The organism is Pseudomonas sp. TH39(2020) (assembly GCF_016650715.1).
Classification (GTDB): Bacteria; Pseudomonadota; Gammaproteobacteria; order Pseudomonadales; family Pseudomonadaceae; genus Aquipseudomonas; species Aquipseudomonas mandelii_C.
Genome location: NZ_JAEKFF010000006.1, coordinates 167,295 through 215,000, shown reverse-complemented (window position 1 = coordinate 215,000; position 47,706 = coordinate 167,295). Strand labels below are relative to the sequence as shown.

General features: G+C 59.7%; 40 protein-coding genes and 2 rRNA genes (2 of these 42 running past the window's edge). 29 read left to right on the top strand and 13 right to left on the bottom strand.

Annotated elements, in window-relative coordinates:
- Together JFU47_RS08875 and rrf are read left to right on the top strand one after the other, a co-directional pair.
- A 23S ribosomal RNA gene (locus tag JFU47_RS08875) occupies positions 1–1,757 on the top strand (it extends 1,136 nt beyond the left edge of the window).
- Between the two features lie 155 nt (positions 1,758–1,912).
- Positions 1,913–2,028 (top strand): 5S ribosomal RNA (gene rrf, locus JFU47_RS08870).
- Positions 2,029–2,142: 114 nt separating this feature from the next.
- Here rrf and JFU47_RS08865 read toward each other — a convergent pair.
- Positions 2,143–3,066 carry a TIGR03571 family LLM class oxidoreductase gene (locus JFU47_RS08865; protein ID WP_201182539.1) on the bottom strand — a complete coding sequence of 308 codons (924 nt, stop codon included), beginning with the start codon at positions 3,064–3,066 and terminating at the stop codon, positions 2,143–2,145.
- A 271-nt stretch (positions 3,067–3,337) separates the two neighbouring features.
- Here JFU47_RS08865 and mrdA point away from each other — a divergent pair, with 271 nt between their 5' ends.
- The gene (gene mrdA, locus JFU47_RS08860) at positions 3,338–5,230 is read left to right on the top strand and encodes a penicillin-binding protein 2 (protein ID WP_201182537.1); all 1,893 of its coding nucleotides are present in this window, start codon (positions 3,338–3,340) and stop codon (positions 5,228–5,230) included.
- Between the two features lie 12 nt (positions 5,231–5,242).
- Here mrdA and JFU47_RS08855 read toward each other — a convergent pair whose 3' ends face one another.
- Positions 5,243–6,202 (bottom strand): LysR family transcriptional regulator, encoded by a 960-nt coding sequence (locus JFU47_RS08855; protein ID WP_201182535.1) that lies wholly within the window; start codon positions 6,200–6,202, stop codon positions 5,243–5,245.
- A 156-nt stretch (positions 6,203–6,358) separates the two neighbouring features.
- Between JFU47_RS08855 and JFU47_RS08850 the strand changes: the two genes are divergently transcribed.
- From JFU47_RS08850 to JFU47_RS08825, 6 genes are all read left to right on the top strand, one after another.
- The gene (locus JFU47_RS08850) at positions 6,359–7,660 is read left to right on the top strand and encodes an MFS transporter (protein ID WP_201182533.1); all 1,302 of its coding nucleotides are present in this window, start codon (positions 6,359–6,361) and stop codon (positions 7,658–7,660) included.
- On the top strand, positions 7,657–8,412 hold the full coding sequence (locus JFU47_RS08845) for a class II aldolase/adducin family protein (protein ID WP_008145462.1): 756 nt from the start codon (positions 7,657–7,659) through the stop codon (positions 8,410–8,412). The genes JFU47_RS08850 and JFU47_RS08845 overlap by 4 nt, the downstream gene beginning before the upstream one ends.
- Positions 8,409–9,350: an NAD(P)-dependent oxidoreductase gene (locus tag JFU47_RS08840; RefSeq protein WP_201182531.1), complete on the top strand. Its 942-nt coding sequence runs from the start codon at positions 8,409–8,411 to the stop codon at positions 9,348–9,350. The genes JFU47_RS08845 and JFU47_RS08840 overlap by 4 nt, the downstream gene beginning before the upstream one ends.
- Before the next feature lie 127 nt (positions 9,351–9,477).
- Positions 9,478–10,857 (top strand): MFS transporter, encoded by a 1,380-nt coding sequence (locus JFU47_RS08835; RefSeq protein WP_201182529.1) that lies wholly within the window; start codon positions 9,478–9,480, stop codon positions 10,855–10,857.
- Positions 10,858–10,875: 18 nt separating this feature from the next.
- On the top strand, positions 10,876–11,268 hold the full coding sequence (locus tag JFU47_RS08830) for a RidA family protein (protein WP_201182527.1): 393 nt from the start codon (positions 10,876–10,878) through the stop codon (positions 11,266–11,268).
- Positions 11,261–11,872 (top strand): RraA family protein, encoded by a 612-nt coding sequence (locus JFU47_RS08825; RefSeq protein WP_201182525.1) that lies wholly within the window; start codon positions 11,261–11,263, stop codon positions 11,870–11,872. Before JFU47_RS08830 ends, JFU47_RS08825 begins: the two co-directional genes overlap by 8 nt.
- Here JFU47_RS08825 and JFU47_RS08820 read toward each other — a convergent pair.
- Positions 11,869–12,801: a LysR family transcriptional regulator gene (locus JFU47_RS08820; RefSeq protein ID WP_201182522.1), complete on the bottom strand. Its 933-nt coding sequence runs from the start codon at positions 12,799–12,801 to the stop codon at positions 11,869–11,871. The genes JFU47_RS08825 and JFU47_RS08820 overlap by 4 nt on opposite strands.
- 161 nt (positions 12,802–12,962) lie before the next feature.
- Here JFU47_RS08820 and JFU47_RS08815 point away from each other — a divergent pair, with 161 nt between their 5' ends.
- The 7 genes from JFU47_RS08815 (at position 12,963) to qhpG (ending at position 22,529) form a co-directional block, all read left to right on the top strand.
- Entirely contained in the window at positions 12,963–14,273 is a 1,311-nt protein-coding gene (locus tag JFU47_RS08815; protein ID WP_140680303.1) for an MFS transporter, read from the top strand.
- A gap of 23 nt (positions 14,274–14,296) precedes the next feature.
- Positions 14,297–15,526 (top strand): Zn-dependent hydrolase, encoded by a 1,230-nt coding sequence (locus JFU47_RS08810; RefSeq protein ID WP_201182521.1) that lies wholly within the window; start codon positions 14,297–14,299, stop codon positions 15,524–15,526.
- A 118-nt stretch (positions 15,527–15,644) separates the two neighbouring features.
- Complete coding sequence (locus JFU47_RS08805; protein ID WP_201182518.1) at positions 15,645–16,670, top strand: histone deacetylase family protein; 1,026 nt, start codon at positions 15,645–15,647, stop codon at positions 16,668–16,670.
- Between the two features lie 247 nt (positions 16,671–16,917).
- Complete coding sequence (locus JFU47_RS08800; protein ID WP_140680300.1) at positions 16,918–18,822, top strand: sigma-54-dependent Fis family transcriptional regulator; 1,905 nt, start codon at positions 16,918–16,920, stop codon at positions 18,820–18,822.
- Positions 18,822–20,540, top strand: coding sequence for an ABC transporter ATP-binding protein (locus JFU47_RS08795; RefSeq protein WP_201182516.1), 1,719 nt, complete (start codon positions 18,822–18,824; stop codon positions 20,538–20,540). Before JFU47_RS08800 ends, JFU47_RS08795 begins: the two co-directional genes overlap by 1 nt.
- Positions 20,530–21,207 (top strand): subtilisin-like serine protease QhpE, encoded by a 678-nt coding sequence (qhpE, locus tag JFU47_RS08790; protein ID WP_201182515.1) that lies wholly within the window; start codon positions 20,530–20,532, stop codon positions 21,205–21,207. The genes JFU47_RS08795 and qhpE overlap by 11 nt, the downstream gene beginning before the upstream one ends.
- Positions 21,204–22,529, top strand: a complete 1,326-nt coding sequence (qhpG, locus tag JFU47_RS08785; protein WP_201182513.1) for a flavin-dependent monooxygenase QhpG — start codon at positions 21,204–21,206, stop codon at positions 22,527–22,529. The genes qhpE and qhpG overlap by 4 nt, the downstream gene beginning before the upstream one ends.
- A 165-nt stretch (positions 22,530–22,694) precedes the next feature.
- Here the strand turns inward: qhpG and JFU47_RS08780 are convergent, their stop codons facing one another.
- Positions 22,695–24,185: an aldehyde dehydrogenase family protein gene (locus tag JFU47_RS08780; protein ID WP_201182511.1), complete on the bottom strand. Its 1,491-nt coding sequence runs from the start codon at positions 24,183–24,185 to the stop codon at positions 22,695–22,697.
- Positions 24,186–24,460: 275 nt separating this feature from the next.
- On the opposite strand from JFU47_RS08780, the gene JFU47_RS08775 reads away from it, so the two are divergent.
- Positions 24,461–24,715 carry a DUF1652 domain-containing protein gene (locus JFU47_RS08775; RefSeq protein ID WP_046048402.1) on the top strand — a complete coding sequence of 85 codons (255 nt, stop codon included), beginning with the start codon at positions 24,461–24,463 and terminating at the stop codon, positions 24,713–24,715.
- Between the two features lie 50 nt (positions 24,716–24,765).
- On the opposite strand, the gene JFU47_RS08770 is transcribed toward JFU47_RS08775, so the two are convergent.
- Positions 24,766–25,122, bottom strand: a complete 357-nt coding sequence (locus JFU47_RS08770) for a hypothetical protein (RefSeq protein WP_201182510.1) — start codon at positions 25,120–25,122, stop codon at positions 24,766–24,768.
- Between the two features lie 343 nt (positions 25,123–25,465).
- Between JFU47_RS08770 and peaA the strand changes: the two genes are divergently transcribed.
- The 4 genes from peaA to peaD all read left to right on the top strand — a co-directional run bounded on the left by peaA (position 25,466) and on the right by peaD (position 30,041).
- Positions 25,466–27,046, top strand: coding sequence for a quinohemoprotein amine dehydrogenase subunit alpha (gene peaA, locus JFU47_RS08765; protein WP_201182508.1), 1,581 nt, complete (start codon positions 25,466–25,468; stop codon positions 27,044–27,046).
- A 95-nt stretch (positions 27,047–27,141) separates the two neighbouring features.
- On the top strand, positions 27,142–28,572 hold the full coding sequence (gene peaB / locus JFU47_RS08760; RefSeq protein ID WP_076028106.1) for a quinohemoprotein amine dehydrogenase maturation protein: 1,431 nt from the start codon (positions 27,142–27,144) through the stop codon (positions 28,570–28,572).
- Position 28,573: 1 nt separating this feature from the next.
- Positions 28,574–28,897 (top strand): quinohemoprotein amine dehydrogenase subunit gamma, encoded by a 324-nt coding sequence (qhpC, locus tag JFU47_RS08755; protein ID WP_008145336.1) that lies wholly within the window; start codon positions 28,574–28,576, stop codon positions 28,895–28,897.
- Between the two features lie 25 nt (positions 28,898–28,922).
- A complete protein-coding gene (gene peaD, locus JFU47_RS08750; protein ID WP_201182507.1) occupies positions 28,923–30,041 on the top strand; it encodes a quinohemoprotein amine dehydrogenase subunit beta in 1,119 nt (372 codons plus the stop codon).
- A gap of 138 nt (positions 30,042–30,179) precedes the next feature.
- Here peaD and JFU47_RS08745 read toward each other — a convergent pair whose 3' ends face one another.
- Genes JFU47_RS08745 through JFU47_RS08735 form a run of 3 tightly spaced genes read right to left on the bottom strand, consistent with a single transcriptional unit; the run spans position 30,180 to position 31,964 of the window.
- Positions 30,180–30,581 carry a lysozyme inhibitor LprI family protein gene (locus tag JFU47_RS08745; RefSeq protein ID WP_140680291.1) on the bottom strand — a complete coding sequence of 134 codons (402 nt, stop codon included), beginning with the start codon at positions 30,579–30,581 and terminating at the stop codon, positions 30,180–30,182.
- Between the two features lie 59 nt (positions 30,582–30,640).
- Positions 30,641–31,039 carry a GFA family protein gene (locus JFU47_RS08740; protein ID WP_140680289.1) on the bottom strand — a complete coding sequence of 133 codons (399 nt, stop codon included), beginning with the start codon at positions 31,037–31,039 and terminating at the stop codon, positions 30,641–30,643.
- Positions 31,032–31,964, bottom strand: a complete 933-nt coding sequence (locus JFU47_RS08735) for an ADP-ribosylglycohydrolase family protein (protein WP_140680288.1) — start codon at positions 31,962–31,964, stop codon at positions 31,032–31,034. Before JFU47_RS08735 ends, JFU47_RS08740 begins: the two co-directional genes overlap by 8 nt.
- Positions 31,965–32,159: 195 nt before the next feature.
- On the opposite strand from JFU47_RS08735, the gene JFU47_RS08730 reads away from it, so the two are divergent.
- Positions 32,160–32,645 carry an SRPBCC family protein gene (locus tag JFU47_RS08730; RefSeq protein WP_140680287.1) on the top strand — a complete coding sequence of 162 codons (486 nt, stop codon included), beginning with the start codon at positions 32,160–32,162 and terminating at the stop codon, positions 32,643–32,645.
- Between the two features lie 662 nt (positions 32,646–33,307).
- On the opposite strand, the gene inhA is transcribed toward JFU47_RS08730, so the two are convergent.
- The gene (gene inhA / locus JFU47_RS08725; protein WP_201182506.1) at positions 33,308–34,003 is read right to left on the bottom strand and encodes an isonitrile hydratase; all 696 of its coding nucleotides are present in this window, start codon (positions 34,001–34,003) and stop codon (positions 33,308–33,310) included.
- 90 nt (positions 34,004–34,093) lie between these two features.
- Between inhA and JFU47_RS08720 the strand changes: the two genes are divergently transcribed.
- Positions 34,094–35,077 carry a GlxA family transcriptional regulator gene (locus JFU47_RS08720; protein ID WP_201182505.1) on the top strand — a complete coding sequence of 328 codons (984 nt, stop codon included), beginning with the start codon at positions 34,094–34,096 and terminating at the stop codon, positions 35,075–35,077.
- Here the strand turns inward: JFU47_RS08720 and JFU47_RS08715 are convergent.
- The 4 genes from JFU47_RS08715 to JFU47_RS08700 form a co-directional block, all read right to left on the bottom strand.
- A complete protein-coding gene (locus JFU47_RS08715; RefSeq protein ID WP_201182504.1) occupies positions 35,046–35,948 on the bottom strand; it encodes an alpha/beta fold hydrolase in 903 nt (300 codons plus the stop codon). The two genes, JFU47_RS08720 and JFU47_RS08715, sit on opposite strands and share 32 nt — an antisense overlap.
- Positions 35,949–35,984: 36 nt before the next feature.
- The gene (locus JFU47_RS08710; RefSeq protein ID WP_140680284.1) at positions 35,985–36,374 is read right to left on the bottom strand and encodes a hypothetical protein; all 390 of its coding nucleotides are present in this window, start codon (positions 36,372–36,374) and stop codon (positions 35,985–35,987) included.
- A 333-nt stretch (positions 36,375–36,707) separates the two neighbouring features.
- Positions 36,708–38,534, bottom strand: a complete 1,827-nt coding sequence (locus tag JFU47_RS08705; RefSeq protein ID WP_140680282.1) for a glycoside hydrolase family 15 protein — start codon at positions 38,532–38,534, stop codon at positions 36,708–36,710.
- The gene (locus JFU47_RS08700; protein ID WP_201182503.1) at positions 38,527–39,327 is read right to left on the bottom strand and encodes a glucose 1-dehydrogenase; all 801 of its coding nucleotides are present in this window, start codon (positions 39,325–39,327) and stop codon (positions 38,527–38,529) included. Before JFU47_RS08700 ends, JFU47_RS08705 begins: the two co-directional genes overlap by 8 nt.
- A gap of 257 nt (positions 39,328–39,584) precedes the next feature.
- Here JFU47_RS08700 and JFU47_RS08695 point away from each other — a divergent pair, with 257 nt between their 5' ends.
- The 6 genes from JFU47_RS08695 to JFU47_RS08670 form a co-directional block, all read left to right on the top strand.
- The gene (locus JFU47_RS08695) at positions 39,585–40,757 is read left to right on the top strand and encodes an MFS transporter (protein WP_201182502.1); all 1,173 of its coding nucleotides are present in this window, start codon (positions 39,585–39,587) and stop codon (positions 40,755–40,757) included.
- A 170-nt stretch (positions 40,758–40,927) separates the two neighbouring features.
- A complete protein-coding gene (locus JFU47_RS08690; protein ID WP_201182501.1) occupies positions 40,928–41,662 on the top strand; it encodes an alpha/beta fold hydrolase in 735 nt (244 codons plus the stop codon).
- A gap of 506 nt (positions 41,663–42,168) precedes the next feature.
- The gene (gene mgtA / locus JFU47_RS08685) at positions 42,169–44,871 is read left to right on the top strand and encodes a magnesium-translocating P-type ATPase (protein WP_201182500.1); all 2,703 of its coding nucleotides are present in this window, start codon (positions 42,169–42,171) and stop codon (positions 44,869–44,871) included.
- A gap of 157 nt (positions 44,872–45,028) precedes the next feature.
- Positions 45,029–45,442 carry a response regulator gene (locus JFU47_RS08680; protein ID WP_140680277.1) on the top strand — a complete coding sequence of 138 codons (414 nt, stop codon included), beginning with the start codon at positions 45,029–45,031 and terminating at the stop codon, positions 45,440–45,442.
- 109 nt (positions 45,443–45,551) lie between these two features.
- Positions 45,552–46,178, top strand: a complete 627-nt coding sequence (locus JFU47_RS08675) for a response regulator transcription factor (RefSeq protein WP_140680275.1) — start codon at positions 45,552–45,554, stop codon at positions 46,176–46,178.
- A 12-nt stretch (positions 46,179–46,190) separates the two neighbouring features.
- Positions 46,191–47,706 carry the beginning of a transporter substrate-binding domain-containing protein gene (locus JFU47_RS08670; RefSeq protein ID WP_201182499.1) on the top strand. 1,703 nt of this gene lie beyond the right edge of the window, so only the first 1,516 of its 3,219 coding nucleotides appear in the window; its start codon is at positions 46,191–46,193; the stop codon falls past the right edge of the window.

Below are 47,706 nucleotides of genomic sequence, written 5' to 3'. Positions count from 1 at the left end.
CCATACACCGAAGCTACGGGTATCACTTAGGTGATGCGGTAGAGGAGCGTTCTGTAAGCCTGTGAAGGTGAGTTGAGAAGCTTGCTGGAGGTATCAGAAGTGCGAATGCTGACATGAGTAACGACAATGGGTGTGAAAAACACCCACGCCGAAAGACCAAGGTTTCCTGCGCAACGTTAATCGACGCAGGGTTAGTCGGTCCCTAAGGCGAGGCTGAAAAGCGTAGTCGATGGAAAACAGGTTAATATTCCTGTACTTCTGGTTATTGCGATGGAGGGACGGAGAAGGCTAGGCCAGCTTGGCGTTGGTTGTCCAAGTTTAAGGTGGTAGGCTGGAATCTTAGGTAAATCCGGGATTCTAAGGCCGAGAGCTGATGACGAGTGTTCTTTTAGAACACGAAGTGGTTGATGCCATGCTTCCAAGAAAAGCTTCTAAGCTTCAGGTAACCAGGAACCGTACCCCAAACCGACACAGGTGGTTGGGTAGAGAATACCAAGGCGCTTGAGAGAACTCGGGTGAAGGAACTAGGCAAAATGGCACCGTAACTTCGGGAGAAGGTGCGCCGGTGAGGGTGAAGCATTTACTGCGTAAGCCCATGCCGGTCGAAGATACCAGGCCGCTGCGACTGTTTATTAAAAACACAGCACTCTGCAAACACGAAAGTGGACGTATAGGGTGTGACGCCTGCCCGGTGCCGGAAGGTTAATTGATGGGGTTAGCTAACGCGAAGCTCTTGATCGAAGCCCCGGTAAACGGCGGCCGTAACTATAACGGTCCTAAGGTAGCGAAATTCCTTGTCGGGTAAGTTCCGACCTGCACGAATGGCGTAACGATGGCGGCGCTGTCTCCACCCGAGACTCAGTGAAATTGAAATCGCTGTGAAGATGCAGTGTATCCGCGGCTAGACGGAAAGACCCCGTGAACCTTTACTATAGCTTTGCACTGGACTTTGAATTTGCTTGTGTAGGATAGGTGGGAGGCTTTGAAGCGTGGACGCCAGTTCGCGTGGAGCCAACCTTGAAATACCACCCTGGCAACTTTGAGGTTCTAACTCAGGTCCGTTATCCGGATCGAGGACAGTGTATGGTGGGTAGTTTGACTGGGGCGGTCTCCTCCTAAAGAGTAACGGAGGAGTACGAAGGTGCGCTCAGACCGGTCGGAAATCGGTCGTAGAGTATAAAGGCAAAAGCGCGCTTGACTGCGAGACAGACACGTCGAGCAGGTACGAAAGTAGGTCTTAGTGATCCGGTGGTTCTGTATGGAAGGGCCATCGCTCAACGGATAAAAGGTACTCCGGGGATAACAGGCTGATACCGCCCAAGAGTTCATATCGACGGCGGTGTTTGGCACCTCGATGTCGGCTCATCACATCCTGGGGCTGAAGCCGGTCCCAAGGGTATGGCTGTTCGCCATTTAAAGTGGTACGCGAAGCTGGGTTTAGAACGTCGTGAGACAGTTCGGTCCCTATCTGCCGTGGACGTTTGAGATTTGAGAGGGGCTGCTCCTAGTACGAGAGGACCGGAGTGGACGAACCTCTGGTGTTCCGGTTGTCACGCCAGTGGCATTGCCGGGTAGCTATGTTCGGAATAGATAACCGCTGAAAGCATCTAAGCGGGAAACTAGCCTCAAGATGAGATCTCACTGGGACCTTGAGTCCCCTGAAGGGCCGTCGAAGACTACGACGTTGATAGGTTGGGTGTGTAAGCGCTGTGAGGCGTTGAGCTAACCAATACTAATTGCCCGTGAGGCTTGACCATATAACACCCAAGCAATTTGTGAACTCGAAAGAGGCCAGATTGCGGTGTGTGAAGACGATACAAGTCGAAAATTCGAAACGAAACACACAAATCTATCGCATACCCATTCGCTGGAGCGTGAACCTGAAAAGGCCCACGACCTGGCTACCGAATTTCTTGACGACCATAGAGCATTGGAACCACCTGATCCCATCCCGAACTCAGCAGTGAAACGATGCATCGCCGATGGTAGTGTGGGGTTTCCCCATGTGAGAGTAGGTCATCGTCAAGATTAAATTCCGAAACCCCTATCTGCGTATGCAGGTAGGGGTTTTGTTTTGTCCGCAGGAAAGTGGCGTGACGACAAGGGACAGCCCATCGACTATCCCTGGTCCCAGCAGCATCGTTAGTGAAACTTTGGCAGAACGTATTCAGCTATTTCTTGAATAACCTCGGCAACCGGTCGTTCGCTACGACGCAGATGCAAGCCAACGTGCTGCACACCGGCTTCACGCAAAGCCTGAAGCTCATCAATCAATGCCAGCCTCCCGCAGCTGCCGCCAAAACGTACGCGTCGCATCGGTGCATGAGGATTGGCCGCCAGATCCAGGTGAACGAAGCTGATGTAGGGTTTATCGCCACCGACCTCTCGCCACAGTCCCACTCGGCGCCGATGCTCATCCGGTGTGCCGGGGTAGGCGAGCCAGCCGTCCATGTGTTGACCGATCCACGCTGGGGATTGCTGACCAAGACCTGCGACCAACAATGGCACTGGCTGATCTCGCTCTGGTAACAGGCGAGCACCTTCCGGCAAGCGTCCTTCACCTTGGCTGCGTATCAACTCGACCGTATCGCGAAAGATCTCTCCCCGCTGATCGTAGTCCACACCAAACAACGGATACTCCATAGGTCGGTCGCCACTGGCCACACCCAGTAGTAGACGTCCATCACTCAGTTCATCAACACTGTTGGCTGCCTTGAGCGTTAACCAAGGTTGACGTAGCGGTAATACAACCGCCGCCGTACCCAGCATGATGTTGTCGGTGATCCCTGCCAGGTAGCCAAGGTAGGAAAAGGTTTCGAACACCTGTGCCGCATCACCAAAATTGGGATCATAAACCGGCACATCGCGTACCCACAGAGCGCCGAAACCAACCTTGTCGGCGAGGCGCGCCATAGCGGCGTGCTGCTTCAGGTCCGGAACACCAAAAGGCCGGTCTTCGGCAATCCGCAGTCGCTGCCCATCGCTGGACCAATCGTTATCCAGCGGCAGTTCCAGCCCAATGGAAAATCCAGTTGAGCCCAGTAAACGTTGAAATCGTGGATGCATGAAAGACTCCAAAAAACAAAACGGAATGACATGCACCCAGTATCTACAGGCCCTCCTTCAAGAAAAATGCACGAATTGGAATATCAATTTTGAGCTAAACGCACGAATCATAAAAAAACCGATCGTCGTTTTGGCCCTCAAGGACAACCGTTAGAGGAAATCGCACTAAAGTGACCGCCTGGTTTTTGGTATGGTGCAGCTCGTTTTTTAACGGACTGATTTCAAGCCTACGGATTGGCGCCCCCTTTACAGTCAAAGAGCTGCAGCAGAAATGCCCCAACCGATACCGATCAAGGACCACGAAAAAGAGACGCGCCTGGTCAACAAAAGACTGATGGCTTGCGCCCTGTTCGTTGTCACCATTACCTGCGCGTTGGTCGTGCGCATGTATGTCCTGCAGGTGGTCGAGTTTGACTATCACTCGACGATCTCAGAAAACAATCGCGTCCATGTCCTGCCGATCACCCCCACGCGCGGATTGATCTATGACCGCAACGGCGTGGTTCTGGCGGACAACCGTCCCAGCTTCAACCTGACCATCACCCGCGAACGCGCCTCCGATGTTAAAGAGGAACTGGATGAGGTGGTCAGCCTCCTGCACTTGCCGACCGAAGACCGCTCGTTGTTTGACAAGGCGATGAAGCAGGCGCGCCATCCATTCGTGCCGGTCACCTTGTTCTACGAGCTCAGCGAAGAACAGATCGCCGTGTTGGCGGTCAACGAGTTCCGTCTGCCGGGGATCGACGTAGAACCACAATTCGTTCGCCACTACCCGATGGGTGCGCACTTTGCGCATTCGATCGGCTATGTCGGCCGCATCAACGAGAAAGAGTCCAAAGCCCTGGACACGGTGGAATACCGTGGCACTCAATCCATCGGCAAGACAGGCATCGAAAAATTCTACGAGTCGCAGCTGCACGGCCAGGTGGGTTACGAAGAAGTCGAAACCAACGCTCAAGGTCGGGTCCTGCGAGTGCTCAAGCACACCGATCCGATCCCGGGCAAAAACATCGTACTGAGCCTCGACGTCAACCTTCAGAAAGCCGCCGAGGAAGCGTTGGGTGATCGTCGCGGTTCGGTGGTCGCACTTGATCCGTCGACCGGAGAAGTGCTCGCGATGGTCAGCAAGCCAAGCTTCGACCCGAACCTGTTCGTCACCGGAATCAGCTTCAAGGAATACGCAGCGCTCCACGACTCGATCGACCGACCGCTGTTCAACCGCGTACTGCGCGGCCTCTATGCACCAGGTTCGACCATCAAGCCGGAAGTGGCCATTGCCGGCCTCGACGCCGGCGTCGTTACCCCGCAGACCCGCGTCTTCGACCCCGGTTACTACCAACTCCCGGACTTCGATCACAAATACCGCAACTGGAACCACAGCGGCGATGGCTGGGTGGATATGGACGCGGCGATCATGCGCTCCAACGACACCTATTTCTACGACCTGGCCCACAAGCTGGGTATCGACCGACTGCATGACTACATGGCTATGTTCGGCCTCGGCGAGAAAGTCTCGCTGGACATGTTCGAAGAGTCTGCTGGCCTGATGCCGTCGCAAGCCTGGAAGCGTGCCACGCGCCGTCAGGCATGGTTCCCGGGTGAGACCGTGATCCTCGGCATCGGCCAGGGTTACATGCAGGTCACTCCATTGCAGCTCGCCCAGGCCACTGCACTGATCGCCAACAAAGGTGTCTGGAATCGCCCGCACCTGGCCAAAACCGTGGACGGTGTTGCGCCAGTGGATGAGCATCCAATGCCAAACATCCTGTTGAAAGACCCGCGTGACTGGGAGCAGGTCAACCACGGCATGCAAATGGTGATGCACGACGCTCGCGGGATTGCGCGGGCGGCAGCGCAGGGCGCTCAGTACCGCATCGCCGGCAAGAGTGGTACCGCGCAAGTGGTGGCGATCAAGCAAGGCGAGCGCTACAACCGGGCGAAAACCCTTGAACGCAACCGCGACAACGCCTTGTTCGTCGGTTTTGCCCCGGCCGAACATCCGAAGATTGTCATCTCGGTGATGATCGAAAACGGTGAGGCCGGCGGTCGCGTCGCAGGTCCGGTGGTACGGCAGATCATGGATGCCTGGCTACTCGATCAGGACGGTCACTTGAAGCCGCAATACGCTACACCGAGCAAAGCACCGGGCGACCCTCACGTCTAAGCGATCAAGGCTTCACAGCACAGGCTCACGAATACTGAGCATGTGCTGGAAGCTTTCGAGGAACACGGTTTCGGCCTGACTCATCTTCTGCTCGCGATTCCACAGCAGCTGGATATCGAAATCCACCACCCCATCTTCCGGCGGCAAACGCCAGAGCAAACCTTGCTCGACATCCCTTCGTACCAGGTGCGTCGGCAGACAGCCAATGCCGAACCCTGAACAGATCAAGCGATAAATCTCTTCGAAACTCGTCGATGAAGCGACGATCTTGCCGGTAAAGCCTTGCTGGTCGCGGAACAATGTCAGGGGTGAAAGATTGCCCCCGAGTTGGTCACTGGTGAAGCTGACAAAGTTCTCCGCCGCGAGCTGTTCCAGGGTCAGATTCTCTTGCCCGAACAGTCGATGACGCTGCCCACAAAAGTACGCATAAGTCTCACGAAACAGTACTCGCTGCTCCAATCGCGGCTGCGGTAAACGGCACAGGCCGACGCCAATGGTCGCGGTCTTTTGCAGCAGTGAACTGATGATGTTCGAGCTGCCCATCACTTCGACTTCAAACTCGATTTTCGGGTGCGTTTCGTGGAAATCGGCGAGAAATTCATCGTAATGCCGAGCTTGCACACCGCTGACGGTAAGGATGCGAATCTTGCCGACCACGTCGTCGTTACGACTCTCCACCACCGTGCCCAGTCGTGAAATATCGCCGTAAATGTCCGCCGCAATGCGCAGGACTTCCTCCCCGGTTTCCGTCAGATCAAACCGCCGTCCGCTACGGGCAATCAACACACATTCCAATTGTTCCTCCAGCCGTTTCAGTGCCTGGCTGACGGCTGACTGCGTGATGTGCAATCGTGCGGCGGCCCGGCTCATGCTGCCTTCCTGGCTGATCACCAAATAGGTGCGTAGCAGGTTCCAGTCGAGGCGGTCATTCAGAAAGCGGCGACCGACCCAAGGGTTAGAAGTGGAGGGCATAAAACTCCTGGTAGTAGCAAGGCTAATAGTAAAGATAAGAATTTGAAAATTGACTAATCCTGGCACGGAAGCGATAAAGCTAACAAGCGCCACAGAGTGCAACCCGTAAACAGCCTTCAGTACCTGCCCAAAACTATAAATACACAGGGTCCTTGCATGCACACTACCCCTCAACCGCGTCGAGCGGCGGCGGCAGCCTTCATTGGCACGACCATCGAGTTCTACGACTTCTACATCTATGCCACGGCGGCGGCGCTGGTGCTCGGGCAAGTGTTCTTTCCCAGCCACGACCCGGTGATGAGCACCCTGGCAGCGTTCGGCAGTTTCGCCGTCGGTTTCATCGCTCGCCCAATGGCCGGCATGGTTTTCGGTCATTTGGGTGATCGCCTCGGTCGCAAGAAAATGCTGCTGGTGACCATGGCCCTGATGGGTTTGGCGACCGCCGGCATCGGTCTGTTGCCCAGCTACGCCAGCGTCGGTATCTGGGCACCGGTCGGTCTGATTGTGCTGCGTTTGATCCAAGGCATTTCAGTCGGTGGCGAGTGGGGCGGGGCGGTGCTGATGGCCAGCGAGCATGCACCGGCCAAGCGCAAGACTTTCTATGCATCGTTCGCTCAACTCGGCAGCCCGGCCGGTTTACTGCTGGCGTTGATCGCCTTTCGTCTGGTCACCTCCCTCGAGTCTGAGGACTTCCTCGCCTGGGGCTGGCGTCTGCCATTTCTCGCCAGCGGTGTGCTGATGATGGTCGGCCTGATGATCCGTTCCGGCGTCCACGAGTCGCCGGAGTTCGCCAAGGCCCGGGACAACAACGAGACTTCCAAGTACCCGGTGAAGGACGTGATCCGCACCTGCTGGCGGCAGATCCTGTTTGCTTCCGCCGCCGTGACTATCGGTTCGGCCGGGTTCTTCTTTACCAACACGTTCATGATCACCTATGTCACCCAGTATCAGGGCATCGCACGTTCGACGATTCTCGATTGCCTGTTCCTGGTGACCGTCATTCAGTTGCTCTCGCAACCGCTCTCCGCGTTGCTCGCCGAGCGCATCGGCGAAGGCCGCTTCCTCAAACTCGTCGCGCTGCTGTGCATGGTCACGCCGTACCCGATGTTCATGCTAGTGGGCACACAGAACATTGTGTTGATGACCGTCGGCATCGCGCTGGCGGTGGTGATTCTCTCGGCGCTGTACGCGGTGATCGCCGGTTACATGACCCAGGCATTCCCGGTGCACCTGCGCTACTCGGGCATTTCTATCGCCTACCAACTCAGCTGCGCGCTGGCCGGCGGCACCACGCCGTTGATCGGCACGCTGCTGGCGAGCAAGTTTTCCGGACAATGGTTGCCGTTGGCGGTGTACTTCACCTTGCTCTCGGCCTTGTCCTTGATCGGTGTTTGCGGGCTGGCCCGCCTGCGCGCCAACCCGGTCGTCATCCACGCTGCTAAAGAGGTGTATTCGTGAGTAAACCTGAACACATCGGCCCGGTTGAATGGCAAGCCCGTTGCGAGTTGGCTGCCCTGTATCGCCTGGTCGCGCACTTTCGCATGACCGACCTGATCGATACCCACATCACCCTGCGTATTCCAGGGCCGGAGCACCATTTCCTGATCAACCGCTACGGGGTGATTTTCGACCGCATGCGTGCTTCGGACCTGGTGCGTATCGATCAGGACGGGCGAGTCGTTGACCCGGAATATGAAGGTCATCGGGTCAACGCCGCCGGCTTTGTCATTCACTCGGCGATCCACATGGCCCGCCCGGATCTCAACTGTGTGATTCACACCCACACGGCTGCCGGCATGGCGGTCGCCGCCCAGAAGCAAGGCTTGCTGCCGATCAGTCAACACGCGCTGAAGTTCTACGGCAAATTGGCGTATCACACCTATGAAGGCATCGCGCTGTCGCTGGATGAGCGCGAGCGTTTGATTGCCGATCTGGGCCCGCACCGGGCGATGATCCTGCGCAATCATGGACTGTTGGTCGGTGGTTCTGGTGTGGCCCAGGCGTTCCAGGAGATTCACTTCCTGGAGCGTGCCTGTCAGGCGCAAGTTGCGGCGTTGTCCGGTGGTTCGGCGTTGCATTACCCGTCCCCGGAAGTCTGTGCGCACACCGCCGAGCAGTTTGACCGCGATGAGCAGGACAACATCATCGACCTGGCCTGGGAGGCCGCCCTGACCCTGATCGAATCCCAGCGCGAGTCCTACTTATCGTGAAAACCGTCACCAACACCGTGGTTCTGCTGTCCCGCGACAGTCTTCTGCTCAAGCAATTGCAGGCTGCATTTGCCCGCAGTGCGTCGCAACTCACCACCGTGCTGGCGGATGATCCGTTGGCCAAGAATGCGCAGATTGCCGCGTGCTGGTTTCCCTTGCCAGGCAGCCTCGCTGCATTGCCGAACCTGCAAGTCATTCACTCGGTGGCCGCCGGCATCGATCACCTCGATCACGACCCGTCGTGCCCGGATCTGCCGATCTGCCGAGTGGTTGATCCCGGTCACCGCCAGGGCATGACCGAGTACGTGCGCTGGGCGGCGATTCACTATCACCGCGGCTTCGATCAAGTGCTGTTGCAGCAACAGGACCAGCGTTGGGAGCGGCCGCTGCAACGGGCGGCGGGGCAGTTCAAGGTCGGTGTGATGGGGCTGGGGTCGTTGGGCAGCGCCATTGCCCAGGACCTGGCCGCCGCCGGTTACGACGTTCGTGGTTGGGCACGTCGCAGCAAAGACTTGCCGGGCGTACAGACGTTCGCCGGTGCGGAAAAACTGAACCCGTTTCTCGATGGATTGGAGTTGTTGATCAACCTGTTGCCGCTGACCAGCGAAACCCGCGGCATCCTCGGCAGCGCAACGTTTGAGCGGCTCGCCAATGGCGCCGCGCTGGTCAATTGTGGTCGCGGCGGTCATCTGAATATCGATGACCTCGAACAGGCCCTGGCCCGAGGAAAGCTACGCGGCGCGTTGCTGGATGTTTTCGAACAAGAACCGCTGCCGGTCGATCACCGTCTCTGGGCAATGCCCGGCGTCACCATCACTCCGCACATGGCGTCCGCAGCCTCCCATGACTGTATCGCCGAACAAGTAGCAGAGAACTTTCGTCGTTTAAATACCGGTGAGCCGTTATTGAATTGTGCGGACCGAACACTCGGTTATTAATAAGAAAGCACCTTGCAAACTCGCCCATTGAATTGGGCGACTTATAACAATAATCCCTTATCTCGAACGTTTTACTGCCAGTTAAAACAATTAAATACGAGTTCTTGATGAACTCCTGGAGACAGTAATGAGCGATCTATCGCCTGTAGAAAAGTCCGGCGCACCTCCGGAAGTTGCAATCAGCATGAAGAAAGTGGCCGTGGCCAGTGTGATTGGCACTACTGTGGAATGGTACGACTTGTTTGTTTTCGCCACGGCTTCGGCGCTGGTGTTCAACAAAGTGTTCTTTCCGGATTTCGATCCGTTGATCGGGACATTACTGGCGTTCGGTACATTTGCTTCGGCCTACCTGGCCCGGATTGTCGGTGCGGCCCTGTTCGGTCATTTCGGTGACCGCTTGGGACGCAAGTCGATGTTGTTGATTTCGCTGTTGACCATGGGTGCCGCTACGTTCGCCATCGGGTTATTACCTAACTACGCGGCCATTGGTATCTGGGCGCCGATCCTGTTGTTGCTGCTGAGGGTGATTCAAGGCCTGGCGTTGGGTGGCGAGTGGGGCGGTGCGGTGCTGATGGCGGTGGAACACGCTCCCGCCAACAAACGCGGCTTGTACGGCTCGTGGGTACAGATCGGCGTCCCGGCCGGGACCATGATTGCCAACCTGGCCTTCTTGCTGATTGCCGCGTGGCTGTCCCCAGAAGACCTGTTGGCCTGGGGCTGGCGAATTCCGTTCCTGGCCAGCGTGCTGCTGATCGCCGTGGGCTTGTACATCCGCTTGAACATCGCGGAAACCCCGGCCTTCAACAAGGTCAAGGAAGCCGAGGTGCAGGTGAAAATGCCGCTGGCGGAAGTGTTTCGCAAGTACTGGAAACAAGTGGTGCTGGGCGGGATCGCCACCATGTCGACCGGGGCGTCGTTCAACATCATCGTTGCCTTCGGCCTGACGTATGGCACGCAGAATCTGGGGTTCAGCCGCAGCGTGATGCTCGGCGTGGTGTTGCTGTCCTGCGCCTGGTGCATCGTCATGTTGCCGGTGTTCGGCGCGTTGTCGGACCGCTACGGACGCAAGCCGATCATCGTCGCCGGCATCGTGGCCGAAGCGTTGGTGGCGTTCCCGTTGTTCTGGTTGATGGACACCAAAGAGTTGCCCTGTGTGATCTTCGGCTACCTGCTGTTGATGACTGCCTTCGCGGCCAATTACGGGCCGATCGCGACCTTCCTCGCCGAACTGTTCGGCACTCGGGTGCGCTATTCCGGGTTATCGATCAGCTACATGTTGTCCGGCCTGCTCGGCAGTGCGGCGACGCCCATCGTCACCACCGCATTGCTGGCGGCGACCGGCAAAGGCTCTTCAGTGGCCTGGTACATGATCGGTGCGGCGTTGATTTCGTTGGTGGCGCTGTTGTTGCTGACCGAGACCTTCAAGCGAGACATCAGTGAAGTCCCAGCAGCAGTGCCGGACAACGAGCCAGCCCTCGGCAAACCTGTCAAATCGGCCGTCGCCTGATTAATGGAGTTCAACAACATGCGCAGAATCCAATCAGCCCCAGGCTTCATCGGCCCGGTCGGCCCTTACTCCCAAGCAGTGGTCAGTGGCCACCTGGTGTTCACCGCCGGGCAGATTCCGGCCCAGAGCGGGCTCGATGACCAGCCCGCTCATTTCACCGAACAAGTGCGACAAACCTTGCGCAATATGGAGGCAATCCTGATTGAAGCCGGGTCCGACTTCAGCCATGTGATCAAGGTCAACGCGTACCTCACCGATCCCGCACAACTGGAGCCGTTCAATGCGGTGTATCGCGAGTTCCTCGGCCATGCGCCGCCGGCGCGCACCACGGTGTGCGTGGCGCTGTGGGGCGTGTCGCTGGAAATCGACTGTGTCGCCGAGTTGATCGCCAAGGAGGCGCAACATGGATGAATCGCAGCTGATCGAGCAGCTCAACGCAGTGAGTTTTCCGACCCTCGGGCATTTTCTCGAAGAGGGCTTTGCCGACTCGCAACTGCGGGCCATGGTGCCCAATGTGAAACTGGTCGGCCGGGCGCTGACCCTGAAACTGGTGGGCGCCGATGCCATCGCGGTCAACCAGGCCCTGGCGCTCATCCAGCCCGGCGATGTGCTGGTGATCGACACCGATGGGGACTGGCAACACGCACCTGTCGGCGCCGTCACCAGTTGCGCGGCACGTTGCGCGGGGGCGGTGGGCATTGTGGTGGACGGCGCAGTGACCGACTTGCTGGAACTGCGCGAGTCCGGGCTGCCGGTTTTCGCTCGCGGCACCAGCCTGTTGACCACCAAATTGCATGGCCGTGGCGACAGCCAGATCAATCAGCCGATTCACTGTGCCGGCGTCACGGTGCATCCCGGTGATTGGGTGCTGGCGGACGACAACGGTGTGCTGTTTCTCGATTGGCAAACCGCGGCCGGCGTCATCGAACAGGCCTTGGCTTCCGATAATGCCGAGCCGCGTTTGCTCGAGCGTTTGCATGCGGGCGAGCCGGTGGCGCAGGTGTTACGCGTTTAAGCCGTCAAACAGCGTTGCAGGCTTTCGATGAACATCGTCTCGGCCCGGCTCATGCGCTGCTCGCGGTTCCACAGCAAATGAATGTCCACATCGGCAATCCCTTCGTGGGGCGGCAGGCGCCAGAGCAATCCGGCGTCGACGTCCGCCGCCACCACGTGCTCGGGCAAACAGCCGATCCCGTACCCGGCGATCACCAGTCGCCGGACTTCTTCCAGGCTCGGTGACGAGGCGACGATCCGTCCGCTGAAGCCTTGCTGATCACGAAAAATCGTCAGCGGCGAGAGCATGCCGCCGATCTGGTCGCTGGTGAAACTGACGAAATTCTCCCGCTGCAAATCCCCTTCGGCGACATTCTGCTGGCCGAACAGCGCATGGTGCTTGCCGCAGAAAAACGCATAGCGTTGACGCAGGAACAGTCGTTGTTCCAGGCGCGGTTGCGGGCGGCGATTGAGGCTCAGGCCGAGGGTCGCGGTTTTTTCCTGGAGGGCGCTGACGATGTCGGAGCTGCGCATCACGTCGACTTCCAGATCCACTCGCGGGTGCTGGCGATGAAAGTCCGCGAGGAAGTCATCGAAGCGCTCCGAAAAGATCCGGCTGATGATCAGCAAGCGAACCTTGCCGATCACTTCGTCGGCCGGTTGCTCCAGCACGCTGCTGACCTGGGACATCTGCCCGTAGATTTCCCCGGCCAGTTCGAAGATCTGCTCGCCGACTTCGGTCAGGGCAAACCGTGGCCCGCGACGGGCGATCAATTGTCGGCCCAATTGCTCCTCCAGACGCTTGAGCGCCTGGCTCACCGCCGGTTGCGTCAGGTGCAGTCGAGCGGCGGCGCGGCTGATGCTCAGCTCCTGACCGATCACCCGGAAGGTGCGCAGCAGGTTCCAGTCCAGACGGTCATTGAGCAGGCGTTGTACATCGCGTTCGGCCATGGCGGCTCTCGATTATAAGCTGGCGTAATAGTCCGCATAATAAATAGAAAATTGACTAATCATAGCCCCGAGACGATAAATCATCCCCAGACAGGCGCCGTCAGAGCGCCTTGATTTTGCAGTTTCACTCCTGCCAAAAAAATAACCAAAGGAGCCTGACCATGAAGCCTAACGCTTCGCCCCAGCCTCGCCGTGCTGCGGCTGCCGCATTCATCGGCACCATGATCGAGTGGTACGACTTTTACATCTACGCGACCGCCGCCGCGCTGGTGTTCGGCGCGCTGTTCTTCCCCTCCGACGACAAACTGTTCAGCACCATGGCCGCCTTCGGCACCTTCGCCGTGGGCTTCTTTGCGCGGCCGTTGGGCGGGATTATCTTCGGCCATATTGGCGACCGCATCGGCCGCAAGAAGTCGCTGATCATCACGTTGCTGATGATGGGCGTGGTCACGGTCTGCATCGGCTTGCTGCCGACCTACGCACAAATCGGCGCAGCCGCGCCGGTGCTGCTGATTCTGTTGCGCATCGTCCAGGGCATCGCCGTCGGTGGCGAGTGGGGCGGGGCGGTGTTGATGGCCGGCGAGCATGCGCCGAAAGGTCGACGCAACTTCTTCGCCTCCTTTGCGCAACTGGGCAGCCCGGCGGGTTTGATCCTGTCGTTGCTGGCCTTCAGCGTAGTCACCCGTCTGCCGGAAGAAGACCTGATGAGCTGGGGCTGGCGTCTGCCGTTCCTCGCCAGTTCGCTGTTGCTGCTGGTGGGCCTGGCGATTCGCCTGGGCGTGAATGAGTCGCCGGAGTTCCTCGCCAGCCGCGAACTGGCGCGCAAAAGCACACGCAAGGAGCAGGCGCCGGTCATGGAAGTGCTGCGCACCGCGTGGCGTCCGCTGCTGCTGTGCATCGGCGCCAACACCCTCGGGATCGCCGGGGTGTATTTCACCAACACCTTCATGATCGCCTACACCACCCAGCAACTCGAACTGCCGCGCTCATTGATTCTCGAGTGCCTGTTTGTGGTGGCGATCATTCAGTTCTGCATTCAACCGTTGGCCGCGTGGGTCGCCGAGAAAATCGGCGCGACGCGATTCCTGTGCCTGATGTCGTTGCTGGCCATGGCCTCGCCGTACCCGATGTTCGTGCTGGTCAGCTCGGCCCAGGCGCCGCTGATCATCCTCGGCATCGCTCTGGCGGTGGTGTGCATGGCGTCGTTCTATGCGGTGATCGCCGGTTACGTCAGCGGCATGTTCGAGACCCGCGTGCGCTACACCGCGATCTCGTTGGCCTATCAGATTTGCGGCGCCGTGGCCGGTGGCCTGACGCCGCTGATCGGCACTTTGCTGGCGCACAAGTTCGCCGGCCAATGGTGGCCGCTGGCGGTGTTCTACAGCCTGATTGCCGCGACTTCGCTGATCTGTGTCCTGTCCCTTGCCCGTCGCCATGCCAGCGCTGAACGCCTCGAAATGGCCAACGCTTAATCAACGTTTTTCAGGAGTAACTCATGTTGAAGATTAATGGCGAACGCCTCTGGGCGAGTCTGATGGCCATGGCCGAAATCGGCGCCACCGCCCGTGGCGGTAGCTGCCGTCTGGCCCTGAGCGATGAAGACAAGGCCGGCCGTGAATTGTTTTCCCACTGGTGTCGCGAAGCCGGCATGACCCTGAGCGTGGACGCCATCGGCAACCTGTTCGCCCGCCGCGCCGGCACCGACCCCGATGCCGCGCCCGTGATGATGGGCAGTCACCTCGACACCCAGCCTGAAGGCGGGCGTTTCGATGGCGTCTACGGCGTACTCGCCGGCCTGGAAGTGGTCCGTTGTCTCAACGACCTCGACATCCTGACCCGCAAACCACTGGAAGTGGCGGTCTGGACCAACGAAGAAGGCGCACGCTTCACCCCGGCGATGTTCGGCTCGGCGGTGTTCACCGGGATCATGCCACTGGACGCAGCGCTGGCGGTGCGTGACATCGACGGCATCAGCGTTGCCGAGGCGTTGCAGCGCACCGGTTACGCCGGCGAGCGCCCGTTTGGCGGCGCGGTGGATGCGTACTTTGAAGCGCACATCGAGCAAGGTCCGATCCTCGAAGACAACGCCAAAAGCATCGGCGTGGTCAGCGGCGGCCAGGCGATTCGCTGGCTCGACGTGCGGGTTGAAGGCATGGCCGCCCACGCCGGCACCACGCCGATGCCGCTGCGCAAAGACGCTTTGTATGGCGTGGCGCGAATGATCCAGGCCATTGAAGGGTTGGCCACCGATTTTGCCCCCGAAGGCCTGACCACCGTCGGCGAGTTGAGCATCAACAAATCGTCGCGCAACACCATTCCGGGGCTGGTGAATTTCACCGTCGACCTGCGTCATCACCGCGACGAAGCGATTGAGGCCATGGAGCAGCAAGTCCGCGAGCGGCTTCAGGCGATTGCCGATAGCCGAGGCTTGAACCTGACGATTACACCTCACTGGATCAGCCCGGCAACCCCGTTCGATGCCGATTGCGTGGCGGCCGTGCAGCAGGCGGTGGACGCGCTGGGCTACGCTCAGCAATCGATTGTCAGCGGTGCCGGGCATGATGCAATTCATCTGGAGCGGTACTGCCCGACGGCCATGGTGTTCATTCCATGCGTCGGCGGCTTGAGCCATAACGAAGCCGAAGATGTGTTGCCTGAAGACGTGCGTCAGGGCACCGATGTGCTGCTAAACGCCGTGCTGTCCCGCGCCGGCAAAGTCGAATAAAACGCAATCCCTGTGGGAGCGAGCCTGCTCGCGAAGAGGGAGTGTCAGTCGACATCATTGTTGAATGACACATCGCTTTCGCGAGCAGGCTCGCTCCCACTCTGACAGGTGATAATCCATGCGCAGTTTTTTCCACCCTGAACAATTGCTTCACCATCCACGCAGCTACTACTCCCGTGGGCAGATGCGCACACCACAAGAAGTGCCGGAGCGCGCTCAGCGGTTGGTCCAGGCGTCGCACTCGCTGGGCTTTAACGTCGAGCAGCCGGTCGATGCCGGGCTCGATCCGCTGCTGGCGGTCCACGGCGCGCCGTACCTGACGTTTTTGCAGGAAGCGCATCAGCGTTGGAAAGAGATCCCCGAGGATTGGGGTGACGAGGTGATGTCGAACATCTTCGTGCGCGAGCCCAATGCCCTGCGCGGGATTCTCGCCCAGGCCGCCCGCTATCTGGCGGATGGCAGTTGCCCGGTGGGTGAGCAGACCTGGCGTTCGGCCTATTGGTCGGCGCAAAGCGCCATTGCCGGCGCTCAGGCGTTGCTCGATGGCGAGCCGGCCGCTTACGCCTTGTGCCGTCCACCGGGACACCATGCCCGGGCCGAAGCGGCGGGTGGTTTCTGTTATGTGAACAATGCAGCGGTGGCGGCGCAGGTTCTGCGTGCCGGTTATGAGCGCGTCGCGGTGCTCGACACCGACATGCACCACGGTCAGGGGATTCAGGAGATTTTCTACGACCGCGATGACGTGCTCTACGTCTCGGTGCATGGCGATCCGACCAACTTCTATCCGGGGGTTGCCGGGTTCGCTGACGAGCGTGGTGTCGGGAGGGGCGAGGGCTTCAACCTCAATTTGCCGATGGCGCATGGTGCCAGTGAGGCGGATTTCCTGGGGCAATTGGACGTGGCATTGGCGGCGGTGAAAGACTTCGGCGCCGAGGTGCTGGTGTTGTCTTTGGGGTTCGATATTTTCGAGCTTGATCCGCAGAGCAAAGTGGCGGTGACCCGTGAAGGGTTTGCGCGGCTTGGGGAGCGGATTCGCAGCCTTGGGTTGCCGTGTCTGATTGTGCAGGAGGGCGGGTATCACCTGGAGAGTCTTGAGGATAATGCCCGGGCGTTTTTTGTGAACGCCGAGGTGTGGCAGCTCTGAGATCTTTGGTGTCTGGTAGATCGCTATCGCGAGCAGGCTCGCTCCCACAGTTGACTGAGTTGAACCGCAGATTTTTGGACGACGCAGAACTTGTGGGAGCGAGCCTGCTCGCGATGAACGATAACTCGGTCCACCTGATGAAACACAAGCGCCGTAAGGCACTTGCCATCGCCCTGACGTTAACGTAAAGATTGCGGCAGGGCGCTGATCTTAAAAAAGCGCAAAGCGGACCGATCCGGAGCGCTTGATGACGCTAATAAAAACAACACCTCCCAAACTGCACCGCGAAGCCCGGCTGGCCCGGGAAAAGCTCCATCTCGAGGGCGAAGTCCCCGATGGCGTGTTGCGGGCGGAAATCGATGCGTCGTGGCGGCGTAGCCTGAGCCATGGCGTGCATTTCAATGCCAAGCACGAGTTGGCGCTGGAATCGAGCGCGAGCCTCGACGTGCTGTTGGCGAGCAATCGGCTGCTGATTGACGCGGCATTGCCGGCCATCGATTACCTGGCCGAACGTCAGGGCAAGGAAGGGCTGATCATCCTCGCCAATTCCGACGCCACCATTCTCGCCGTCGAAGGCCGCGCCGATCGCCTCAAGGGCAGCGGCCTGCAGGACATCACCCTCGGCGCCTGCTGGAGCGAAGCCGCTCGCGGCACCAACGCGCTGGGCACCGCACTGGTGGAAGCCCGGCCAACGATGATCGATTGCGGTGAACATTACCTCGATCGTTTGACCGATTTCTCCTGCACCTCGGTGCCGATCCATTGCCCCCAAGGCGACATCCTCGGCGTACTCGACCTGACCCGCGAAGGCCCGCTCGGTCGTGTCCACGACAGCACTGCGTTGCTGGCGATGGCCGTCAGCCAGATCGAAAGCCGAGTGTTCAACGCCAGTTATCCGGACGAGATCGTCCTGGCCTTCCACAGCCGTCGGCAATACCTCGAATCCCCTTGGCAAGGCCTGTTGGCGGTGAGCCTCGGCGGGCAGATTCTCGCCGTCAGCGCCCAAGCCTGTCAGTTGCTCCACGCCGAGCGCTCGGCGCTGGTCGGTCGACGCTGTGAAGAGTTTCTGGGCGTCGATGGCCTGCAACTTCTATCGCGTCTGCATCAGGGCGGTGTTGGCAGTCTGCAAACGGCCAAAGGCGAGTTCTTCTACAAAACCCTGCGTGCGCCGCAGCGTTCGATCAACGTCAGCACGCCGCCGCGCAGCACAGCGAAAACCGCCAAAGCACAACCGGATCTCGAATCCCTGGCCGGCAGCAATGTCCGTTATGCCCGAGCCTTGCGCATGGCCCGTCAAGGCCTGGCCAATGAGCTGCCGGTGTTGCTGCTGGGCGAAACCGGCACCGGTAAGGAAGTCATCGCCCGCGCCCTGCACATGGCCGGCACCCGCTGCGACAAACCCTTCGTCGCCGTGAACTGCGCGGCAATCCCCGAAGGCCTGATCGAGTCGGAATTGTTCGGCTACCGCGAAGGCGCCTTCACCGGTTCCCGTCGCGGCGGCATGATCGGTCGTCTGCAACAGGCCCATGGCGGCACCTTGTTTCTCGATGAAATCGGCGACATGCCATTGGCCTTGCAGGCCCGTCTGTTGCGGGTGTTGCAGGACCGTAAAGTGGCACCGTTAGGCGCCGGCGAAGAGCAAGACATCGACGTCGCACTGATCTGCGCTACGCATCGCGACCTCAAGCGACTGGTCGAAGAAAAACACTTCCGGGAGGATCTGTTTTATCGGGTCAACGGCATCAGCGTGATGCTCCCGGCCTTGCGCGAACGTGAGGATTTCAGCGGTCTGGTCGCTCGCCTGCTGGCCAAACTGGATGCGCCGGCGATGGTCCTGCATGACGATTTGAACCGCTTGCTCAGCGGCTATCACTGGCCGGGCAACATTCGCCAACTGGAAATGGTTTTACGCACGGCGCTGGCCATGCGCGAGCCGGGGGACACCGTACTCACCCTCGACCACTTGCCCGACAGCATGCTCGACGAGTTGAGCGCGACCGAGCGCCCTCAGTCAGGCAGCATCCGTGAGAATGAACTGGAGCTGATTCGCCAGTCCCTGGACACTCACCAGGGCAACGTCTCGGCCGCCGCCGACGCCTTGGGCATCAGCCGCGCGACCTTGTATCGCAAGCTCAAACAGTTGCGCTCGTGATGCAGCGCTTGATCGTTCGGCTGATCGACAGCCAAAACCCCGAAGCCCTGCAAGCGGCCTTGCGCTGGCTCTACAGCTTCGTGCGGCCCCATCGTCTGGCGATTGCCGGGTTGCTCGGGTTATCGGTCTGCGCCTCGTTGCTGGTGTTGGTCCAGCCTTGGCTGACCAAACTACTGATCGACGATGGTTTGCTCGCACGCAACTTTCCGATGCTGGTGCTGATTGCCGGGTTGATGATCGTGGCCGGCCTGCTCGGAACGGGGTTGTCGGGGATCAACCGTTACCTGCACACGCGGCTATCCGGGCGGATTCTGTTTGCCCTGCGCGATGACCTTTATCGACATCTGCAAACCCTCTCGCCGAGTTTCTACGGACAGCGCCGAATCGGTGACCTGATGTCGCGCCTCGATGGCGACGTCGCGGAGATCCAGCGCTTTGCCGTGGACTCGTTGTTCTCGGCGGTATCGAGCGTGATCGGTCTGGTCTGCGCCGTGGCGATGCTGCTGACCCTGTCGTGGAAACTCTCGTTGCTGGCGCTGGTGCTGATTCCCCTCGACGTGCTTTGGCTGCGCTGGATGCGGCGCAAGGTCGAGCGCGATGTGCGGCAATTGCGCGAGCGCTCGGCGGACATGTCCTCATTCATGGTCGAGACCTTGCCGGTGATGAAATTCATCCAGTCTGCCGGCCAGCAACAGCGTGAATCGCGGCGCCTGGAGACGCTGGGCCAAGGCTACATGAGCCAGCTGCTGCGCCTGCAAGTCACCGAGTTTTTCACCCAGGCGGTACCGGGCACACTGACGTCCCTGTCCCGCGCCTGCGCATTCCTGATCGGCGGATATTGGGTGGTGCAGGGGACCTGGCAACTGGGCGCGCTGATCGCGTTTTCCACCTACCTGGGCATGGCCGTCGGACCGGTTCAGAGCCTGCTGGGTCTCTATGTCGCGGTCCAACGAATGACCGTCAGCCTCGGGCGCGTGATGGAGTTGCGCGGCGAAGAGCCGACCGTTCTCACCCCGGTCACGCCGCAGCCTATGCCGACTTCCGGTGAACTGCGTTTCGACAATGTGCACTTCAGCCATCCCGGTCGCCCGACGACTTTGCGCGGGATCGAAGCGCGAATTCCCTACGGTTTGAAAGTCGCCCTGAGCGGCGGCTCCGGGGTCGGTAAATCGACCCTGATCGACCTGCTGCAACGGCACCACGACCCACAATCCGGCCGGGTGTTGCTGGGAGAGGTCGATCTGCGCGAACTGGACCTGTTCCAGCTGCGTCGGCGGATTGCCGTGGTCAGTCAGGACATCGTGCTGTTTCGCGGCAGCCTCGCCGACAACCTCGCCTACGCGGTGCCGGACGCCAGCCGTGAAGCGATTGCCGAAGTGGCGCGGCTGGCGCAACTCGACAGCCTGATCGAGTCTTTGCCCGAAGGCCTCGACAGCCCATTGGGCGAACGTGGTCAGCAGTTGTCCGGCGGGCAGAAACAGCGCATCGCCATTGCCCGGGCGCTGTTGCAGGATCCATTGATTCTGGTGCTGGACGAAGCGACCTCGGCGGTGGATGAAGCCACCGAGCGCGAAGTCATCGAAGCCATCGATCGACTGTTTGCCGGGCGTACGCGGATCCTCATCAGCCACCGTCCTTCGACCTTGGCCGATGCCGATTTGCGCTTTGAATTGCTTGACGGCGTACTCACTTCAAAAACGGTGCTGCATGAAGCCTGAGCTGCGGATTGGTGTGGTGGACAGCGGTCACTCGGCGGCGCAACGAGTGCAGGTTATCGCCGGGCGGCGCTTCTCGTTGCTGGCGGATGGATTGGCCGAAAGCGACTTGCGCGACGATCCGCTGGGCCACGGCAGCGCGGTGATCGAGGCCATCGGTCGGCGGGCGCCTTCGGCGGTATTTTGCGTGGCTCAGGTGTTCGATCAGCGTGGGGTCACCAGCGCGTTGCAGATCGCCACGGCGATTGACTGGCTGGTGGCGCAGGACGTTCGGCTGATCAATTTGAGCCTCGGTCTGCGTCAGGATCGCAGCCTGTTGCGTGAAGCCTGTGCCGCGGCGGTAGCGCGCGGTGTTTTGCTCTGTGCATCCAGTCCGGCGCAGGGTGAGGGCGTGTTTCCGGCGAATTATCCACAGGTGCTGCGAGTCACTGGTGATGCGCGTTGTGCCGAACAGGAATGGTCGTGGCTCAACAGCGCTCAAGCGGATTTCGCCGCGTGTGTGCATGGCACCTATCCGGGGCAGTCCGGCGCCAGTCTCGGCTGTGCGGCGTTGAGCGGGCACATCGCGGGTTTCCTGGTGGCGCATCCCGAGGCGAGCAACGAACACATCATCGAATGGCTTCGGGAGAATGCCCGCTATCGCGGCCCTGAACGGCGCTTCGGAGCATGATTTTGATTCTTGGCGCAGGGCCAGCGGGAGCGGCGGTTGCCTTGGGTTTGCGTCGGCTCGGTTATCCCGTGACGCTGGTCAGCGAATGGCGGCGGTTTGCGGCGCTGGAAGGTGTTTCCATTCGGGTGCTGGAGGCCTTGCGTGGTGCCGGGCTTCATCAGGCACAGGCGGATGCGGCGCTGCCGTCCCAAAGACAGGTGTCATGGAACGGTCAGCAGCATGCGCAGAACATCGAATTTTTACTGGACCGCCCAAGCTTTGATCGAGGCTTGCGCGAGGACCTGCGCCTGGCTGGCGTTGAGCTGATCGAAGGCCGAGTGCTGACGGTGCAGTCATCGGTTTCGGGGCATCGGATCGAAATCTCAGGGCGCGAGGCGCTGCTGGCGGATTTTCTGGTTGAGGCACGTGGGCGTCAGGCACCTGCGCTCGGCAAAGGCCTGCGCGGGCCGGAGACGGTCAGCCTGCTCAATCGCTGGCAAGGCACGCCGGGCAACACCGCCAGCGCCGTGGAAAGTCTTGAGGACGGCTGGGCGTGGATGGCTCGGCGAGCCGACGGTCAGTGTTACTGGCAGTGGACGGTGGACGTGGCCAGTGCTGAATTGCCGGGCAAGGCGCAGTTGCTCGACTACTGTCGTCAACGACGCCAAGGTTCGGCGTTAGCCCGGGCGTTTTTCGGTGAAGAACCTGAGGTCGATCTACAGCTGCATGCCCGCAGCAGTACGGCGATTTTGTGCCCGCAGGTGTGTGGCGATAACTGGATTCGGGTCGGCGATGCGGCGATGGCGGTGGATCCGCTGTCGGGCAATGGGATTTTTCAGTCATTGTCCTCGGCGTTACAGGCGCCGACGGTGATTAACACGTTGTTGCGTAAACCCGAGCGAGCGGCGCTGGCTCAGCGCTTTCATCAGCAACGGGTGGAGCAGTTGTTTTTGCGTTTTGCGCGGATCGGGCGGGATTTTTATGCCGATGAGCAGCGTTGGTTGCAGCAGCCATTCTGGCTTGCACGGCGGCAGTGGCCGGATGCTGAAGTGGCGCATGCCGAGGCGGATTTTTCCTCGTTGAGGATTGAGCGCGCGCCGGTGCTGCGCGATGGATTTGTGGATGAGGCCGAGGTGGTGATCACGGCGGATCAGCCGCTGGGGATCTGGCATGTGCAAGGGGTTGAGCTGGCGCCGTTGGTGCGGCGGTTGCGGACCGAGCCGGCCGAGCAGGCGTTGGCCGGGTTGACGGTGGAGCAGGGAAGGTTGGTCAGGAGTTGGTTGTTGAGTCAGGGATATCGCCCCCTCACCCTAACCCTCTCCCCAGAGGGTAGAGGGGACTGACCGTGGGTTTCTTTTGAAGTACTGCGACCTGAAAGTCCGAGTCGAGCTCAGGCTTTGAACAGCATGAAGATCGACTCCCTTTCCCCCTCTCCCCATTTGGGAGAGGGCTGGGGTGAGGGGGGTGGATCTTGAGTCCGACACCGATCCATCTCCCTCCAAAAAAACCTACAGTTTGATCAACACCGACTTCAACTCGGTGTAATGCTCAATCGCCGCATACCCCATCTCACGTCCAACCCCGGACATCTTGTACCCACCAAACGGCAACGCCGGGTCCAGCGCGCTGTGGCAATTGACCCACACCGAACCCGACTTGATCCGCGGAATCATCCGGTGCACCGCCGCCAAATCGTTCGACCAGATACTCGCCCCAAGCCCATATGGACTGTCATTGGCCATGCGCAACGCATCGGCTTCATCATCGAACGGAATCGCCACCAGCACCGGCCCGAAGATCTCCTCCTGCACCAGCGAATGTTTCTGATCGACATCGACGATCACCGTCGGTTTGACGAAAAACCCTGGCCCGAACTGTTCGCCACCACAGGCGATCGTCGCGCCACTTTCCCGGCCCTTTTCGATGTAACCGTAAACCCGTTCCTGTTGGCGTGCGGAGATCAGCGGGCCCATGTCGACACTCGGGTCCATGCCGTTGCCGAGCTTCATGGCGTTGGCGATGTCGGCGATGTCCGCCACCACATTGTCGAAATGCTTACGCTGCACATACAGCCTGGAGCCTGCGCAGCACACCTGCCCCTGATTAAAGAAAATCGCGCTGGCGGCGCCGGCTGCGGCGGTCTTCAGGTCGGCGTCGGCCATGACGATGGTCGGCGATTTGCCGCCCAGTTCCAGGGTCACCCGGGTCATGGAATCCATGGCGATCTTGCCGATCTGCTTGCCCACGGCGGTGGAGCCGGTGAAGGTCAGCTTGTCCACCAGCGGATTGTGGGTCAGGGCGGAACCTGCCGTGATGCCGGTGCCCGTGACCACGTTGAACACACCTTCGGGGTAACCGGCTTCCAGCACCAGTTCGGCGAGTTTCAGTGCGGTCAGCGGGGTTTCGTCGGCGGGTTTGAGCACCACGGTGCAACCGGTGGCCAGGGCCGGGCCGAGTTTCCAGCAGGCCAGCAGCAGCGGGAAGTTCCAGGCGACGATGGCGCCGACCACGCCCACCGCTTCGCGACGGATGAAACTGTGGAATTGATCGTTGGGCATCAACGGCAACGACACTTCAACGCTGGAACCTTCGATCTTGGTCGCCCAACCGGCCATGTAGCGCAGGAAGTCGATGGACAGTTGCACGTCCATCACCTGGGCCACCGCCGCACTTTTGCCGTTGTTCAGGCATTCCAGTTGCGCCAGCAGTTCGGCGTCGCGTTCCATCAGGCCGGCGAGTTTCCACAGCAGGTTCTGCCGCTCCCGAGGCCGGGTGCGGGTCCAGGCCGAATCATCGAAGGCCTGGCGGGCGGCGAGCACGGCGCGGTCGACATCCTCTGGCGTGGCCCGTGGCACGACGCACAGCACTTCACCGGTGGCCGGGTTGTGCAGGGGCATGGTCTGGCCGTCGGCGGCCTCGACCCAGTCGCCGCCGATGAGCATGCGTGGGGCGCGCTGGATGAACGCCGAGGTGGCGGGAAGCAAATAAGGGAGGGGCATGACGAAACCTCTTGTTGTTCGTGAGAACAGGGCTTTCGCAATGGGTGTGCCAAGTGCCCGCAAAGGCAGAGCCGCCCTTGGCTGGCGGGGTTTTGTGGCACTCAAGGGCATCGCGGACGCTGTGAGGTTGTTGCAAATTGCGACAGCTGTGAGACGACGAGCAACCGAGTTGCGACCTTGAGGTAGCCAGTATTGAGGACTAGAATTTTTTGGGATCGGTGGGTGAAATCACGGACCGTTCATCCGGCAATACATCTGGCGTGAGGGAGGTAACGATGTTCCTTTCAACCCTGGAAATTCAAAACATCATTGAACACAGTTTTCTGCCGTCCGTTTGCACCTGCACCATGGCGGCGGACCAGTCCCTGACGATTCGGGTCTGCGACTGCATGACCGGCAAAGTGGATATAGTGGCCACCCACGTTCCCCTGTGGACACTGGACAGTCCCCATGCGATCGCGTCGCTGGTGGCGGACATGCAGCACGAGATCGACGTACACAAAAGCGTTCCCCCCACCTATGACATCTGAACCGGCGTCACGCCGCACCGTGGGAACGCGGTGCGGCCTGCGCCGATTACTCAGGCTGCAAATTCCCGGGAAATTTCTTCGAACGTGTTGCCATCCACGGCGGCCAACAGCTTTCTGTCGTCCTTGAGTGTCGCCAGGAAGGTCACTTCGGTTTCCTTGCCGGCCAGCATGAACCCGGCAATTGCGCCGATGGGCCCCAACAGCATGGCCCCGGCCACGCCAAAGCCGATGGCATCCTTGATGTTGTTGATCGAATCCTCGTTGGCCACTTCCACGCACTTGAACGATGAGAGCGGCAGGGTAATGCCGGGCCATGGGTGAAGCGACGTTCTGAGGGTGAAAACGCCGTCTCTGTACTCTCCATCACCCTGCAGAAAGTCCCCCGCCAGGACAGTGATGCTTGCCATTTTTTTATCCCCTGGTGGCAATCGGTGAACAACCATTTCGCGCTTGCAGAGGATGGGCGTCAATCGTCGGCCGATGAGCTGTTCCGGTCAGGCCATCTATGCTGTCTCAGACTGCAACACGTGTCGCGTTATTAGACGCAGGCGATCTTGTTCAGCGATGCCGAAAAGCAGTCATCGTCACGCAACTTATTGATTTAAAAGGTAATTGGTAAGCTGGCACGCTCCGTGTATTGCTCATTGCAGACGTTTCTCTTGCCTCCGTCAGCGGTGCGCCGCCGACGGCAGAAACCATAAAAACGATAAGCCACAAAAATAAGAAAGCACTGTGCGAGGTTCGACGTTGATGAAGAGAAAACTCCGATCAGGCCTGAGTGCCAGTCTGCTGGCCGTGGCCGCTTGTGTGGCGCTGCATTCGCCTTACAGCCTGGCAGCCCGCGACGCTCAGACCATCCTCAAGGAAACCTGTCAGGGCTGTCATACCCCTGAAGCCAATAATGCCCTGAGCCGCATCAGCCTCCAGCGCAAAACCCCTGAAGGCTGGCTGATGAGCATCGCCCGCATGCAAACCATGCACGGTTTGCAGATCAGCGATGACGACCGTCGCACCCTGGTCAAATACCTGGCCGACACCCAGGGCCTGGCCCCAAGCGAGACCGACGGCGTGCGTTATGCGCTGGAGCGTCGACTCAATACCGTCGAGAAGTTCGACGACCAGACCAGCCAGATGTGCGGCCGCTGCCATTCCGGTGCGCGGGTCGCCCTGCAACGGCGTCCGGCCCAGGAATGGGAGCGTCTGGTGAACTTCCACCTCGGCCATTGGCCGTCCCTGGAATACCAGGCTCTGGCGCGTGATCGCGACTGGTTCGACATTGCCCGCAAAGACATGGTGCCGCTGCTGGCCAAGCGTTATCCGCTGGACAACCCGGCCTGGAAAAAATGGCTGAGCACCGCACCGAAAGCTGAAGCGCTGGTCGGTGACTGGAGCTTCAGCGGCCACTTGCCGGGCAAGGGGGAAGTGGCCGGTGTGATGAGCGTCACGACCGATGGCAGCGACACGTTCAAGGTCAGCGTCAAAGGCCAATACGCCGACGGCAGCCCGTTCAATGGCGACGGCAGCGCGATTCTCTACACCGGTTACGAATGGCGCGGCAACGTGACCATCGATGGCGTGACCATGCGTCAGGTATTCGCCGCCCAAGGCAACGCGATGCAAGGCCGGATGTTCGAGGCCGAGCACGATGAGCGGGGTCTGGACTTCGTCGCCGCCAAACAGGGCAGCAGTCGTTTGCTGGCGGTGCAGCCGGGTTACCTGAAGGCCGGCAGCGAAACTGAAGTAACCCTTGTCGGCAGCGGTCTCACCGGCAAACCGAACTTCGGCAAAGGCGTGGAAGTGGTCGAAGTACTGGAGCAAAGCCCGGAGCGCATGCGCGTCAAGCTCAAGGCTGCCGCCAATGCTCAACCGGGTTTGCGCAACGTTACTGTCGGCACGCTGAAAGGCCCGACCCTGTCGGTCTACAGCAAAATCGCCGAAGTCAAAGTCGTGCCCGAGTTCTCGGTGGCGCGGATTGGCGAGGGCGGTGGTTCGACGCCGAAAGTCCAGGGCCGTTTTGATGCCGAAGCCTGGGGCAAGGGCGCTGACGGCAAGCCTTATCGCATCGGCGTGTTCCCGGCGCAGTGGTCGGTCGAAGCGTTCGACGACCGCGCCAAGGAAGACGAGGACGTCAAGTTCGCCGGCACCATGCAGGCTGACAGCGGCGTGTTTACACCGGGCGATGCCGGGCCAAACCCACAGCGCAAAATGTCCACCAACAATGCCGGCAATCTCAAGGTGATCGCCGCCGTCGACGACGCAGGGAAATCCCTGACCGGCGAAGGCCACATGATCGTCACTGTGCAACGCTGGAACAATCCACCCATTCCATGATTTTGAAAACGTGAGCTGGCTGACTTCAACGGCTTCAGACATTTTTTTGGAATGACCGTGAGCCCCGTAGAACGGGGTTTGCACAGGAGGTTGCAATGGGCGCTATTTTGAATCTGGTCGAGCGGAATCTGCACGAAGTGCACGTCGATGCCGACCGCATGCTGTTTCACATCCCCAGCAGTTCGCTGTTCGCCAGCGATGAGCTGACCGGCACCATCATCGATACCTTGCGCGGTCCCGGCTGTTCGTCGGACGACCTGATCCAGCGCCTGGCCGCTCGCTTCAACGGCGAAGAAATCACCGAGACCCTGCGTGAGCTGATGGCCCTGGAACTGGTCAGCGACGGCTCGCCGTTGACCCCGGACATCGGCACCAAACGGGTCGAGCGCACGGCGATCAATACCGTGGTACTCAACGTCAACACCGGCTGCAATTTGAGCTGCACCTATTGCTACAAGGAAGACCTGGACAAGCCGTCGGCCGGCAAGAAAATGGACGTCGAAACGGCGGTCGCCTCGGTGGAAATGCTGCTGCGTGAATCACCGGATGAAGAGCGTTTCACCGTGGTGTTTTTCGGCGGTGAGCCGCTGAGCAATCGCAAGCTGATCGAGTACATGGTCGACTATTGCGAAAAGCGTTTCCGCGAGGCGGGCAAGTTTGTCGAGTTCGTCATGACCACCAACGCGACGCTGCTCACCGAAGAGACCGTGGACTACCTCAACGCCCACCGATTCGGCCTGTCAGTCAGTATCGACGGACCGAAAACCGTGCACGACCGCAACCGCATCACCGTGGGCGGGCAGGGCACTTACGACGTGGTGCGGCGCAAGGCTGAAATGCTGCTGTCGCGCTACAACAGCCGTCCGGTCGGTGCCCGCGTGACCCTGACCACCGGCGTCACCGACGTCGAAACCATCTGGGATCACCTGTTCAACGAACTGGGTTTTGCCGAAGTCGGGTTTGCCCCGGTGACCTCCGGTGACATCAGCACCTTCAACCTGTCCAGCGACGAGCTGATCGAAGTCTTCGCCAACATGAAGAAGCTGGGTCGGCGTTATCTGGAAGCGGCGCTGGAGCACCGCAATATCGGCTTCTCCAACCTGCACCAGTTGATCACCGACATCCACGAAGGCCACAAAAAAGCCCTGCCCTGCGGCGCGGGCCTGAAGATGCTGGCGGTGGATCACAAGGGCGAACTGAACCTGTGCCATCGCTTTACCGGTTCGTCATTGCCGACCTTCGGCAACGTCCACAGCGGTGTGAAGCAGGTTGAGTTGAACGACTTCCTGTCCCAGCGCCTGGACCGTACCAACACCGGTTGCGAGGACTGCCAGATCCGCAACCTCTGCTCCGGCGGCTGCTATCACGAGAGCTACGCCCGTTACGGCGACCCGACCCACCCGACCTATCACTACTGCGAACTGATGCGTGACTGGGTCGACTTCGGCATCGAGGTCTACACCCGGATCATGGCCCACAACCCTGCGTTTATCAGCAGCTACATCACTCCGCGCAAGGCTCACTGATATGAAACATCTCAAGGCAATCAATAATAAAGCGCTGAAACTGGATGAGGCCGCGGCCGAAAACCGCATCGAAGAAGTGGTGGCGATGAGTTCCGTCGCCGGCTGTGCCTCGACCACCGACCCGGGTTGGGAAATCGATGCATTTGGCGGTGTGTCGTCGCTGTGCCAGCCGATGGAAGCTGACCTTTACGGTTGTTCCGACCCTTGCTGGTGGCCGGCCCAGGTGCCCGACATGATGAGCACCTACCCGGACTGGAACAAGGATGCCCAGGCGTCCAACGAAAACTGGCGCAACCTCGGCACGGTCTTCCCTAAAGACAAGTAATCGGACAGAGAAGAAGGATTCCAGCATGCATTGCATCAAAGCCTGCGGCGTGGCCGCATTCGCCGTCCTGAGCGTCTGTTCGCTCACTGTTCTGGCCGATGAAAATACAGCACTGCAAGACGGTCACGAGTACATGTTGACCACCAACTACCCGAACAACCTGCACGTCATCGACGTGGTTACCGACACCTTGTTCAAGACCTGCAAAATGCCGGATGCGTTCGGTCCCGGCACCGTTCAGTTGTCGCCGGACCGCAAGACCGCTTACGTGCTGAACAACCACTACGCGGATGTCTACGGCGTTGAACTCGACAGCTGCAAGCAGGTGTTCCACGCCAGCATCACCCAGAAGCCGGGTGAGAAAGCGAAGTCGATGTTCGCCTTCACCCTCAGCCACGACGGCAAGGAATTGTTCACCATTGCCAACCCGACGCTGATGCTCAGCGACCGCTACGAAGTGCAGCAACCGCGGCTCGACGTGTACGCCACCGACGCCGGCATGGACGCCAAACCCGTGCGCAGTTTCCCGGCGCCACGGCAGTTGACCATCATGCAGAGTGGTGACGACGGCACGCTGTACGTGGCCGGGGCGGATGTCTACAAGGTCGATGTGAAGACCGGCAAGTTCGACGTGCTGATCCCCAGCCGCCACTGGAAGCGCCCGAACTATAGCGCGCCGGACGTGCTCTACGTGTGGAACCAGCAGACCTATCGCCATGACTTTTCGCTGCTCTACACCGCCGCGAAATTCAAGGACAAGAAGCAGGATCCGTTGACCGCCGAATACCTTTACGGGCTGTTCAGCATCGACCTGAAAACCGGCAAGAGCGAAACCACCGACTTCGGCCCTCTGACGGAAATCTACTTCAGCGGCATGCGCTCGCCGAAGGATCCGAACCTGATGTTTGGGGTGCTCAACCGTTTGGCGAAGTACGACATCAAGGAGAAGAAAATGCTCCAGGCAGCGACGCTGGATCATTCCTACTACTGCATTTCGTTCAACAAGGACGGTAGCAAGATCTACCTGGCGGGGACGTTTAACGATGTGGCGATCTTTGATCCCGAGAGCATGAAGCAGATTGGCAGCATCAAGTTGCCGGGCGGGGATATGGCGATCACGACCGCGCAGATATTTATTCGGTAACGGCGCAGTCTGAGCTGGCGCTTTCGCGAGCAGGCTCGCTCCCACAGTGGATCTCAGTGTGATCACTATTGTGTGAAGATCATTGAGCCCTGTGGGAGCGAGCCTGCTCGCGAAGAGGCCCTCGAAGAAACCGAAGCATCAAGCCCCCGGCACCGGGCAACTCAAATCCCCCTCCTGACACTTCAGATAATTCTTGAAAGTCTCAACCCGCGCCTTGGTCAACTCAGTGATGCAGTTGCTGTAGATCAGCGGATACACACTCCCACCTTCCACGGCAGACGCCGAAAACGTGCACTCGGCATCCCGAAACGCAATCCACGCACGCTGCGCACTGACCATGAGTTTTTTGCTGTCCGGGTTACTCTTCAAACGCTCATTGATCTGCTGGTAAAGCGCATTCAACTCCTTGTCCGCCGTCTTGTGCTGCTGCGCCGCGCACTCATTCATCGTGGCCTGATCGGTGGCGTTGTCGCAGTCCACAGCATAAGCAGCGGCGGTAAACAGCAGAGGCGTCAGAGCCAGGAGAAAGCGTGGGTGCATGGGGATTCTCTCTTTGACGTGGAAAATTGGGGGGCCGTGTAGCGCTACGTATTGGCCTGCTATGCCTGCCATTCAAGGTGTTTTTCGATCGACTCATCGTTGAGCCACGGCACATCATGTGATGTCCAGATATGCACCTGAGGCGTCATTTTCGGATCATCGTCCAGTGTCGCCACACGAACAATGACGTGGGGCTGGGCCAAGCGTTCGGCCATCAAATGTGAACCGCAGACCGAACAGAAATGCCGCAGCTTACCCGGCGACGATTCGTAGCTGCTCAGGTGGTCCTGGCCTTTGGTCCAGCGAAAATGTTCGCGCATGACCCCGGCTGTCGAGGCAAACGCCGCCGCGTGTGCCTTGCGACAGGTTTGACAGTGGCAATGGCTGATGGGCATGTCGAGGCTATCGACGTGGTACTCGACGGCTTTGCACAAGCAACTGCCTTGCAGGCTATTCATCGCGTGCTCCTGTTTGCGTGAGGGTGGCTGCCCGCAGCAAAGCGTCAGCCGTGGCTTCGATGTCTTCACGCAAATGTAACTTCTCCAGCCAACGGTCGGGAATGGCCTGCACGCCGTAATGAGCCCCGGCCAACTGGCCAACAATGGCGGCGGTGGTATCGGCGTCATCGCCCAGGTTGGCGGCTTTCAGGATGGCGGCTTCAAAGCTGTCAGTCTGATGAAAGCACCACAGGGCCGCTTCCAGTGAAGCAACGCAGTAACCGCTACCATGGATTTCGCGTTCAGGTTTGCCGAAATAATCGCCTCGCGCGATGGCGGCCACTTTGGGTTCCAGGCATGTCGTTTCTGACAAGCCGAGCACTTCTGCCTTGGGCGCGCCTTGTAACGCTCGGTGGATCAGCTCGGCGAACAACTGACAGCATTCGATCGCTTCCGGTGCGGCATGGGTGGTTCGCGAGCTGTTGGCGGAAAATGCCAGGATCCGGTCGCGATCGGGAAAGTAATACAGCGCCACTGGCACCAGGCGCATCAGCGAGCCGTTCCCGGCCGTGCGGGGATCGGTGGAGCCGGCGAACGGTTCACCGGTTTGCTGATAACGCGTCAGGGCGTCGCGTACGGTCATGCCAATGTCGAAGCATTCACCCGTTGAGCTCAGATAACCCCATTTCCACCAATTCAAGTAACGACCCATCTGATCGGCCGCCTCGAAGCCGTTTTTTTTCAGCAAGCTTTCGGCCAGGCACAGCGCCATCGAGGTGTCATCGGTCCATTGCCCGGCTTTCAGATTGAAAGGGCCGCCACCCACCATGTCGGTCAGGGGCTTGAACGAGCCGCGTGGCTGGAATTCGACGCTGGTGCCAACGGCATCACCGCAGGCCAGGCCCAGCAGGGCCCCGCGATAACGTTCCGTAAGTGAAGGCTGCATGAATCGTCCTTGTCTGAGTCAATTTCGCGTTTAACGTTAGCAGTTTCGGTCTACTCGTTTTGTCTTCAAATCAGCAGTTACACTTGGACATGCAGCTGAATATTTCGTCAGGGTTGATTGCGATGCCCGATTGATACAACTTTAGGGTTGGTCTTGTGGTCTTACAGGCCTACTGTTCAGTACAGGAGGTGACTTATGAATCCAGCATCAGATCGCATCGAAAGGAAGATCCTGCTCAAAACGCCGCGCTCGCAGGTCTGGCGTGTGCTGGCCAATGCCGAAGCTTTCGGACAGTGGTTTGGCGTGGCGCTGGAAGGCAAGCGTTTTGTTGCCGGTGAGTGGACCCAGGGGCAGATTACGTACCCGGGTTATGAGCACTTGCTGTGGAACGTATTGGTGGAGCGGGTCGAGCCGGAACGGGTGTTTTCGTTTCGCTGGCACCCTTATGCCGTGGAGCCGGAGCTCGATTACTCCCAGGAACCCACCACGCTGGTGAAGTTCGAGCTTGAAGACATGGATGAAGGCACGTTACTCAAGGTCACCGAGTCCGGTTTCGATCACATCCCTCAGACGCGCCGGCTCAAGGCGTTCCGCATGGACAGCCGCGGTTGGGATGAACAGATGAACAACATCGAAGAATTTCTCAAAGTCAGTGCCAAGGAACGCGAGCGCCAGGAATAGTGATGGCCGCCTGTTTGAACCTGGGCTGAAACGCTGGGCGTTTCTCGAGGACGGCGATCTGAGGGCCGAAGGTCAGCTGCAGTCCGCTAAATTAGCGGCCTCAATGCTTGAAACCTTACCTGTCTAAGGGTTTTCGGAAGGGCGGCTATAGCGAATGTCCTACACGCGATGGTAGCTATGTCGTCTATTGCACATTGGATCCGAAGCGTAATCTAGCTTCATCAACCGAAGCACAGGAAGTGCTCGGGATCACGGATGATCGACCATAAGCAAGGAATCGCTGCCGACAGGGAGTCGTAATGGTCTTGGGAAAAAACCCGCTTCGGCGGGTTTTTTTGGTCTGTCGAAAAGACCCTGGCAGATGAGTTTCGTGTAGCAGGAGAGGGCTTCATGGCTGAATGGCCAATGGCTTACACCAGAGCGCTGGTATGTCCTCTGTTTACGCTTCACCGATGTGTTTAATCTCGGTCCATCAACTGAGTCGCAGGAAGCGCTCAGGATCAAGGATGATCGACCATTGGCCAGGATGGCTGCCGACAGGATGTCGAAATGGTCTTGAGAAACCCGCTTAGGCGGGTTTTTTTATGGGCGATGGAAAATCCTCGGCGGATCATTTTGGCCGGGGGAGCGGCAGCCTGGCACTGGCTGCCGATCGGGATGGATCAGCTAGCTGACAACTGATCGAGTTTCGCCGCTACACGCTCAGTGATTTCCGAGCGCAGTTTCAATGACCCGGCAGCGCGTTTGCGGGCCTCCTCCAGCACACTGACCGGAGCCGTCTCAGGGCTGCCCGATGCAAACGGAGGTGCCGGGGCGTATTCGAGCTGCAACTGCACCAGCTCTGCCGTGTCCTTATCGAACAACTCCGCGGCCAGGGTCAGGGCAAAATCGATGCCCGCCGTGATCCCGCCACCGGTCAGCAGATTACCGTCGCGCACCACCCGATCCTTCACCGGGATCGCCCCCAAAGGCACCAGCAATTCGTGATAAGCCCAGTGAGTGGTGGCGCGTTTGCCCTTCAGCAGACCCGCCGCGCCAAGCACCAGCGCGCCGGTACACACCGACGTGACGTAACGCGCGTTGGCGGCTTGCGCCTGGATGAAGGCCAGCGTCTGTTCATCCTCCATCAACGGCCCGACGCCACTGCCGCCGGGAATGCAGATCACATCCAGCGGTGGGCAGTCGTCGAACGTGGTGGTCGGTTTCAGCACCAGGCCCGTGCTTGCGGTAACGGGCATCAGGTCCTTCCAGATCAAATGCACCTTCACGTCCGGCAGCGAGGCCAGTACGTCGTAAGGGCCTGTGAGGTCCAGTTGCTGAACCTGTGGAAACAACAGAAAACCGATCTGCAACGTCATGGCATTTTTCTCATGAAGTGGGTGGACGGCTTCACTTTAGGCTCGTAGGATTTGGCGTATACGCCAATCACCCCACGAATTACGCCAATCATGCCGAAAACCATTCACGTGCTCGCCTTTGCCAATGTGCAATTGCTCGACGTCACCGGGCCGTTGCAAGTGTTCGCCTCGGCCAACGATATTTCCCGCGAGCAAGGTTTTCCGCCACCTTATGCGCCGTCGGTGATTGCCAGCGGCGGCGGGGCGGTGATGTCCTCGGCGGGGCTGGCGCTGTTGGCCGAGCCGTTACCCGAAGAGGGCAGTGACACATTGATCATTGCCGGTGGCTGGGGCGTTTACGACGCGGCGCGAGATGAACCGCTGGTGACCTGGGTCCGTGAACACGCGACGGGGTGTCGGCGGGTATCGTCGGTGTGCACCGGGGCATTTTTGCTGGCGGCCAGCGGCTGGCTCGATGGCCGGCGGGTGGTCACTCACTGGACCCGTTGCGAGCAGTTGGCGCAGCAGCATCCGCGGCTGCAGGTTGAACCCAATCCGATTTTCATCAATGACGGCCCGGTCTGGACCTCGGCCGGGGTCACCGCCGGTATCGATCTGGCGCTGGCCATGGTCGAAGAGGACCTCGGCCGCACGATGGCCCTGGACGTCGCCCGGCAACTGGTGGTGTTCCTGAAACGTCCCGGCGGCCAGTCGCAGTTCAGCGTGACCCTCTCTTTGCAAAAGGAAGGTAACCGTTTCGACGAACTTCATGCCTGGATCAGTGAAAACCTCACCAAGGATTTGGGCATCCCGACCCTGGCCTTGCAGGCCGGCATGAGCGAACGCAGCTTCGTCCGCCATTACCGCGCCGACACCGGCCAGACTCCGGCCCGGGCCATTGAACTAATTCGGGTCGAGACCGCCCGACGTTTGCTCAGCGATACCGGCGTGCCGATCAAACGGGTGGCGGTGCAATGCGGTTTTGGCAGCGAAGAGACGCTTCGACGCAGTTTTCTGCGGGCCATGGGCGTGACCCCGCAGGCTTATCGCGAGCGTTTCAGCGTCAGCCTTCCAGCAGATCCAGTAACGCTCTGACCGTTGCCTCGGGCGCTTCTTCGGGAATGTTGTGCCCGACGCCCGCCAACACTCGCCGCTCATAACGTCCGGTGAAATGGGCGATGTCTTCGTCTATTTCCGGTGCCGGTCCGACGCCATCGTCGGCTCCGCACAGGGAAATCGTCGGTACGCTGATCGGCGGCTGTCGGGTCAGTGCTTCTTCGATCCACTCCAGCGCCGGGTCGCCGGGCGCGTACATGAACCGGTGGCGGTAGGAGTGAATCACCACCTCGACGAAATCCGGGTTGTCGAAAGCCGGGGCGCTGAGGGGATACCGCTCAGGGCCTTTGGTCCAGGTCGGTGACCACAACGTCCAGAGTAATTCACACAAGGCTCGATGATTTTTCGTCAGGCCTTCGACCCCGCGTGGCGTGTGGAAGTAGTACTGATACCAGAGGCGGTGCTCGGTTTCCGGGTCCAACGGTTCGGTGGAGAGGGGAATGTTCTGTAGGTTGTAACCGTCGCCGGTCACCAGGCAACGAACCCGCTCGGGCCATAGCGCCGCCACAATACACGCCGCCCGACCGCCCCAGTCGTAGCCGCACAGGGCGGCTTGTTGAATGGCCAGCGCGTCCATCAGATCCAGCAAGTCCTGAGCGAGGGCGGCTTGTTGTCCGGAGCGCAGGGTGTCGGGGTGGTTGAAACGGGTCGGGCCGTAACCGCGCAGGTACGGGACGATGACGCGGTAGCCCTTGGCGGCGAGGACTGGGGCAATTTCGTCATAGGCGCGCGGGGAATAGGGGAAACCGTGGAGGAGGAGGATCGGGTCGCCGGTGGTGGGGCCGTGTTCTTCGTAGGCGATCGACAACCCTGGCGTTTGGGTGAAGTGGATCAGCGCTTGATTGTTCATTCGACACTCCAGACAGGGTTGTTTTTCGCCTGGTTCCTAGACTTCGATTTCTGCCACCTGATTAAAGTATTTCGACCGATCCGGCGTGAACGTCACCACCATGTTGGTCCGCGAACAGGTCAAGGCCCGTTCTTCACTCAAATCAATATCCAGATCTTCCCCGCGCATCCCCTGCCACTCGGCGAGGTATTTGAGGGATCCGTATTTTTCGAGTTTCTTCAGGCTGCGGCTGACGCCACCTTTCCAGCCCAGCACCGGCAGTTCGCCGGCAAGGCAGCGTTGCGCGAGTTCGGGGAAACGGGCGGCGCGTTGGCGGCCGATTTCCCAGCATTTGATCAGGCCCTTGTCGTGGGCTTCCCACAATTCGTCGCGGTTCAGTCCGGACCGGAGTGGGGTATCGATGCTGCGGTGGATGCGTTGGGTCATTCTGGTTCCTTGAATTCGGGTTTTGTTGGACAGCTCCGCTGTACCCGTTGAGGGGGGATGGTAGGTGGGGATGTAACGGCTGGCAACAAACGTTTTCAGGCTATAGAAATCAGGTGCTTCGTGCGATTGAACAGCTCTGTTTAGCAGTTGTAGGAGCTTGGCCTATACCGGCCACCGTTTCTTTCGCCGGTGTTCAGTCGGCCTTGTGTTGTGGCTGATGGCCCTATCGCGAGCAGGCTCGCTCCCACATTTAATCTCGGTCGAATACAAATTTCCTGGCCACTAAAGATCCAATGTGGGAGCGAGCCTGCTCGCGAAAGGGGCTACGCGGTTTCACGGCTGCCAGAAACTCTTCTCCCTACTCAATTTCCGATCCAGAAAACTGGCCGCACTGATCAGTGCCAAATGCGTCAGCGCTTGCGGCGTATTGCCCAGATGCCGCGCATGGCTGTCGAACTCTTCGGCGTACAACCCCAGCGGGTTGGCGTACCTCAGCAGCTGTTCAAACTCCAGATGTGCCTTTTCCACCCGTCCGGCGCGGGCCAGGCATTCGACGTACCAGAATGAGCACGCGGCGAAGGCGCCTTCGGTGCCGTCGAGGCCGTCGATTCGGGTGTCGTCATTGCGATAGCGGTAAACCATGCCGTCGCGCACGAGGTTTTTTTCGATCGCGTCGAGGGTCGCGAGCCAGCGCGGGTCTTTGGCGCTGACGAAGCGCACCAGCGGCATCAGCAGCATCGAGCCATCGAGCGCGGTACCGCCGATGTACTGGACGAAGTGCCCGCATTCTTCGTTCCAGAAGTTTTCCCAGATGTCAGCGTAGATCGCTTGTCGGGTCTGGTCCCAGCGGGCGAACGGGGCGGGCAGTGAGCGTTTTGAGGCGAGGCGAATGGCTCGATCCAGTGCGACCCAGCACATCAGCCGGGAGTGCAGAAAGTGATGCTGCTCGCCGCGCATTTCCCAGATGCCGACGTCCTCTTGCTCCCAGGTTTCGCAGACCTGATCGACCACTTCCACGGTATGTTTCCAGCCTTCATGGGAGATGGCGTCGCCGTATTTGTTGACCAGGTACACCGCGTCCATCAGCTCGCCGAAAATGTCGAGCTGGACCTGGCCGTAAGCCTGATTGCCGATCCGTACCGGTGTTGCGCCACCATGACCGGAGAGGTGCGAGAGTTCGGTTTCCGGCAGTTCCTGGCGACCATCGATGGCGTAGAGGATGTTGAGCTTCATCGATTTTCCGTGGCAATCACTGACCCGCCCGCGCAGCCAGCGCATGTAATCGTTGGCCTCCTGGACGAAGCCCAGGCGCATGAATGCGTAGACGGTGAACGAGGCGTCGCGGATCCACGTGTAGCGATAATCCCAGTTGCGCTCGCCGCCAGGTGTTTCCGGCAGGCCGAAGGTCGCGGCGGCGAGGATTGCGCCGTGTTTGCGCGAGGTCAGCAGCTTCAATGCCAAGGCCGAGCGATTGACCATTTCCCGCCAGCGACCGCGATAGTTGGACTGGCCGATCCAGTCGCGCCAGAACTTCAGGGTCCGCTCCAGGCAGATCGCGGCGGCGCCTTCCTTGAATCGCGGATCGTCGATACCACCCAGCATGAATTCGGCGGTCTGGTCCTGTTCGAGGGTGAATTCGGCGACTGCCGCATGGCCGTCTATGCGTAAAACCTGGTCCGAAAACAAGCGCAGGGAAGGCTGGTCGGCGGCCTCGAAGGTCACGTCTTCTTCATCCATGCGCGCGCGGGTCTTGGCGCGCGCATAGTCATGGCGCACGGCGCAGCGCATGTGAAACGTTGCCTGACCACTGACCACACGAACCCGGCGCATCAGCACCGACGTGTCATCTTCGCTGTCGCCGATGGGCAGCAGGTCGGTGACTTCGACGACTGCGCGATCGCTCAGCCAACGGGTTTGCAGCACATTGGTGTCGGGCAGGTAAATCTGCTCGCGGCGAGCGTCGGGTAAATCCGGGGACAGTTGGAAAATCCCGGCCTCAGGGGTGTCCAGCAGCGAGCAGAAGATCGACGGGCTGTCGAATTCCGGCCAACAGAAAAAATCCACACTGCCCTTGTCATTGACCAGTGCCGCGCTGCGCATGTCGCCGATGATGCCATGGGCATCGATAGCGCTTTGTCGTTCGGGATGATGATCAGCCATTGCCGCGAAACTCCGGATAAAGGCTCATGCCGCCGTCGATGAACAGGGTGGTGCCAACGATATAGTCGGACGCATCGGAGGCGAGGAAGACCACCGCGTTGGCGATGTCCTCGACTTCGCCGAGCCGGCCGTAAGGAATGAGTTTGAGCAGTTCCTGCTCGGCGGCGCCTTCGGTGTCGGCGCGATTGATCGCCGTGCGAATGGCGCCCGGCGCGATGCCGTTGATGCGGATGCGCTGGTGACTGACTTCCTGGGCGAGGGTTTGCATCAGCATGTCGACGCCACCCTTGGACGCGGCGTAATTGACGTGACCGGCCCAGGGAATGCGCTGGTGCACCGAACTCATGTGGATGATCTTGCCCGCGGCCCGCGAGACTCCATCGCGAATGCCTTGCCGGTTGAAAATTCGCAGGGCGGCGCGGGCGCAGAGGAACTGGCCGGTGAGGTTGACGCCAATCACCTGGTTCCAGTCGGCGAGGCTCATGTCCACCGTGGCTGCGTCTTTTTGCATGCCGGAGTTGGCGACCAGAATGTCCAGAAAACCGAAGGCTTCGAGGGTTTGTGCGAATAACCGTTCGACGTCTGCTTCTTTGGAGACGTCGGCGCCAATGGCGATGGCGCGACCGCCTTCAGCATTGATCGTCCGGGCCAGCTCCTCGGCGGGGGCGGCCTGGGAATTGTAGTTGATCACCACGGCGGCACCGGCGGCGGCCAGGGCCTTGGCCGCGCCGGCACCGATGCCGGAACTGGCACCGGTGATCAGGGCGACTTGTTGGTCGAGGGAAATCTGCATGAACGTCAGCGCCTTGAGTTGAGGGCTTAATTAGCTGACTGGTTTGAGTTGCAGAGAGTTCAGCTGCAAGATCAAAAGATCGCAGCCTTCGGCAGCTCCTACAGTGGAATGCGATCTTCTGTAGGAGCTGCCGAAGGTTCGGGCCGCGTTCGGACGATCTTTTGATCTTCAAGGCCTTCACATTCAACCAACAATTGCCTGCTTTCCCCTCAATCAGGCTTATGGCAACTTGCAGGCCCTTGTTGAGACCGGCACCCATGGCAAACCCTTACCGCGAGCTGTTCAAAGCCCCAGGCAGCAGTGCTTTTGTGCTGGCCGGGATGATCGCGCGCATGCCGATTTCCATGACCGGCATCGGCCTGATCACCATGCTCTCGCAGTTGCAGGGCGGTTATGGACTGGCCGGTGCGGTGGCAGCGACGTTTGCCTTGGCCACGGCGTTTTGTGCGCCGCAGGTTTCGCGGCTGGTGGACCGCTTCGGCCAGCGTCGGATCTTGCCAGTCTCGGCGCTGATCGGTGGCGGGGCGTTGTTGCTGGTGTTGCTCTGCACTCGCTTGCAGGCGCCGCACTGGACGTTGTTTGTGTTCGCAGCGTTAGCCGGTTGCATGCCGAGCATGTCGGCGATGGTGCGGGCGCGCTGGACCGAGTTGTATCGCGGCCAGCCTGAGCTGCAAACGGCTTATGCGCTGGAGTCGGTGCTGGATGAAGTCTGCTTTATTGTCGGGCCGCCGCTGTCGGTTGGGTTGTGCGTGGTGGCGTTCCCCGAGGCCGGGCCGTTGGCGGCGTTGCTGATGCTGGCGATCGGGGTGACGGCGTTTGTGCTCCAACGTGACACCGAGCCGGCGATTCATCCCCATGAAGACCATCATCAGGGCTCGATTATTCGCTCCAGCGAGATTCAGTTGCTGATGCTGTTGATGGTCGCCATGGGCACCATCGTCGGTGTGGTGGACGTGGTCAGCGTGGCGTTCGCCCAGCAGCAGGGCCAGCCGGCAGCGGCGAGTATTGTGTTGTCGGTGTATGCCATCGGCTCGTGCCTGACCGGTTTGGCGTTCGGGGCGTTGCGCTCGAAACTGCCGTTGCCGCGACTGTTCCTGTACGGCGGAGTGGCGACGGCGGTGACTACGTTGCCGTTGCTGCTGGCGACGAACATTCTCGGGCTGTCGCTGGCGGTGTTTGTCGCCGGGTTGTTTTTTGCGCCGACCCTGATTGTGGCGATGGCGTTGGTGGAGCGCATCGTGCCGCCGGCCAAACTCACCGAAGGCCTGACCTGGCTGGTGACCGGATTGAGCATTGGCGTGGCGATGGGTGCGGCCAGTTCGGGTTGGCTTATCGATGCATTTGGAGCCCAGAGCGGATTCTGGGTCGCCGTCGCCGCTGGCGCCGTGGTCCTCGGTTCCGCAGTGCAAAGCTTCCGCCACTTGAAATGATGACTAAATGTGGGAGCGAGCTTGCTCGCGATAGCGGTCTGGCAGCCACATTCATGTTGACTGATACACCGCTATCGCGAGCAAGCTCGCTCCCACAGGGTTATCTGTACGACTAATTCTCGTCGGCGCTCATCCGTTCTCTTGATAGACAACTTTTTGAGGTAAACCCGGTGACCCAGCTGACATTGCTCTGCCTGCCCTATTCGGGCGCGAGTGCCATGGTCTACAGCCGCTGGCGGCGCAAACTGCCGGAGTGGCTCAAGCTGCAACCCGTGGAATTGCCGGGGCGTGGTGCGCGGTTTGGCGAACCCTTGCACACCGACATGCGACGCCTGGCGCTGCAACTCGCGCAGGAACAAAAAGCCACGCTCAAGGCGCCGTACGCGCTGTTCGGTCATAGCCTTGGCGCGTTGCTGGCCTGTGAGATGGCCCATGCGTTTCGCTCGCTGGGCTGCCCGGAACCGGTGGCGCTGTTCGCTTCAGGTACCGCCGCACCCACAATGCGGGCCGACTACGACAGGGGGTTCGCCGAGCCCAAAACCGATGCCGAATTGATCGAGCAATTGCGCACCCTCAACGGCACCAGTGAAGAGGTGCTGGCCAACGCAGAGCTGATGAGCCTGACGCTGCCGGTCCTGCGCGCGGACTTTCTATTGTGCGGACGTTTCGAACCGCAACAGCGCCCGTTGCTCAAGTGCCCGATCCATGTGCTTGGCGGCACGGCTGATCGCGCCACCACCGAGCAGCTGATCGGTTGGCGCAAGGAAACCCACGGCAGTTTCTCGGTGGACATACTCGCTGGCGGACACTTTTTTATCCACGAGCACGAAGCCAAGGTGTTGCGGGTGATCAAGGATCAGCTGGGCGTTCATCATCGGCGGCATGCCATGGCCGTCAGCGCCTGACCCAGTCTCAACATCACTCAACACCTGTGGGACGAGCTTGCTCGCTCCCACATTTTTTCCTGTGAACGCAGGCCCATTGTGGGAGCGAGCCTGCTCGCGAAGAGGCCCTGAAGAACAGCACAAATCCAAAATCCTGAACCCTTCCTGAAGAACCCCGCGATTCCCCCTCCACACGGCTTTGCATCGTTTACTCTCCAGAAATCGGGGCGTAAGCTTCGCGCGTTTTCAATCAATAGCGGAGACCCACAGTGGGTACTTGTTCGAGTGACAGTAGTCGGCCGGTTTCGATAACCGGCACCTTCCCGGCAAGATAACGCGCCACTTTTTTGTGCCGTTGTCTCGCCGAAAAGCGAGCAGCGGCATCCCGATCGCGGCCGGTCCTGGTCCGTGTCCCGACGTCCCTCTCATCGACGCTGAACCGTGCGTGATGTTCGACTTGTTGTCGTCATCGCGGCGCATCGACACGCCTGCTCGACGGTTTCCCGGCTGACCCTGGGGGAACTGCCATGAACCTGACCCTGCTCAAAGAATTCTTCGCCGGATTCCTGCGCACCCGCCACATCGCCCGACACTTCCGTCGCCTGGCGCTGCTGGAAAACTTCACCGACACCACGGTCAGCCGCGAGGTGCCGCCCACCCTGGCGCAAACCCTGGTGAGCGCTGCCAACAGCGACACCGGCCAACTGCTGAACAACCTTGGCAGCCACACCGATGGCCTGAGTGAACTCGAAGCCGATGCACTGCGCGTGCAATACGGCCTTAACGAAGTCGAGCACGAACAGCCGCTGCCGTGGTGGACCCACTTGTGGCACTGCTACAAAAACCCGTTCAACTTGCTGCTGACGTTGCTCGCGGTCATCTCCTGGCTGACCGAGGACATGAAAGCCGCCATCGTGATTTTCTCCATGGTGGTGCTCTCGACCTTGCTGCGCTTCTGGCAGGAAACCAAATCCAACCAGGCCGCCGACGCGCTCAAGGCGATGGTCAGCAACACCGCTACGGTGTTGCGTCGGGATGCGCAACGTACCGAGCTGCCGATCAAACAACTGGTGCCAGGCGACCTGATCGTGCTCTCGGCCGGTGACATGATTCCCGCCGATTGCCGGGTGATCGGCGCCAAGGACTTGTTCGTCAGCCAGGCCGCGATGACCGGCGAATCGATGCCGGTGGAAAAATTCCCCCGTCAGCAGGACAGTGACACCCGCAACCCGCTGGACCTCGACAACATCCTGTTCATGGGCACCAACGTGGTGTCCGGCACGGCCATGGCGGTGATCCTGACTACCGGCAACAACACTTATTTCGGTGCACTGGCCCAGCGGGTCGGCGCCACCGATCGCGCACCCACTTCATTCCAGACTGGCGTCAACAAAGTCAGTTGGCTGCTGATCCGCTTCATGTTCGTCATGGCGCCGCTGGTACTGTTCATCAACGGCTTCACCAAGGGCGACTGGACCCAGGCGCTGCTGTTCGCGCTGTCGATTGCCGTGGGCCTGACCCCGGAAATGTTGCCGATGATCGTCACCTCGACCCTGGCCAAGGGCGCGGTGTTCCTGTCGCGTAAAAAAGTCATCGTCAAACGCCTCGATGCGATCCAGAACTTCGGCGCCATGGACGTGCTGTGCACCGACAAGACCGGCACCCTGACTCAGGACAAGATCTTCCTGGCGCGTAACGTCGATGTCTGGGGCAACGATTCCGATGACGTATTGGAAATGGCCTACCTCAACAGCTACTACCAGACGGGCCTGAAAAACCTGCTGGACGTGGCGGTGCTCGAACACGTGGAAATCCACCGTGAACTGAAAGTCGGCACGGCGTTTCGCAAGGTCGACGAGATCCCGTTCGACTTCACTCGCCGTCGGATGTCAGTGGTGGTCGCCGAGCGCGATCATTCGCACCTGCTGATCTGCAAGGGCGCGGTGGAAGAAGTGCTGGCGGTGTGCACTCGGGTGCGTCACGGCGAGGTCGATGAAGCACTGAGCGATGAATTGCTGGCGCGGATTCGTCAGGTCACCGCATCGTTCAATGCCGAAGGCTTGCGCGTGGTGGCGGTTGCAGCGCGGCCGATGATTGAAGGGCGCGATACCTACAGCCTGGCGGATGAACAGGCGCTGACGCTGATCGGTTACGTGGCGTTTCTCGATCCACCCAAGGAAAGCACCGCGCCGGCCCTCAAAGCCCTTGCCGCTCACGGCGTGGCCGTGAAAGTGCTGACCGGCGACAACGAACTGGTGACCGCGAAGATTTGCCGCGAAGTCGGCCTGGAGCAACAAGGCCTGCTGATGGGCAGCGACATCGAGCGCATGAGCGACGCCGAACTGGCGGTGGCGGTGGAGAGCACCAACGTCTTCGCCAAACTCACCCCGTCGCACAAGGAACGCATCGTGCGTTTGCTCAAGGGCAACGGTCATGTGGTCGGCTTCATGGGCGACGGTATCAACGACGCGCCAGCGCTGCGCACCGCTGACATCGGCATTTCGGTGGACAGCGCCGTGGACATCGCCAAGGAAGCGGCGGACATCATCCTGCTGGAGAAAAGCCTGATGGTGCTGGAGGAGGGCGTGCTGGAAGGGCGTCGGACCTTCGCCAACATGCTCAAGTACATCAAAATGACCGCCAGCTCGAACTTCGGCAACGTGTTCTCGGTGCTGGTGGCCAGTGCCTTCATTCCGTTCCTGCCGATGCTGCCGATGCACCTCTTGGTGCAGAACCTGCTCTATGACATTTCGCAGATCGCCATTCCGTTCGATAACGTCGATGAAGAAATGCTGAGCAAACCGCAGCGGTGGCAGCCAGCGGATGTTGGCCGGTTCATGCTGTTTTTCGGACCGATCAGCTCGATCTTCGACATCACTACGTTTGCCTTGATGTGGTACGTCTTCGACGCCAATACCCCGGATCATCAAACCCTGTTCCAGTCCGGCTGGTTCGTGGTCGGGCTGCTGACCCAGACGCTGATCGTGCACATGATCCGCACACCGAAAATCCCGTTCCTGCAAAGCCGCGCAGCGATGCCACTGATGGTAATGACTGGAATCATCATGGCCGTCGGCATCTTCCTGCCGATGGGGCCGCTGGCGCACTACTTCAAATTACAGGCGCTGCCGTCGCTGTACTTCGTGTTCCTGCCGGTGATTCTGCTGGCCTATATGGCGCTGACCCAGGCCGTGAAGGGATTCTATGTTCGCCGGTTTGGCTGGCAGTAATGCTGCCAGAAGTACCGTGTTCGGACGGTTTTTTGACTTTAACTTCCCAGGTCACCGGACGAGGGTTGCAGTTTTTAGGAAAAGTCCTACAGAAAGATCGACGGGTCTTCCGTAGCCTTGCGCCCTCACGAATTCGATACCCTCCTGGGGGCCCACGTTGTCGAACAAAGCCTTACGTATCCTGATCGCCGACGAGTTGCATTTTCACCGCATGAAGGTCGAGCGACTGTTCAATCAACTCGACTACTACCGGATAGCACCGGTGCACAGCCTTGAAGAGCTGTTGACCCTGGTCGAATACGGTTGCGAGCCTTTTGATCTGGTGGTCATCAATGCCTCGCTGGCGGGCGGGGCTTTGAACCTGTTCGATTTTTTCCTTGATAACCAACAGGTTCATCACGCCTTGATCTATGACGGTCAGCAGGCGCAACTGCCGCCCATTCCTGCCTGCGTTCAACAGACCGTTGAGGTGAGCCACGCAATGCTGCCTGATCTGGCGTCCATTGCGCGGCTGATGGCGATCATCGACCCTCGTCTACCGTTCGTCGGCACTGTCATTTCTGTCAGGTAGTTGCGCCCGGTTTTCCATGCAAAAGTCTTTGCGCAGCCGGCGCGTTCAACCGGGCCGGGCTCATGGGCATTGATTGTTCAATCGTCGTTTTTGTTGCACAGGAGTTGCCATGAAGTCAGTGCTGATTGTGGACGATCATCCGGTGGTTCGCGCCGCAGTCAAAATCGTACTGGCGCAGGAGGGTTTCAAGCAGATATACGAAGCGGCGAGTGGTAATGAAGTCTTGCCGATGATCCGCGAACACAAGCCTGATCTGGTGGTACTGGATCTGGTGATGCCCTCGCTCGACGGGCTGGATGTACTGGCGCGGATCAAGACCAGTGGGGTGCCCTGTCGAGTACTGGTCTTCACGTCCCAGGAACCCATGTTTTATCAGGATCGTTGCATGCACGCCGGCGCCGCGGGCTATGTTGCCAAGTCCAATGACTTGCAGCACTTGCACAGAGCCGTGCACGCCGTGATGGGCGGTTACACCTATTTCGCCCAGCTACCCTCGGCGTCGGTGTCGCTGAACTCGATACAACTGAGTGAAAAACAGATGATCGATCAACTCTCCGACCGGGAACTGACGATCTTTCAGCATCTGGCCCGGGGCATCAGTAACAAGGCGATCGCTGAAATCATGCACTTGAGTCACAAGACCGTCAGCACCTACAAGACCCGTCTGGTTGGAAAACTCAACGTGGATTCGTCGGTACACCTGAGGGACTTTGCCAAGCGTAATCATCTGATCTGAGTGAGCCCGATCATGCGCGATTGTTTGTGGGCCCTGTTGCTGTTCTGTGGACTGGCAGCACCGGTGACGGCGGCCGATGAGCCAAAGCTTTTGCATGTGCTGGGGCGTTCCGCGGTGGAGGGTTATCAGGTCCAGCTGGATGAAAAAGACTGGCAGTGGTTGCGTGGCAAACGAGTCTTGCGCCTCGGGGTGTCGGGGCCGGACTACCCGCCGTTCGAGATCACGCGAAACGTTGATGAGCTGGAAGGCATCACCGCGGACTATGCCGCGCTGTTGGGGCAACTGCTGCATGTAAAAATCGACGTGCTTCGTTATCGCACGCGCGAGGCGGCCATGGATGCCCTCAAACACGATGATCTGGACCTGCTCGGCACGTCCAACAACTTTGAGGCGGCTGACCCGCAGCTGACCCGATCCACTGCTTATGCTGAAGATCAGCCTATGCTGGTCACGCGGCTGGACGAACAGGTGCCCGCCGATCTTGCGGGCAAACGCATCGCCATGGTCGATGACTATCTGCAGGCGCAGACTGTCGAAGCCTTCTATCCCGATGCGAGCTTGCAACGCTACCCCTCGGCACTCGACGCGATCGGGGCGGTGGCGTTCGGGCAGGATGATGTGTACCTCGGGGACTTCATCAGCGCCAATTACCTCATCAATAACAACTACCTCAGTAACGTACGCCTGGTAGGGCCTTCCGGCCTGGACGCCAATCCGTTCGGCTTTGCCTTCAGCCGGGGCAACCCTCGTCTGAAGAGCATTGTCGATAAGGCTCTGGCGGCGATTCCCATGGATCAGCGCACGGCCATCGAGCAGCGCTGGAGTGCCGGAAGAGCCAACATGGCGGGTCAAGAACGAGTACGTTTGAGCGCCAGTGAACAACGTTGGCTGGATCAACATCCGACGGTGGAAGTGGCTGCCGTCGAGAGCTTTGCACCGCTGACTTTTTACGATGCACAGGGACAACTCAGCGGGTTGACCGCGCAATTGCTGACGCTGATCAGCCAGCGCAGCGGCTTGACCTTCAAGGTGCAGCGGGGTAACTCCCTCGATCAGCAGATCCAGCAACTCAAGGACGGCAAGATCGACGTGTTACCTGTGGTCACGCCCGGTATCGAACGCGAAGTCGAAATGCGTTTCACTCGGGCCTACTTGAACAATCCGTTTGTACTGGTCAGTGCGACGACCCCGGGAAGCCCCAGGACCCTGGATGACATGGCCGGTAAACGCCTGGCAATTTATCGCGGTCATCCGTTGCTCGGGTTCATCCGAGCTCGGGCGCCCAATGTACGTCTGGTCGAAGTGCAGAGTCCGGCGCAGGGTATGGAATGGGTGATCAAGGGCCAGGCCGACGGGGCGGTCAGCTCATTGATCGTGGCTCGGTATCTGATCACCCGGCAATACCGCGAGCGTCTGCGGATCAGCAGCACCGTGGGTGATGAACCGGCGCGTATCGCTCTGGCCACCAGCCGTGGTGCGCTGGAGTTGCACTCGATTCTGAACAAGGCACTGCTGAGCATTTCGCCCC

Excerpts from the sequence above, each read along its gene's own strand:
- JFU47_RS08805 (WP_201182518.1), top strand. The coding sequence starts at position 15,645 with ATGCGCAGTTTTTTCCACCCTGAACAATTGCTTCACCATCCACGCAGC.
- peaB (WP_076028106.1), top strand. The coding sequence starts at position 27,142 with ATGGGCGCTATTTTGAATCTGGTCGAGCGGAATCTGCACGAAGTGCAC.
- JFU47_RS08735 (WP_140680288.1), bottom strand. The coding sequence starts at position 31,964 with ATGCAGCCTTCACTTACGGAACGTTATCGCGGGGCCCTGCTGGGCCTG.
- JFU47_RS08730 (WP_140680287.1), top strand. The coding sequence starts at position 32,160 with ATGAATCCAGCATCAGATCGCATCGAAAGGAAGATCCTGCTCAAAACG.
- JFU47_RS08850 (WP_201182533.1), top strand. The coding sequence starts at position 6,359 with ATGCACACTACCCCTCAACCGCGTCGAGCGGCGGCGGCAGCCTTCATT.
- mrdA (WP_201182537.1), top strand. The coding sequence starts at position 3,338 with ATGCCCCAACCGATACCGATCAAGGACCACGAAAAAGAGACGCGCCTG.
- peaA (WP_201182508.1), top strand. The coding sequence starts at position 25,466 with ATGAAGAGAAAACTCCGATCAGGCCTGAGTGCCAGTCTGCTGGCCGTG.
- JFU47_RS08770 (WP_201182510.1), bottom strand. The coding sequence starts at position 25,122 with ATGGCAAGCATCACTGTCCTGGCGGGGGACTTTCTGCAGGGTGATGGA.
- JFU47_RS08695 (WP_201182502.1), top strand. The coding sequence starts at position 39,585 with ATGGCAAACCCTTACCGCGAGCTGTTCAAAGCCCCAGGCAGCAGTGCT.
- qhpC (WP_008145336.1), top strand. The coding sequence starts at position 28,574 with ATGAAACATCTCAAGGCAATCAATAATAAAGCGCTGAAACTGGATGAG.
- JFU47_RS08720 (WP_201182505.1), top strand. The coding sequence starts at position 34,094 with ATGCCGAAAACCATTCACGTGCTCGCCTTTGCCAATGTGCAATTGCTC.
- JFU47_RS08820 (WP_201182522.1), bottom strand. The coding sequence starts at position 12,801 with ATGGCCGAACGCGATGTACAACGCCTGCTCAATGACCGTCTGGACTGG.
- JFU47_RS08740 (WP_140680289.1), bottom strand. The coding sequence starts at position 31,039 with ATGAATAGCCTGCAAGGCAGTTGCTTGTGCAAAGCCGTCGAGTACCAC.
- JFU47_RS08855 (WP_201182535.1), bottom strand. The coding sequence starts at position 6,202 with ATGCCCTCCACTTCTAACCCTTGGGTCGGTCGCCGCTTTCTGAATGAC.
- JFU47_RS08780 (WP_201182511.1), bottom strand. The coding sequence starts at position 24,185 with ATGCCCCTCCCTTATTTGCTTCCCGCCACCTCGGCGTTCATCCAGCGC.
- JFU47_RS08830 (WP_201182527.1), top strand. The coding sequence starts at position 10,876 with ATGCGCAGAATCCAATCAGCCCCAGGCTTCATCGGCCCGGTCGGCCCT.
- JFU47_RS08825 (WP_201182525.1), top strand. The coding sequence starts at position 11,261 with ATGGATGAATCGCAGCTGATCGAGCAGCTCAACGCAGTGAGTTTTCCG.
- qhpG (WP_201182513.1), top strand. The coding sequence starts at position 21,204 with ATGATTTTGATTCTTGGCGCAGGGCCAGCGGGAGCGGCGGTTGCCTTG.
- JFU47_RS08795 (WP_201182516.1), top strand. The coding sequence starts at position 18,822 with ATGCAGCGCTTGATCGTTCGGCTGATCGACAGCCAAAACCCCGAAGCC.
- JFU47_RS08810 (WP_201182521.1), top strand. The coding sequence starts at position 14,297 with ATGTTGAAGATTAATGGCGAACGCCTCTGGGCGAGTCTGATGGCCATG.
- inhA (WP_201182506.1), bottom strand. The coding sequence starts at position 34,003 with ATGACGTTGCAGATCGGTTTTCTGTTGTTTCCACAGGTTCAGCAACTG.
- JFU47_RS08835 (WP_201182529.1), top strand. The coding sequence starts at position 9,478 with ATGAGCGATCTATCGCCTGTAGAAAAGTCCGGCGCACCTCCGGAAGTT.
- JFU47_RS08775 (WP_046048402.1), top strand. The coding sequence starts at position 24,461 with ATGTTCCTTTCAACCCTGGAAATTCAAAACATCATTGAACACAGTTTT.
- JFU47_RS08745 (WP_140680291.1), bottom strand. The coding sequence starts at position 30,581 with ATGCACCCACGCTTTCTCCTGGCTCTGACGCCTCTGCTGTTTACCGCC.
- JFU47_RS08675 (WP_140680275.1), top strand. The coding sequence starts at position 45,552 with ATGAAGTCAGTGCTGATTGTGGACGATCATCCGGTGGTTCGCGCCGCA.
- JFU47_RS08700 (WP_201182503.1), bottom strand. The coding sequence starts at position 39,327 with ATGCAGATTTCCCTCGACCAACAAGTCGCCCTGATCACCGGTGCCAGT.
- mgtA (WP_201182500.1), top strand. The coding sequence starts at position 42,169 with ATGAACCTGACCCTGCTCAAAGAATTCTTCGCCGGATTCCTGCGCACC.
- JFU47_RS08710 (WP_140680284.1), bottom strand. The coding sequence starts at position 36,374 with ATGACCCAACGCATCCACCGCAGCATCGATACCCCACTCCGGTCCGGA.
- JFU47_RS08865 (WP_201182539.1), bottom strand. The coding sequence starts at position 3,066 with ATGCATCCACGATTTCAACGTTTACTGGGCTCAACTGGATTTTCCATT.
- JFU47_RS08815 (WP_140680303.1), top strand. The coding sequence starts at position 12,963 with ATGAAGCCTAACGCTTCGCCCCAGCCTCGCCGTGCTGCGGCTGCCGCA.
- JFU47_RS08705 (WP_140680282.1), bottom strand. The coding sequence starts at position 38,534 with ATGGCTGATCATCATCCCGAACGACAAAGCGCTATCGATGCCCATGGC.
- peaD (WP_201182507.1), top strand. The coding sequence starts at position 28,923 with ATGCATTGCATCAAAGCCTGCGGCGTGGCCGCATTCGCCGTCCTGAGC.
- qhpE (WP_201182515.1), top strand. The coding sequence starts at position 20,530 with ATGAAGCCTGAGCTGCGGATTGGTGTGGTGGACAGCGGTCACTCGGCG.
- JFU47_RS08715 (WP_201182504.1), bottom strand. The coding sequence starts at position 35,948 with ATGAACAATCAAGCGCTGATCCACTTCACCCAAACGCCAGGGTTGTCG.
- JFU47_RS08800 (WP_140680300.1), top strand. The coding sequence starts at position 16,918 with ATGACGCTAATAAAAACAACACCTCCCAAACTGCACCGCGAAGCCCGG.